Source organism: Vibrio hepatarius, from assembly GCF_018860525.1.
GTDB lineage: Bacteria > Pseudomonadota > Gammaproteobacteria > Enterobacterales > Vibrionaceae > Vibrio > Vibrio hepatarius_B.
In genome coordinates this window covers 57,672-101,474 of record NZ_JAHKPM010000045.1, presented here as the reverse complement: position 1 = coordinate 101,474, position 43,803 = coordinate 57,672, and the positions used below count along the sequence as shown (strand labels likewise).

Genomic DNA, 43,803 nt, shown 5'->3' with positions numbered 1-43,803 from the left:
TCTAAGCGGAGAAGAGCCATGAGCTTTATGAGTTTGGAGTGAGAGTGGTTTTTCCTACTCATAAATTTGATAACCAAATTGCAGGTTCTCGAGTTGAGCATGAATTTATTAATATTGGCCAACTGCTCTCGACAGGGTACTTTTTTGAAACCAAAGAGTGTGATGTGCAAACTGGGACAGACAAACATTTTTACCCTGGTTTTCCTTTGATCGGTCAGCTTCCATTTATTAAGACTATCCTCGATGCTGCTGAATTAAACCCTCAATATGATGAAGATATTTTGCATTGTAATCAGCATGGCTTAAGTCCGCTTGGAGAATATCTTGTGAATCGTATGATTGATAGAAAGATGCTGATTGAGATGGACCACATGAGTCCAGATACGGCAACGACTGTGATGGATATCGTTGAGCAGAGGCAATACAGCGGCGTAATTTCATCTCATAGTTGGATGAACACATCAAGACTTGGTGGGCTACATAGCAATACCAAGCGATTGATTCATGCGGGCGGTTTTGTTGGACCTTACAATGGAGATGCATATCAAATGCAAGGCAAAGTGTCTAGGTATCTCGATGAATTGGAAAAAACGCCTTACCTTGCAGGAGTCGGAGTCGGTACGGATATGAATGGTTTGGGGACACAGCCGGGTCCGAGGTTTGATTCGTCTAGCAATCCTCTCAAGTATCCTTTTGTGTCTGAGTTTGGTTTAGTGTTTGACAAGCAAGTATCAGGAAATCGGGTGTTTGATTTTAATCAGGAAGGGATGGCGCACTTTGGTATGTTAGCCGATCATATTCAAGACATGCGTGAACAAGGTTCTGAGCGGGTTTATGAAGCGATTATGAACTCAGCAGAAGCCTACATACAGATGTGGGAGCGAGCAGAAGCAAATGCCAGTGAGTCTTATATTGAGCCAATATCCGTTAGCGTCTTAGAACCAGGGGGTCACAAAGTTTACCACTGACCTATCAGCTAAGTAGGAAATAAATAGCTAGCGTACATATTGATGTTTGGTATGTACGCGACTAAATCTTTTTATAAAAAATGTTGATAATCTAAGACTGAGTTTTTCTTTCCTGCTGCTGGCGCTCGGCTGCATTAAATTGGCGAACATCCAATTTTGCTATGTCATTACACTCCGCACATGAGTGATGGCATAACCCATCAATATACTCATGTTTCGCAACTAGGCTTAGTTTTTTGCACCAATCACAAACACCTTCAATAGTAAACATATTTCTCTCCTAGAGCTATTCTTCGGTGTTATTTTCGGCGCGAATTATTACATGCCCAATAAATAAAAGTTAACTATTTGTTATTTGAAATGCGAGTGGAATCGATTACGTAAGTGAGTGTTCAGAAAAAGGGCAGAAGGCATTGGTTATTGTAAGAGAGTTATCTTTGTAGCTGAACGCTGACATGATGAAGGATAATTCTGAGTGCGCCATTAAGGCGTTTCATTTCATCATCGCTGCCTTTTAGATCAGGGTGATAAATCTTGCATAACTGTTTATATCGAATTTTTATGTTCTTCTCATCTGGTATAGCATTGATCTGGAAGCCAAACAAAGCACAAGCAAGGGAGAGCTTTTGGTCTTTTGCAGGAACTGCAGTAGGTTTAGTTGTACTGTGGTGCTGTGATGATTGAATTTTTTTAAACTGTCGGTAAAGCGTTTCTAGTTGTTTTTTTTGCTGTTTTAGTTGTTGATTTTTATCATTTATTTTTGATTTCAGTTGGCTTTTTTCTAACCCGAAATCAGTTTCTGATGTTCCAGATTGAAGGGACAAATTGCGCATTTTTAAATGATACCAAACAATGACCATGATCAGCAGAGTGGAAAACCCCAACAAGACATAGATAAGACTATCATTATTGACTGACGAACCTAGTACTTTTTTGGCAATAGGATCAAGTTTAAGGCTGAGATCGTCAAATTGAATTTCCAATTGTTCTATTGATGAGATTTGCTTGGCTCTTTGGGCATTAAATTTTTTTTCTAGCACACTTGAATAGGCTTCTTCTGCTTGCGGATTTCCAGCAGATGCGGTTCGATACCATACCTCTGCCAAATCTAGTGTCTTTGGGAATTGGGGTAAACTTTCATAAACTTTGCCCAAATTGATTTGAGCATCAGTACTGCCTTCGAGTGCCAAACGAGTTAACCAGTAGATAGCTTCTTGTATATCACGTTTTGAAGCTCCTTCTTCAAGGTAAAGGGTCGCTAAGCGAGCAGCAGCTTGTGAACTACCGTTATTTGCTGCTTGTTCTAGCCAATACAGAGCATCGACACGTGAAGTTGGTGAAGAAGTTGTCAGAAATTGTTCAGCAAGTTGGACCTGTGCCTGAACGTCATTATTTTGCGCTTTTGCTGTTAAAGCGTCTATGGACTCTGCCATACTAAGAAAGCAGAACAATAACAGTGAAAAGCTAACAAATTTCAATGTATTCCTTTTTGAAGTAACCTGACTGACCTGACCTATAGTGTAATGTATTTATCTGGTAATGAGAAAAATACTATAATAAGCCAAGTCAATGTGGTCTATTTAAGAGGGAGTATTTTAATTTCTACACGGCGATTACAGGCACGGCCTTCAATGGTAGTGTTCGTGCAAATGGGAGAGCGCTCACCGTTGCCACGAGCGATCGAACGGCCAGATACAACACCTTTAGAAATAAGATAAGAACGCACAGACTCCGCTCTTCGCTCAGATAGTACTTGGTTCGTCGTATTACTGCCTGTGCTATCGGTATGTCCTTCAATAACAAGGCTTGTATCAGGGAACTCAACCTGAAAGTGCAGCCGTTATCATCATTGCTAAAGCTAATTTTGTCACAAATGTATCTCCGTATGCGTTCATTGTTGGGGGTACCAATGCGAGAGCTATGATACAAACCCCAATTAATGCTACAGATGATATTTGTGTCAATTATATAAGTGTTAATTTACTAAACATTTACTGATATCAGACAGGGTTGGATGATATGTAAACATGTCACGAATTGCTACTGTGAGTTTTTGCGTAGCATTTTTGGTGACTGGGTACCATCAATAGGTCGGCTGACGGATACAGAGCGGCCTTTTTTTAAACCAACTTCATAGTCCTCAGTTAGGTTTTTCATAGCTTCTTGCAATTGTTTCTTGAAGGTTTCACGATCGATGTTTTTGAATTCTTTATCTATATAATCATCAATCTTCTTGCAGGAGTCTTCATCTGGATTGATCATCGGTAGCTTTTCAAGCGCGCCTTCCACCCAACCTGAAACGAATGAATTAACTCGGCGAGTGACTTCTGTGTTTGAAGTACCAGTTCCGGCAAAGCTGTTACGAAATTTTCCTGTTTGTTCATTGAGTTCGCGATACACGATATCAAACGCAAATGCGGCAAATATTGCGCGATCTGCTTCACCAATAAATTCAGCTCTCTTTAGCCCTTTATGGTTGGTTAGAACTGCTTCAACACCAAATTTGGTGTTGATGCCACGAATAATTCGAAGCAGGGTTGAATTGATGCTAGAAGGTAAGAGATGTGTCGATTGAGTTTTACCCATCTTAATGAATTCAATATCGTCTTTGTCTAAGCCATATTTGAGCATTAGACTATGTGCCATTTTTATCGCATTGGCGGCTTCATTGACATTGGCAGAGTTACCAAGCTCAAGACATTTAGCAATCTTTTTTAAGGCTTTTTGTTTACCCATCGACAACAGAAAATCCCACTACTTTCTAAAGAAGTCGGATATTTTAACTCTTCTGACATTAAAACGGAACTCTTGAAGCAAAAAACTGAGGGGAACTGCATTTATTAAATGAGTACAAAAAGCCGCATTATGACCATGCGGCACGAAAAAGAATGTACATATTTCGCCTAAATACCCAGATCATCCATCAGATCAGAAGATTGTGTATTTGAGCTTCCTTTGCTTTTTTTCTCTTCTTTTACATCCATATCCATTAATGCTTGTTCCAAAATGGAGTCAGCGCTTTCTTCTTCATGAGTCTCAAACTCTTCAAGCTGGATAAATTCCGTTTTATCCATGGCAAGCTCTAAATAGAAAATATTGCCAGTCTCAGTAGAAAACGTTACTCGACGAGCTTGAGGTCGGTCAAGGTTGGTGTCGACTGATAAAATGACTTGTTTATTTAAAGTAAGCATTTTCGGTTGGTTTTGAGTGATATGAGTTTGCAGATCTTTACGAATTTGGTTGGTAAAGCCTCCCACTATCTGGTTCATGAGCTCACCTAATACATCCGCTACCTCATCTGAGGTATGTAATGTGGCTAATTCTTCTTCTGGCATGCCCATATGACGCATATAATTCGTATAAAGCTCTAATGCTGCTTTTGATGCGAAATTGATCACAACTAACCCAGAGAAGCCGCCGTCAAATAGGACAAAGCAGCCAAAGTCGGGTTTAAGGCCTGTTTTAGTAATTTTTTGTACCATTGCAGAATAATGGATTTCTGAGCCTGTTGCTTCGCTGAGTATGCTTGATACGGATTGACAGAGTTTTAATAGAATATCTTCTGTAGTGATGATCTGATTCTTTTTCATTGAGTGCTCTCTTGTAAAAGATAAGTTCTAACTAATACATAATGACTAAGTGTGGATAAGAAATTAGATAAGTGCCATTTTCAAATCGTATTTCTGTTTTATTCACCCTTTCAAATGTTGTAAAGTGACGGAAATCATAAAATTTTATCCTTTTATTAGGACCCGTTACTGTTAGGAACAGTGAGGTAGGGGGCAGGAAGCAAATGTTACCAAGATTACACTTACAATCTGATGTCGATCCAGCTGTACTCAGTTTTCTCGAAGCACTGAAAAACTCGGGCTTTGAGGGAGACATAGAAAGCCAATACTCTAGTCGGCTTGCTGTTGCTACCGATAATAGTGTTTACCAACAACTCCCTCAGTCCGTCGTTCACCCAAAATCTACTCAAGATGTTATTTTGATCGGTAAGATAAGTAGTCAGGGCAGGTATGAAAGAATTACCTTTTCGCCACGGGGTGGAGGTACTGGTACAAATGGTCAATCTCTCACTTGCGGTATTGTGGTTGACTTATCTCGTCATATGAACAAAGTGCTTGAAATTAATCCAGAGGAAGGTTGGGTTAGGGTTCAAAGTGGTGTGGTAAAAGACCAGCTAAATGATGTCATCAAGCCCTACGGTTATTTCTTCTCGCCAGACCTTTCAACTAGTAATCGGGCAACAATTGGAGGAATGATCAATACTGATGCTTCTGGACAAGGGTCATTAAAGTATGGAAAAACTTCGGATCATGTTTTGTCTGTACAGGCTGTGCTTGCTGATGGTTCATTACTTGAGTCTGGTATTTCTCAAAAACCGAACAATAATTATGCGTGTCAAGCGCTACAAGTTACAGAGCGCGTTTGTCGTGAGAAACGTCAGCAAATCAAAGCGAAATTTCCGCCTCTAAATCGATTTTTAACTGGCTATGACCTAAACAATGCGATTAACGAGGAAAGTGATCAGTTTGATATTACTCGTGTGCTTTGTGGGGCAGAAGGATCTTTGGCCTTTATTACAGAAGCTAAGTTAAATCTTACTCCAATTCCTAAAGCAAGGATTTTAGTTAACGTTAAATATAATAGCTTTGATTCGGCTTTGCGTAATGCCCCTTTTATGGTTAAAGCGAGTGCACTATCAGTAGAAACTATCGACTCTAAGGTATTGAATTTAGCTAAGCAAGATATTGTTTGGCATACGGTGAGTGATTTGTTGACTGATGTGCCAGGCAAAGTGATGCAAGGCATTAACATGGTGGAGTTCGCAGGTCACGATGTTGAGGAAATTGATCAGCAGTTAAATGCGCTGATTCAAAAGCTTGATGTTATGATAGAAACAGATGAAGCTGGTGTGATTGGGTATCAAGTATGTCGTGATTTAGCCAGCATAGGCCGTATTTACAATATGCGTAAAAAAGCAGTAGGTCTGCTTGGTGCTGCAAAAGGTCGAGCAAAACCAGTCGCCTTTGCTGAAGACACTTGTGTACCTCCAGAAAATTTGGCCGACTTCATCGTTGAGTTCCGTCAACTGCTCGATTCTAAGTCGCTTTCCTATGGAATGTTTGGTCATGTTGATGCAGGTGTCTTACATGTTCGTCCTGCACTCGACTTATGTGACCCCAAGCAAGAATCCTTAATGCATGAGATCTCTGACCAAGTGGTTAAACTGGTATCTAAATACGGTGGTTTGATGTGGGGAGAGCATGGAAAAGGGTTTCGTTCTGAATATGCTCCTGAGTTCTTTGGTGATGAACTTTTTACTGAGCTTAGGAGAATTAAAGCTGCTTTTGACCCTCTCAATAAGATGAATCCGGGAAAAATATGTACACCGTTAAATAGCCAATCAGACTTGGTAAAAGTCTCAGGTACTAAGCGCGGTTTTTATGACCGTCAGATAGATGTCAAAGTTCGAGATAGCTTCAAGCAAGCGATGGAGTGTAATGGTAACGGCCTTTGCTTTAACTACGATACGGCTTCTCCAATGTGTCCATCAATGAAAGTCACAGCTGATCGTCGCCACTCTCCAAAAGGGCGAGCAGGGCTAGTGAGAGAATGGTTACGGCAACTTACCGAACAAGGCGTTGATATTCTTGATTTAGAAAATAAAGTACTCACTGGTAATGTGTCTATCAAAGCAATGATTGGTAGAGTTCGAAATTCATTGAAAAAGCATACAGAGTATGACTTTTCTCACGAAGTGTTGGAGGCAATGAATGGCTGTTTGGCATGCAAGGCGTGCGCTAGCCAATGCCCCATTAAAGTTGATGTTCCAAGCTTTCGCTCAAGATTTTTGAATATCTATTATTCCCGTTATCAACGCCCTGCAAAAGATTATCTTGTTGCCAATATCGAATCTCTGCTGCCTATCATGGCTAAAGCACCAAAGCTTATTAATGGTATTTTGAATCAAACTTGGGTGCAGAAGCTGACTGCTTCAGTTATCGGTTATGCCGACCTCCCGTTGATGTCAGTGCCAACTCTATGCACACGCGTGAGGAGTTTTAAGCCATTTAATCTGGATGAACTAATGCATTTGTCAGATGGTGATAAAGCTAACCATGTTGTTATCGTCCAAGACCCCTTTACTAGCTATTATGATGCTGAAGTTGTCGAAGATTTTGCTAAATTATTAATAAAATTAGGTAAAATCCCCATTTTGTTGCCATTTAAACCTAATGGAAAAGCACAGCATGTGAAAGGTTTTTTGAAACACTTTGCCAATAGCGCTGAAACTACCGCAAGATTTTTGCAGCAAATTGCCGATATGAATGTTTCTATGGTAGGGGTTGATCCAGCATTAGTACTTTGTTATCGAGACGAATATAAGGAAGTCTTGGGTGATAAACGAGGAGATTTTAATGTACTTAATGTCCATGAATGGCTTGAACCGCGTTTAGGTGAATTCAATCCTGTCGCTTCCACTTCAAATGAAGAATGGTATTTGTTTGCTCATTGCACGGAAAAAACAAAAATGCCGAATGCTGAAAAAGAATGGGGCAAGATTTTCGCCCATTTCGGTGCAAATATTAATACGGTTGCGGTTGGATGTTGTGGCATGGCAGGTACGTTTGGTCATGAAGTTGATAAACTTAAAACTTCGCAGGATATTTATAGTTTGAGCTGGAAACAGCAGATAGGACAGTTACCGAAAGATAGATGTCTGGTCACAGGTTATTCATGCCGAAGCCAAGTTAAGCGATTCGACGATATAAAAATGAGGCATCCGCTACAGGCGCTTCTAAAAATTGTTTGAATAATCTTGGCCCAGCAACAGGTACTGAGCTATTTTTTAATTATGTCAGTTTGGTTGGTATTAGGCTATGAAGAATCTTGAAAGAAAGCTTCCTCCGCCTCTCGTTTTCATAATTTTGGGGCTGACAATCAAGTTTATAGGTGATGAATTTGGTAGTTTGTCTTTATATGTTCCACTGGCTCCTATTGTCTTATGCATAAGCCTAATATTGTCATTGTTAATTGGATTCGCTGGTGTGTATGAGTTTAGAAAAGCAAATACAACGATTCACCCGGTTAATGTTGAGAAGGCATCAATGGTTGTCGATAGTGGAATATTTGCACATACCAGAAACCCCATGTATCTGAGTATGTTTATTTTGCTATTTGGTTTTGCGTATTGGCAGCAAAACTTACTTTGTATGCTGCCAGCATTTAGTTTTGTTTTGTATATTAATCGCTTTCAGATTGAGCCGGAAGAGAATGCATTAGAGGGGTTATTTGGGGCGACTTATCTTGATTATAAGCAACGTGTTAGACGCTGGCTATAAAATAGCCCTACATACCATAGTAGGGCTGAGTGGCTGAAATTATTGTTTTAAGCTGCTTTGTTCATCTGCGCTAAAAAAGATTTTTTTCGCTCGTTGAAGCGAGTGACCAAATCATCAATATCATCTTGGTGATATTGTCTGAGACCACTAGCTACCATCCGTTTGATACCATTTCCGACAACGTCACTCCCCTGCTTGAAATCAAAGTTGAGAGTGACTAAACCGCGTTTCCCTTCAACGTAGAAGCTTGCACCGTTAAATTCAACTTCGGGGTTAGATATATCCAATCTTGTGAATTCAACTTCCATACTTTCGTAGATAACCAATGGACGCTGGCAGTTAATCATCATTTGCTGTTCTAGCATTAGAGGAACCATGATATGAGGGAAGTTCATACCTGAAAATTTAACGTAGCTAGTGACAATGTGTTCAATAAAAGCTGGATCGTTGTTTATTTCACCCTCACGTGTCATTTGCAGATATTCTTTGCCATTACAATCGACAACACTCGCTTGTTTATCACATTTATTCTCAATGTGTAATGCAATACCATCACCAACCATACCTGAAAAATCAAAACGCATTCTCTGGCTGACACCTTCCTTTTTCAGCAGAACGGCGAACAGAAGATCCCCTGGAATACAGAAGCGCTTGTTATCTTCATCATGGATAGGGTTGAAGTCACCTGCGACTAGTTTGGCAAAGTAACTTGCCTGTTGACGGGTAAACTCGAACTTCTTGTCATTGCTAGAAAAATAGGGTTTTAAAAACATAACTTACGCTAATTAGCCAAAACTGAGTTGAATTATATATGAGGTTTTCTTTTCAATGGTCCATCCAGTGACAAGTTGCATTAGTTAGGTCTTAGTTTGCCGAATGAAGAGAATAACTCACTTAGAACTTGCCAATTCATACTAAACCGTATGATTATGTGATTTATTTCACAGTATTTGATGGAATAGTGGCAAATTGTATTGCAAGAAGATTTATATTGGTTAGTTTAATATGTTATAAGCCAACTGATTTAATAGTATGAAAATAGAAAGTTCGTAAATTAATCGATAATTATATATCAACACTTACTTACATTTTCCTATGTTTACCAATGTATAAATTGGTTCTGGTCTTGATATGAATCTTGAATTTTTATCCAGGTAATTGACTGGTTTTTATTACCATAAAAATAATTAGTAAGATAAATATAATTTATTTCAAAATATCTTATTTTAAATTAATGGTTTAGATTTTTAATAGATAATGTTATGAAATTATAGTCGTGATAGGTTGAAGTTTGAGTCAGAAACAATATTTTCTAAATTCTTAATATTTGTTTTATTAGGAGTGGGTAATGCATAGATACTATTTAAATTACTGACTTTTAATCAAAATAACATTTTATTTGAACAGGAATCACATAGCTTTGATTTTTCTAGATGTTTTATATATCTAGGAATGTCTCATCGATTCTCCTTTTCAGCTTTACACATATTTGTTTTTTGGTTGGGAATTGTAAAGAGCATTGGATTAGATCAGGTTGAAATCTGATTGATTTGATCGCTCTAGCGAAGAGATTAATTTCAATCTAAATAGGAATCTAATATGAAGTTTCGACAGCTGGCACTGATTTGTGCCATGACGTCTCCCTATGCAAATGCGCTGCAGGTTTGCACTATAGGAGACGAATATCGAGTGCTTGAAGGTGAAGGTTTGCATCAAATACGCAAATCTAATTATCAAACTTTTAGTGAAGACCTAACCCCAAATAACTTATTTGGTTCAAACCCTATTCATCAGTCCGAAACCAAACCTTCTTTAATTGAAACAGAAGAAATCTTCCCTGAGACATCGTCCTTACTTGATGTTGGTCCTACTAGCGTTGTGACTCTTGAAGCCGAAGAGGCTGCAAGCATGTTAAAGACAATAGGACGTTCGGCCATGGGGGCTGCAAAAGGTGCGATAGAAGTATTAGGCCCTGTTGGTGATGCTGTAATGGTTGGTTTGTGGGCTAATGAGGTAGCTCAGTCTTTCAAAAATGAGACAAACACTGGCTATGACCGTTTTGCGACAGTAATGAGTCTTGTTGACTGGTTTGGTGTATTGAGGTTACCAGAAAGAGAAATTGATCGCCAAATATTGGTTTCACGCTGGAATAAAGTAGCTGCGGGAGAACATTATAGTTTTACAGTCCACAATGACATTGTGACGCAGCAAGATAAGAAAGACAAACAACACTGGGCAGACTTATCAAAAGGTCAACAAGCTATGCTAGAGGATTTAGCAAGAGGTTTTGCTGCAGATCTTGCGCTAAAATATCAGCAGTATTACCAAGAGGCGGTGTTAGCTCAAACAAGATTAACTGAGGCATTAGTCAGTGCAATTGAGGAAGAAAAATACAAGGCAATCTATAACAAACTATCACTTGAAGAGTCAGGAAAACGTGTCTTTTCATCTGATTTTTCTTCATCTTGTCAGGCTGAGGTCGATGCATTGCTTGCACTATATCCCGAGCAAGAAATCAATAATAATCGTCCACCACTTATACCCTCTAAGCAGCAAGCCAGCCGTGCACTTGCTAATTTACAGCACTGCCAACAAGGCCAGCTAGACTCTGCACTCTCTTTACTTAATAGGGTGAGAAGTGGGGCAGTTGAAGGGCTAGATGGCCAATCGATGCACCGACTGTATCAACAGACTCTCAACGCAAAAATTACTATTGTTGAAACGGCTGCTCTGCAGCTGGAACAAATCAAAACAAAACTTATTGCTGAAATGCGCTCTGAAGGTCATTCAGTTATTGAACAATTATTTGAATCAGGTGCGGTAGAATCGGCCCACCATTATTTTACAAACCAAGCTGACTATTTAGCCATCGACGAAATGTCTCGAAGTATCTTTGGTCGACAAGCAACGGCGACTGAACTTCGCCAAAAATACTTTGTGGTACAGGAAGGTTATCGAAAATGTACCAAGATAGGTATCTTAGGCGGAGACCCTAATTTTAGAGGGTGCACTCAATATACTTGGATACCAGCTGAAATTGAAAAGTATGATTCTTCAAAAGATGCTGTGATTTCACAAATGGTGATGCCTAATCCAGAAGTTATTAAGCAAGTGTTTGAGCAATCTTTGGAAAACTTAATTGATTCTGGCTGGAACGCTCATCAAGAAGAGCATTGGCTTGAAAAACAGATCTTAAATTTCTCCGAGAAACAAAGAATTATTCTTAAAGCTGAACAAGATAAATCTATTGTCATGCGTTGGTTGTTTGACTCTTCACAAGCAATAGATTCTGAATGTGGAGGAGGTAATGGCTGCGCTGGATGGTCAACTGAGTATCTGAATAAAGAGCATCTTTCTCGTAATTCCTCTCTACACCATATTGCCAATTGGTATGCAAGAACTAAAAATTCAGGCTATTACGTACACTCTAAACGAAGGAAGAAGCTAGAGAGTCTTATCCCACAAGCTTTGGAAAGCGAATGGCAAGCCAATCATATCAAAGGTTTTTATAGCTATATTTACCCTGGTAGCTTTGATTTAGATAAATTTGCGCCGTTTATTTCTTCTGCACTTAAAGATTCAAATCTTGACGTAACAGACTTGGCTGCAACACTAGCTTTGGCTAAAGGTATTGTTAAAACACATATTGCTGAAGCAGTGAATACAGCTGAGCAGCAAAATGAAGGTTGGCTTAATCAGCAGATTGGTGACTTTCATCGCTATATATCCATTGTCCACGCCCAAAATACTTCAACTGGACACTATGCTTCTGGAGAACCAGGTGCAACGGGCATTTTTTCTGAGCCCTTACCTGCACATCTTTTACGTTACATGATATTAGACCAGTACCAGAATATTAATGAAGAGGAGCCCAGCTATTATTACTCTACTAACAATTATGCCGAGATGAGCTACGATACTCGTTTGCATTTTTCTATTGATGCTTTATTTGGTTCAAACTCAGTTATAGCAGGTGATATTCAGCAGTTAACGCAAGTCAACTCAATATATACCAATATGCCCGGCCAGAATTGTGCGATTGTTTATTCGCAGCTTAAAGATGCATTAATGTCAGTGTCTGCAAATGAAAGTCTATATTGGCTAGCACCTGTTTCGGAGTGGTTTGATAGTCTTACTCGTCAGCAATTTAAGCTGTTTAGCACGATTAGATTTGCGGTAATGAAGCAAAATGAACTCAATATTGGCTGTGATCTTAGCCCTAATAACCCTGAATATTGGCGTTAAATAAAGGATGAATATCGATATGAATGCAATAAAGGATTTCAATATGTCCAGCACACTATCTCGTCAATATAATAATTGGCAGTGGGTAAACATTAAAACTATCTTAATAACTTCTTTACTATGTTTTTCTGTACAAAGTTATGTTAATGCAGAAGATTTTGCCGAGTTTAAAGACCGCCGCCTAACTAGTATAGAGGAAGAACAGCAAGCTCGAGATCTAATGCAATGGTCTACTGCTCATAATGCGAGAGCGGAAAAAAAAATGTTGCCTAGGGAGTACAAAGCTATTGAGCGTTACGGTCGAGTTGATTACGATGTGATCAATGAGTACATGAGAGCGGGTGAACCTGAGAGATATCTTGGGCCAATGTTTGATGACTCGATCAAAGCAAGTGTGTCTAATATACGCAGTGCACTGAACAAACTGCCAAATTACAAAGGAACCGTGTATCGCGGATCGTCAATTAGAAACGGCTTGCTGGAGAAACTAAATGTTGGAGATATTCTCTATGAAAAAGCATTTTTATCCACATCCACTATTCCAAGTGTTGCTCGTAATTTCGCTTCGACAGGCGTTACTCAAGACCGCTCTATTGCTCAATTTAAGATTGAACTAAAATCATCTGGTCGGGCGATAAATGGTTATACATTTAAAGACTATGAAGCTGAAATTTTAGCTAAACCGAACACCTATTTTCGTGTTGAGGCAATAGAACGGGTGTCTACCAATAAAAATTACATCAAAATAAGGGAAGTAAAAAATCCAGCAAAATACGTGAGTGCTGAGCCAGATATTCATGTTTATGACAACTATAGTGGCGAGGAGGTCATGGTCCGTTCTCGTTCAGCATTACGCTGTCTGTGATCAACAATATAGGCTGAGCGTTTGCTCAGCCGACAACAATGGCTCTAAAATCGTTTGTCACACGCTTGGTAAGAGCTTTTCAGGCAAGAGATGATTATGAACAGCAAGTAAAAGAAGATTATTCGCTTGCTCAATATCCGGTGCAAAATAGCGGTCCTTATCATAGAAAGGAACTTTTTCACGCAGTATGTGTTTTGCTTGTTCGACTTTTGTTGATGATTTATTTGGAGCTCTGAAATCAAGGCCTTGTGCAGCGGCAAGATACTCTACTGCTAAAATGCCGCGCGTATTTTCAGCCATGTCAGTTAACCGCCTAGCAGCAAAGGTTGCCATTGATACGTGGTCTTCTTGATTCGCTGAGGTTGGTAAGCTATCCACCGATGCTGGGTGAGCTAAGGTTTTATTTTCGCTTGCTAAAGCCGCTGAGGTTACCTGAGCGATCATAAAACCAGAGTTGACTCCCCCGTTATCAACTAGGAAAGGAGGCAGTTTACTCAGCGCACTATCGATGAGTAAGGCCATGCGCCTTTCCGATAAACTGCCTATTTCTGCAATGGCAAGGGCAAGATTATCGGCAGCCATAGCAACAGGCTCTGCATGGAAATTTCCTCCTGAAATAATATCCCCATCGTCAGCAAAAACTAGAGGGTTGTCAGAAACAGCATTTGATTCAACTTCTAGAATATCAGCAGAGTTGCGGATTTGTTGCAGGCAGGCTCCCATGACTTGTGGCTGGCAGCGAAGTGAATAAGGGTCTTGTACTTTTTCACAGCTGGTGTGTGAATCACCAATATCGCTTTTCGCGTCCAAAAGTTCACGGTAGGCGAAAGCGGTATCCATTTGTCCACGATGTCCACGGACTCTATGAATTCGGGGGTCAAAGGGACGACGACTTCCTAGCGCCGCTTCTACAGACATGGCACCGCATGTAATTGCTGATGCAAATAAGTCTTCAGCGGCAAAGAGTCCCTGCAAAGCAAAAGCGGTTGAGGCTTGAGTGCCATTGAGTAATGCTAAACCTTCTTTAGGGGCTAATGTGATGGGCTCAAGCCCTGCAATGTTGAGTGCTTCAAGCCCTGAAATGATTTTGCCATTGTGGCGTGCTTGACCTTCGCCAAGCAATACAGTGCTCATATGTGCTAGGGGAGCAAGATCGCCAGATGCCCCAACGGAACCTTTTTTAGGCACACAGGGATAGACCTCAGAATTGACCAAGTCTATCAACGCTTGTATGACAGAAAGTCTGATTCCTGAGTATCCACGAGCAAGACTATTGATTTTAAGTACCATCATTAAGCATACGGTTTCATCCGTCATATATTCACCAATACCAGCAGCATGGGAGAGAACGATACTTTTTTGCAGTGTTTCTAAATCTTGGGGTTCAATACGAGTGTTGGCGAGTAGGCCAAAACCAGTGTTAATACCATAAACAGTTCTGTTTTCTGCAATGACCTGTTCAACAATTTTGGTACTTTCGTCAATAGCAGGTATCGCTTCTGGGTCGAGAGATAGTTTGAACGACGAACGAGTTATATGACGTAGTTGTTTTAAGCTAATACAGCCTGGTTTTAGCGTTAAATTAAACATTTTTATACTTCCTTGCTTCAACCTTGATTATTTAAGTTTGCTCAATTCTTCATTGAGCATAGGCAGGTCTAACTTTTGATTTGCGGCGCATTGCTTAGCTATATCATAACCAGCATCAGCATGACGCATGACTCCTGTAGCTGGGTCATTGTGTAGAACGCGTGCGATACGCTGCGAAGCATCATCACTGCCATCGCAACAAATTACCATTCCTGAATGCTGTGAAAATCCCATACCAACGCCTCCACCATGATGGAGTGAAACCCAGGTTGCACCTCCCGCTGTATTAAGTAGAGCATTGAGTAAAGGCCAGTCTGATACAGCATCTGAACCATCCATCATGCCTTCAGTTTCTCGGTTGGGGCTGGCAACGGAACCTGAGTCTAGATGGTCTCTACCAATGACGATCGGCGCTTTAAGTTCTCCATTTTTAACCATTTGATTGAATGCTTGACCCAAGCGTTCTCTATCCTTCAGACCAACCCAACAAATTCGTGCTGGCAAACCTTGAAATTGAATACGTTCACGCGCCATATCTAGCCAATTATGTAGATGTGGATTATCGGGGATCAGCTCTTTTACTTTTTGATCGGTTTTATATATATCCTCAGGGTCTCCGGATAACGCAGCCCAGCGGAAAGGTCCAATACCTTCACAAAATAGGGGTCTTATATAAGCAGGGACAAAACCTGGGAAATCAAAAGCATTATCGACACCTTCTTCAAGTGCCATTTGGCGAATATTATTGCCATAGTCAAGCGTTGCCGCCCCCCTTTCTTGCAGTTCAAGCATGGCTCTTACTTGAATCGCCATGGACTCTTTAGCAGCTTTTACTACAGCCGCTTGATCTTTTTGGCGCATTTCTGAAGCGTGATTCATGGACCAGCCAATAGGTAGATACCCATTAAGTGGATCATGAGCCGAGGTCTGATCAGTAACTACGTCAGGGGTGATGTTCCGTTCAACAAGTTCAGGGAATACATCAGCTGAATTAGCATATAATCCCACTGAAATTGGACATTCTGATTCATAAATAATGGCGAGTGCTTCATCAAGGCTAGTGGCTTTTTTATCAACATAACCAGTACGTAAACGATAGTCGATACGTGATTCATCGCATTCAACAGCTATTATTGAAAATCCTGCCATGGTGGCGGCAAGAGGCTGCGCTCCTCCCATCCCACCAAGGCCACCAGTGATTACCCAACGCCCTTTAGCGTTTCCGCCGAAATGCTTTTTGGCAACAGAGACAAAGGTCTCATAGGTACCTTGGACAATACCTTGTGAACCAATATAGATCCAGCTTCCTGCTGTCATTTGGCCGTACATCATTAAACCTTGTCTATCTAATTCGTTGAAATGTTCCCAGTTAGCCCAATGAGGAACAATGTTGGAGTTAGCGATAAGAACTCTGGGAGCATTGCTATGCGTTGGGAAAACCCCCACTGGTTTACCGGATTGAATCAATAATGTTTGGTCTTCTTCAAGCCTCTCAAGCACCTCAACGATTTTGTCAAAACATTCCCAGTTACGTGCAGCGCGACCTATACCACCATATACAACCAGTGAGTGTGGATGCTCGGCAACGTCAGGATCTAGGTTATTCATCAGCATACGAAGTGGCGCTTCAGTTAACCATGATTTCGCTCTCAGTTTAGTTCCATGAGGGGCACGTATAGTACGGCTTGTATCGAGACGGATATCTTCAACGTGACGTTCCGACATTAGTAAACTCCTTGTATTTCAGGTTATTTGGTTTGAAAACAGCCGACACAGAAGCATGGCTTTTGTGTGAAAGGGCCGCAAAATCGTTATTGGTTATTTTTCAGAAAAGGCGTTAGCTATATCCCAACAAAGCCTTGCTGCAAGGCGTGCGGTTTGGCTATCGATATCGTAAGTTGGGTTGTATTCAGCAATATCGGCGATAACCAATTTTTCTTTATAGTGTAAGACCCTGTCTAGGAACAATGCCATCGTATCCATACTCACTCCTCTTGCTGCAGGTGCACTCACACCAGGTGCAGTAGACGCTGGGAATACGTCAAGGTCGATAGTAAGGTAGATATAATCACAGTTATCGATAAAATGCTGAAGTTGAGTAAGGTGATATATGTGGTTTAAATGTGCGAGATCTTTATCTTCCACAAACCAAACGTTGAGCTCTTTAGCACGTTCAAAAAGTGCTTGGGTATTACTAGCTCGACTAACACCCAAGCACGCATAGTGGAATGGCCACTCATGCTTTATGCAGTAGTCATGAATCTGATTAAATGGAGTTCCTGAACTAGGTTTGACTTCTGTATTGTTGCTTTCAAATGCTCGCAGATCGAAGTGGGCATCGAAGTTTATAATACCAATTTTAGGTGCTTTAACTGGATTGAGATATTCAAAATGGCGTGCGAGCCCCAAAAATGAAGCCCATGCGACCTCATGACCTCCGCCCAAAGTGATTACAGGTGTAGAGTGAAGTGCTGCTGCAATGACATCAGCGCATTCTGACTGGTACTGTTCGAGTAGATCGTCTTCACAGATTATGTTACCAAGATCAATCACTGTACTTTCTTTGTGCCAAGCCATATTTGCTAGTGCGCGTCGAATTAAATCCGGAGCTTTTCGTGCTCCAATTCTACCCTTATTCCGAGCAACTCCGGCATCACAAGCAAAACCTAATATACTCACCGCATTATGATATGGTTCTAGGTCTTTGACTTGCAATTGTTTAATTATGTGGTGAACGCGCCTTCCCAAAGCGCCATCTTCTTGGTCATGGCGACCTTGCCAATGGAACTCTTGGTTCGTTGTCGGTAGTTTAGACATGATCAACTTCTCCATTTACCACTCGAGCTGACAGCCGTTTTATTCCTTGCTGATAGCTAAAATCTGCTGGATGTTCGACATCCCAAATCGCAATATCAGCATCAAATCCAGCTTTGAGTTGCCCTTTCGTACAGCCAAACCCTAGAGCTTTTGCTGCATTAGAGGTCACTCCACGTAATGTTTCTTCAGGTGTTAAGCCAAAAAGTGTACACCCCATATTCATCATCATAGTCAAATCTGAGAAAGGTGAAGTGCCTGGGTTCATATCAGTTGCGATTGCCATTGGAATGTTATGCTGGCGTAACAGTTCGATTGGAGGGAGTTGGGTTTCTCGAAGAAAATAGAAAGCGCCAGGCAATAGAGTTGCGACCGTTCCAGACTGTGCTAGAGCTTTGACCCCTTGTTGATCAAGGTACTCGATATGATCAGCCGATAAGCCCCCATATTGCGCGGTGAGCTTGGTTCCACCTAAGTTTGATAGCTGCTCTGTATGACCTTTAACATTCAGGCCATACTGCTTTGCGGTACTAAATACTTTTTCAGTTTGCTCTAGGCTAAAGCCAATCGATTCACAGAAAACGTCGACACAAGAAGCGAGATTTTCTTCAGCTACCAATGGGATAATCTCTTGACATATAAGCTGAATATAGTCATTAGGCTTACCTTGATATTCAGGCGGAACGGCATGCGCAGCGAGCAAAGTTGTTACAACATTAACTTTGCGATGATCTTGCAAAGCTTTTGCTACTCTTAACATTTTAACTTCATCTTTTACCGTTAAACCATAACCAGACTTTACTTCAACTGTGGTGACACCGGACCGAATCAAGCCATCAAGGCGAGGGAGTGCAAGGTCAATTAATTGATTTTTTGATGCTAGTCTCGTCGCTCTAACTGTGGAAAGAATGCCGCCTCCTTGTTTTGCAATATCTGAATAAGGCACACCATTTAGGCGCATCTCAAATTCGTTGGCTCGATTGCCAGCGTAAACAAGGTGAGTGTGACAATCTATAAAACCAGGAGTAACAAGTTTGTTTTGGCAATCATAGGTTTTGATATGTGTAGGAATTTGAGAAGGTAGCGCCTCTATTTTTCCCGATTTAATGTATAAATGGGTTGGAGGAGAAACTGAGTATCCTTGATCACCTGATATCATGGTAACTAATCGGGCATTGGCTAATAGCAACTCTTGATTCTTTGTATGAGGGGGGGAGATGGTACTACCATGCATCTTATCTTCATCCATTAATTAAAATGTATATACAAATAATCATTCAAGTCTAGAATTTGATCAAGATAATTGTTGAAAAAATGTGATCGTCAAGAAGAATGTTAACAACTAGATGAGTAGTTTAGAGCTTAGTTTGTAACGTGTTCCAGGATGATATAAAAGTGCTGAACTGACTAGCTTGTCATCACTCCATGTTCTGCGATTGAGTAATAGGCAAGGCTCATTCAATCCTAATTTTAATGCAGCTCGGACATGATCGCATGCAGCAATGGCTTCGACCGTGTGTTCTATTGCACTTAGCGGACAGTTATCCGATAGATATTGATTAGGTGTCATCTGAGTAAAATCTTGGCTAAGATAATTCGGAGCATAAAGGCTATTGATCCATCTACGCTCATACTGAATGGGAGAGTTGTCTTCTAAGTGAGTGATCTCGCTATAAAAAATTCTACTATTTAGCATTACTCCCAGTTTAGTAGCAATCGAGTCATCGGCCTGTAAAGCTATTTGCTTAATCACTTTACTTGAATAATTTTTTCCACGAAGCTTGACTTCTTCAGCGATGTTTTGGATATCGATTAGGGGAGATTCTGCTTTATCATCAGCGATACATACGAAGGTGCCAAGTCTGGGCCTTCTTTGAAGTTTTCCTTCTGACACTAGATCACGAATTGCTTTGTTAACAGTCATACGGCTGACTTTAAATTGTTTGGTAAGTTCAAGTTCTGTTGGGATACGGTGCCCAACAGGCCACTGTGAGGACTCGATCATATTGGCAATATACTGCTTTATTTGAAGGTATAAAGGTGCTTGATTCATCGTGATTTATCTGATTATCATTTGACTATACAAATATTGATTGATTTTGGGAAAAATTGCAACTCTGAGTATTTAATGATTACTGACACATTGGTAAAAAAAATGTCTTGCGGCTTATCTGTAATGCATGCTAGTTAAGCATTAACTATTTTCATAAAAGGGAAAACTATGTTTGGCCAGTTAAAAGCGTCTTTGGGTATTGGTGCTGCAAAAGTCGATACTATTCTAAATAGCATTTCTTATGTTCAAGGAGATACGCTTCAAGGTACAGTAAATATTCAAGGTGGAGACGTCGATCAGCAGGTTGATGCTATTAATTTAAAACTTTGTACTGAAGTGAAAGTAGAAAGTGAAGATGGAACAAGTTACCAACATTTTACTCTTGGAACACTTCAGGCCGTCCAACCTTTTACTATTCAAGCTAATCAAAATAAGCAAGTACCATTTCAATTTAAACTTGAACCAGAAACGCCCATAACAGCCCTGATCGCCTTAAAAAATCAATGTCAGGTTTGGCTAGAAACGAGTCTTGATATTGATTTCGCTATTGATCCTAAAGATCGAGATTTTGTGGAAATCAAACCTTTGCCAGCAGTTGCTAAACTTATTACTGGCGTTGAAGATTCAGGTTTTACAATGGTGAAAGCCGATGTTGAAAAAGGTTATCTAAAAGGCAGTAACTTTTCGTCAAAGTCGGGTTGTTATCAAGAAATTGAATTTAGAAATAATGGTCTTATTAATAAAAAGGAGATTGAATTATCTTTTATTCTCGATGCTGATGTCATTCACTGCCTCGCTGAGGTTGATCGCTCATTGAGCTTTCAAGGGGACCAATACATTTCTTTCTCGTTAAATAGAAATGCAACAGATGTAGAAATACGCTCTGCATTAAGCCGGATACTATCGGTTTAAGGAGTTTCTGATTTTGGGTTTTCAGCTGAACCAAAACGGTATCGGTAACCAATGCCAAACGCGATATCGGTACTGTTATCCGCGTTAAACATATTTTCTATTGCTGTCAATTCTATCGCTGAGTTTTCCATCTGGTATCGGTATCCAAAGGTAAACTCAGTCGAAGGTTTTGAAAACTCATCATCACCGCCTGAGACGCCTTCATGAACAGCAAGTTGTCCTATCAGGTGGTGTTTTTCAGAAAATTGGTATCGGTAGCTACTGCCAATAGTCCAAGTACTAGAACGATAGGGCATACTTTTAAACACAGTTGGTGTATTTCGGAAAGTTAAAGCTAATATAGCGTCTAGTGAATGTTTATCTCGGCGATAGCCATAGTTGACTTGGATACCTTGTTCAAACTCAGAAGATGAAAAGATACCGTGATGAGTATTGTTATAATATAGAGATAGACCAGCAGACAGACCATGGTGTTTTTTTGTCATCAATTGGTATTGCAAATAGCTGGTAAGAGCGTGACTGAGACTTTCACTGCGAAAATTTTCAAGTTCAATACCATATGCTGGAATATCGATAATGAAGCGGTCATTGTTTACGTCTTCACGCCCATTTTGATCGATGTTAAACCAATCATGGAAAGAAGTTGTTAGTCGGTCCAAGTGATTATTACCGGCATAGTTCCATCGATAATTCATTTCAAGCTGCCAGTCTTGATGCAGTTGCCATTTCCCACCAATTGCTATTTGGTTTTGATAGTAATCGAGTTCATAGTCTGGAGTCACTGCCCAGATACTGGAAATTGTTCCTGTTCCATAAGCCTCAACTTGGTTTTCGTTCAATGAGAATCCAGACCGGAGTTGAGGAGACAAACTGTTAGTATGAAAGGGTGACTGGGTATAACTTTGTACCGGACCATAATCATTATGCGTTGATGCATGTCCAGCAATTGTCAGTACTGCAAGATAAAAAAAGCAAAACGTCTTTATGCCATTCATAATGCCTATTCTAATTCTTATATGACTGCTATAAGGTTAGCTTAGGTTATTGACGTTTGCTTAATTGATGATTGTCACATAAAAAATGAAAGCTATTAAGCGGTTTACCTTGAGATAAAATTAATTAGCTTCTTGGTCTAACCTTGGGAAAGCATCTTTATTCACAACGGATATACTTTTTCAAAGCGCTCTAATACAAGTTCCGAGTCTGGGTTAAAAGTTGCCCCTACCTCTTTCGCATAGTTTGTGAAAAATTGAATATGTGCATCATGCCACCATTGGTAACTTAAATCTCCTTCACCCTCGAGGCGCGCAAACTCTTCAGTCACTTGATTGAAAGGACAAATAGAAACATCAGTTAGCTTGATAATGCAAACTGGTTCTTGACGCCAATTTAACACGATAGTCAATCGTCCGACCTTTGGCAGAGGTTCATTTTCGATATCATAGGCTTCTTTGAGGCTACATGAAGCTCTTTTTGTGCCTTGGTTGATGAGTTTGGCGCACTGATTCGCGTTGTACTCATCTGAGCAGAAACATTCTGCAATAGTGTCTGTGATTGATTCGCAATAGTTTTTTGGAACTGACACTAAGTATTGATTAAGAAATGTTTCTTGTTGCGGTGTCATTTATTGGTCCTTACGTAATTAAATAGCTCAGAGGTAACAACATTAAGCGGCACTTAGATGAGTAGTGATGTATGGCTGCCAAGCGTTTTGATAAAGAGCTTTAGATTCTGTTCTCATTGAGCGAATTTGCGCTAGTTCAAATTCACTTAGGGTACGGTTTTGCAATGCTGCCTGACGTTCAATCGTCTGGATACTTTCATAAAGATCATGCTCTGGCCCATTCTTAACATCAGCAATAGCTTTAAGGTGTAATTGCACTTCCGCGACAAGATTAGTTTTAGGCAACTGAACAAGCAAATTAAGATCGCGGTAACCTGAAGCTGCTGGTTTTTTAAAACGATTTTTAACTTTCACTAAAGTAGTTTCACGATTAAGAACTTCATACACAGACATCAGGCTTTCAATATCATTTGCAACTATGGTTGCACGAGCAAGATCAGTGATACGTTCTGTCTGACCATTAAGTTCATGGATGATTTTTTCACTTGCTCGTTGGGAAGATTTGATACCAGAAAAGCTCGCATTGGTTGATGTCAACATAGCCGCACTTTTACAGATCATTTCAAGTTCAGCTTGAGCTTGATGCGCTTTGCTGTAGAGCACATCAAAATCAGTATAGGGTTGAATTGGAGTTGTGGACATGGTTTGAACACTGTATAAGCCACTGAGATTATGTTTGAATGCTTTAGAACAAACTTGATTTTGGTCGATAGAGCATTTCTGCTCAGTGTCTTGTGTGGTCTGAACGGAGGCGAAAGCAGGTGCACGACTGAGCATTAAAAGCATCAGTGCAGTTGTTCGCAAAAATAAGCTCATTTACTCTCCTTAGATTTGTAGCTACTTGGACAAAGGGAAGATTAAAAGCTCTGGCCGCCAAGAAGTACTTATCTCTTTTATCTACATGTGGGAGGTTTTGGAAAAAAACAACCTATTCAAAAATTATCTATGCAATTATTTGAAGTAATTCTCATTAAGTATGAATTACTTACATCCACATGCTGCATACTAAATACAAACTATTATAGCCATATAACCTGAACCTAATCTGAACGATTAATACAGTTTAAGGGATACCACTAATCCAGTGTTTCATATAGGCTATGAAGCACAGAAATGACGAAGGGTAGGTATAATGAAAGATGCAGAGTTTTGGCACCGTCGCTGGGCGGAAAATAAAATTGGCTTTCACCTTGAAGACGTTAATTCGCTTCTTGTTCAGTATTGGCCTGAGACCAAACCTAGTAGTAAGGATAAGGTGTTTGTTCCCTTATGTGGTAAAACAGAAGATTTGGTCTGGCTCGCAACTAAGCACGAACATATTCAAGGTGTTGAGTTGAGCGAAATAGCGGTTCGTTCTTTTTTCGCGGAGCATTTTTATACTCCAACGGTGATTACAGTTAATGGTCAACATGACTTGTATCAGTTTGATGAGCTATCTATCTACACTGGAGATATTTTTACTGCACCGCTCGAACCTGCTGATATTATCTACGATCGTGCAGCATTAGTTGCTTTACCAGAATCTATGCGGGGTGGGTATGTTGAGCGTGTTAAAAGCTTGCTCAAAGCTGGTGGAAGAATATTATTGATCACTACTGAGTATCAGCAAGAAGAAATGGCAGGCCCACCGTTCTCTGTAACTGAACAAGAAGTCAATAAACTGTTTTCAGAGTATAAAATTTCTAAGCTATACCGTGAAGATGCGGAACAAACGCATCCAAGAGTTATAAAGCACGGACTTTCAAGATTTGCTGAGGAAGTTTACTTAATTGAAAGCTAAGTTCTACTGTTTATATCAAGTGAGTCAATATTTTTATGACTCACTTGATGTTAATGTTGTAGATAGGAATCATTATTTATAAACCAATTATTTATTTCCTTATCGATTAAATGCAAAAAATCGTGCTGTAATTTTAAAATATTTACTCTAAATCCTATATTTAAATGAATTTTTTCTTTACCGTCATGGTCATATTTTAATAATAGTATCATTTTATTTTAATGTGATCTTAGATGTTAAATAATTGTTGATGGATATTTTTGTTGCCAGTATATTTCATAATGTAATAATAATTAAAATTAGAGAAATTATGATGACTAAATACTCTTCCCGACTGTTTTTATTAGTTGTGTTGGTTTTTTTTACACATATAGTACGTGCTGAGGATAATACTACTACTCTCGATATAGATAGGTGTACTTTATTTGGTTATGAAACAAAACACCCTGCTAGATGTGAATATTATTTTTTAGACTTAGCCAATATTTCAATTAATGAGAGGGAAGATTTTACAAATAAGGTCATAGGTATTGGATTTTCATCTCCATATACGTTAATTACTTCTCCAAAAGATGTAGTCCGCCGACAAATATATATTATGGAAGAAAGAGAACTAGATTACATTACTAAAGTCATCAGTGATGATCACAATATTCATAATAAATCAAACAAATCTTCGATTGATATGGGGAGTGTGCCAAATGTTAATAATTCACAAATTATAGAATTTGCTTTTCACCGCAGATTTACTGTTGGTAGAGAAGGGAAAGGAAACACAAATCTAAAGTTTAAGGTGAGATACTACAGAAAATCACCATATTTTTATAAATTTGGTGACAAGGATAAATTTGTAGAGATTATCCTTGATGAAGGAGCTGGTCTTAATATGGGAGACGAAGAAGATATATATGCATCTTGGAAAAAAAATAGTCATACCAGTTATGTTTATCGAGAATATATAGATTCGACCAGTATTGGCATAAATGTTAATGAAAGCGAAAGGCTAGAAAACGGTGATATTTATCTCAATGATCTAGAGCCTAAGATGCAGGACCAAACAGATACGAGGATTGAAAAAGAAACCACCTCATCGATAAAACTTGGCCTTGGGCTTGCTCCTAAGCTTCCGATAAAAAATATAGAATATCGACTTACCAATAAATATCAAATTAATAGTAGTAAGCAATTTGGTTTAAAAACTGAAGCACATAAAAATGGATATCAGCTTAAATATCTTAATAATACTTATGGTTCCCATAAAGAACCAGAAGCAGGTTTTTGCAGTTTAGGAACGGCAGATGGCTGGTGCTGGGACTGGGCAACATCATATGATGAACCTTGGAACTTTTCTAAATTAAGAGACAGGAATCCACTTTCTTTGCAAGGTCTTAGACCAGACTTTGTAGCCAAAATAGCTGCTAAACCTCAAGTTTCAGGCTTTTCCACCATAAGTATTCACTCAAAAGTGAACACGTTATCTCTATTTGGTCAAAATAGAATGTTTTTAGGTAGAAGGTATATCATTTCTAATGAGCTTTTCTCGTCAGGAAATAACTCAAATTGGCGTAAAGATAGAAATTATGAGAAACACGAGTATGCAGATGAATTTACCATCTTAGTTGATTGGGATAGTCCTTGGTTTCTCGGGAGTGACGCCGTAACAATAAAGTCTGTTTATCTAAGCCAAGATAATGCGATGTGTTTAACAGCCGAAGCCAATCATCAACTGTCATTTAGGGAGTGTGTCGAAGGTAGTAAGGCACAAGCATTTGTTTATGACCAAGAGAAACGCTACAGAAGTGTCGCCAATTTAAATCATTGTTTGGATTCTTCAAATCAACAACTTAAACTTAGTGATGAATGTAATGATGACTATGCTTCTAATACTCAAGTTTGGTATTGGGAAGAGCCAGACCGTTTCACTAATGATGTTTTGTTTACTATCAATTCAGACCAATCAATTAGTTTGATTGATGCATCGACAAATCAACCCAAAATATTAAAGGTTGAATATAATGAAACTAAACCTAATGGGACACAATTCACTAGCCGATTTGCAGACTTTGGGATGGCCACTTGCTTGTGTAGTAACATCGAATGATGGACGTTAGCTGAAACTCAAAAAACACTAAAATTAAACCCAACAGATCCAGTGTCTGTTGGGTTTTTATATGCCCAGGGTATAACTGTAATATTAAAAGTTAAATACTAAGTTGATGTTACTGTTTTGTATCAGATGTGTTTAGTTCTGAACAACAACCTACTCTTCAATTGCAATAACTTTCCAGTAGCCTGAATAAATTGAGTTTATAATGTAAATTACATTTATGTCATTATCATTGGCTGACGAAGTGATTCGATGAAGTTTGATCCTAATAATTCAATCAAGATACCCATTAACACACTGACAGTCGGGATGTTTGTTACTGCTATTGAAGATAGTGAGAGAGTGCATCTTGCCCATGCTGGTAGAGTTTCATCAGAGAAAGCGATCAAACAGTTAGAAAAAAATGGGATTAAATTCGCTTGGGTGGATCAGAGTCTTTCTACCAAGGGGAGTGTGTTCAACCCTGTTGTTGATAGTTTGTCAGACAATACTGCATGTATAGTTACCATAGTTAAACGTCAATTGCCTAACCGAAAAATAAGGCAATCGACGGCAGCGAAGATAATTCGAGATGCAAAAGAGTTAGCCAATAAACTTTTGAATGAAACTTTCGATGATACTGAGCTCATAGTCCCAAACCTCGAACGTTGGGCTGAAGATCTTATAAGTGAGGCATTGGATGATACTGATGCACTTCACTGTGTATCTGCGTTGCGAAATAAAGATGAATACTTGCTTGAACATTCGGTCAATGTAGCGACTTTGCTGGTGACATTTGGTAAATTTCTTGGTTTGCCGAGTGATACCCTAAAGGATATGGCGATAGGTGGCATTATCCATGATGTGGGAAAAATAAAAGTCGATGATAAAGTACTACATAAGCAAGGAAAACTCACTGCCGATGAATTTGAGCATATGAAGTTACACCAAGTATATGCTGAACAAATTATTTCTGAAGTAGCAGGTATTAGCCAGATAAGTCGTGATGTATGTTTGATGCATCATGAGAAACTGGATGGCAAGGGTTACCCAAATGGCCTTAAAGGAGACGAAATTCCGTTACATGGCCGTATGAGCTGCATTGTCGATATATATGATGCACTCACTGCAAACCGCTGTTATAAAGATGGAATGAGCTCTGCTGATGCATTTAAAGTTCTACTAACGTTGACACCTTTTCATCTTGATAAAGATCTAGTTTATCAGTTTATAAATTGCGTAGGCATGTATCCAGTCGGTGCAATCGTTGAGCTTAATGATGGGAAAATTGGTATCGTTTGGACGTCCAATAGCAGTGAGCCACTTAAGCCAGAAGTGAAATGCTTTTACTCACGTAAATACAGCAGATTCATTGACGTTAAATTTATCGACTTAAAAGATAAACGCTACAAGATTGAAAAAGCGATAGCACCATGTGACTTAGAAATAGATCCCACGCCATTTTTTGACTTGTGACCAATTGGATAAAGACGTTTTTAAGACGCCTTTATTCAATTAAATACCATTAAAGGGCCAAATAACTGAGTGGAATATCGGGATTAATTGTTTCCAATGTAGCTTGAGTCGTTTCTAAGTGGCTACAGCTACCTTCGTACTTTTCTACTAATGCAGCCACTTCTATTTCATCGAATGTTTTACCATCGAGAAGGATTTGGCTAAGTGCCACTTGTAGTGGGGGAAGACTAGGGTTAAATGCTGCATTCTCGGCATAAGAGCCTTGATAAATTTTACCATCCTTGACCTTAATACTCACACCACTGTGGTTTTTAGTGTATGGGGCATAGCTTCTATTGAGAGCATTAAGAGCTGAGACGATCATTTCATCATTTTCTACAGCTATATTGCCATGGTCAGCTTGTGCCATTAGACCTGACGTCACTCCAAGATCTGATGGACCAAAAGAATCGGGTAGGTAGCTTTGGAGTGTTTTTTGATCTACATCTGGTAGTTGTATCGCGAGTATATCAGCGGTTGTTAGTTCGTTCATAAACTGGCGGCAATGGCCACAGGGGCTAAAATTGATGGTGATATCTGAAATGCCTTGCTCACCTTTCATCCATGCATGGCTAATCGCTGACTGCTCCGCATGAACGGTTTGTCCTAGTTGAGTTCCAGACATTTCAAGATTTGCTCCAAAATATAAATGCCCAGATAACCCTCTAGCAATGGCGCCAACATAAAAATTTGAAATGCTTGCATGAGCATATGCGGCTGCGAATGGAAGTAGGGCAACCCTTAGCTCTTTGTCGTCAATACCAGACACTTGTAGCAGTCGAGAATATTGTTCTTTTGATAGGGTGGCATCAAAATTATCAGCAAGCATAATAGGAGATAGGAAGTCTGCAATGTATGTTGGTGCTTCAGCAAGTGCGTGTTCAAGGCGGCTTCTCATTATAAATCCTTGTATTGACATTGTTAAACATCTGCAGACCACTAGACCTTGGTTATCACTGTGGCGCAATCTGATGTGGCAGTCTATTTTATGGTACAAAGAAATTTTTACTGTGATTTTGATCTGCATTATTAATGTAACAGAAATTAATTTTACATATTCTTAGTGATCTCACACATGTTAACGATTGCATAACTTCAGATAGTGAACTGGATCAAATTAGATAAACATAATCCAGCATGCTTATGCTGCTAGCCATACTGCAAGCGTAAAAAAAATAGGGGAAATAACGGATGTGATAACACCGCATAGAACCAGTGAAAGAGAACTAAATGCGGCGTCTTGGCCATTTTTTTCTGCGCATGTTGCGGTCCCAAGGGCATGGGATACAGCCCCCATGGTTAAACCTTTAGCTATCGGATGGGTAATATTAAGTAAGGTATATATTGGGTAGGCAAAAATAGCACCAAACAGTCCTGCTAACATCACTAAAATTGCCGCGATAGAAGGTTCTCCTCCAAGATGGCTTGAAATCTCCATAGCTATGGGTGTTGTAACGGATTTACCAAGTAGACTAGCAACCAGAGTGAGATCAGCACGTAAGTAAGATGCAATTAGCGTAGTGGTAAGCATAGACATAATACTGCCCACTGTGCATGAAAGCATAATGATACGCCAATTTGAACGTATCTGCGGAAGCTGTTCATATAGAGGGTAGGCGAGCGCTACCACTGCTGGTTGAAGTAGGTAGTTTATCCACTGATTGTCATAATAGTATGTGTCGAAAGGTACTTCTAAATAAGTAAGAGAAGGTATTATGGCTGCTAGACTGATTAAAAGTGGATTCAGTAAAGGGTTTCTCACTTTTTGGCTAAGCCATCGAGCAGAGAAAAAAACGATAATGGTAAAAATTAACCACATTATTTGTTGCCCTTTTTTAGCAGGCGATCAAGCATCAAACCTAGTACAATAAGGACAACAAAACTGCCTCCGATTACACTTGCTAGTACAGGTAAAGCATTGGCATAAAGCATATCAAGATGTTCCATTAGGCCAACACTAACAGGAACAAATAATAGCACCATATAGCGAATGAAAAGTGTTGCGCTGGGACGAACCCATTCTGAAGGTACAACCCCGATAACAAGAAGGGTAAATAAGGTTAACATGCCTATAATACTGCTTGGTATAGAGGTGTTCAGGAGAGATTGAATTGCATTACCTATTAATAAACATATGAAGATCAACCCCATAGAGGTAGTATATTTGATTAGTATTTTTGCCATGGTTAGTCCTGTTTAATACTCGCAACGTAACTATAAACACAAATACACTAGAAGAAGTCACCTAGTGTATTATTATGGCTTTGCATGACTAAATTATTGTTATGATGTCATTGCACAAGCGCTAATTTGGTTAGGGTGCAGGTAATAGCGCTTTAAGAGACTAACTTCTCAACGTATTTGTAAACTGATTTTAAAATAATCACTTTACTTTCGTCACTTTCATTTTCATGAACTAAGTTTTCCAAATTAAGGATATAGTCTTGGATACGACTGTTAAAATAGTCTTGGCAGTGATTAGCCCATTGGTGTTGTTCAGTATCGTTCAATGTTGATGGAAAATTTCTTGCTCGGTACCGAAACAAAAGTGGGGCAATACGCTGGTCATGAAAAGAGATGTCCAATGAACCTAGGCTTTCGGGATCTGTTTCTCTAATAATATTCATCGATGTTCTATCTGCAGGTGAGAAAAAACCATCATATAGCTGTGAATCGATATCTTGTTTACTGCTATATTCTCGTTCTATTGAGTAGAGCGAGACAAGCTTCTCACGTATTCCTGGATTTTGTTTGATGGTATCGAGGTTATGTAGGCACTGCTCACGATTGATGCCAATTGTTGCCGCATTTTCAGCGGTGAGTGTTTTCGCTTTTGCCAGGATCGGGCATTTATTTAAGTGTATGAGCTTTATTGGTACAGGAGGTTCGTCTGGCCCTAGTTCAGAACGTTTGGTGTAGAGTCGTTGATTCAGTTGGTCGACATCAAGGTCGAGGAGTGGTTGCGGATCTTTAGCTAAATCCACAACAATAACTGCATTTTGATTAGTCGGATGCCACGCCAGTGGTACTACCCAACTAGTATACTGACAATCTCGGCCAAACATACCAGAGACGTGCATCAGTGGTGTCATGTTAACAATATCCACCAACTCATTGAGTTTACGTTTATGGCGCATACTTAAAAAGTAATCAAACAGCTTCGGCTGAGCCGCTTTTACCTTTTTCGCTAATTCAATTGTGGCGATAACATCAGCCATGGCATCGTGTGCATTAGTGTGTTCAATACCGTTGGCAGCAGAAAGGTGCTCCAACTTAAAGCTAGTGAAACCCTCTTCATTTTCTGGCCAATTAATACCTTCAGGGCGAAGAGCGTGGCAGGCACGCATAACATCTAGTAAATCCCAACGTGAGTTACCATTTTGCCAACTCCAAGCGTAAGGATCAATAAAGTTACGGTAACAGGTATAGCGTGTGACTTCATCGTCAAAACGTATATTGTTATAGCCCAAACTTGTGGTATTTGGTACAGAAAACTGTTGGTGGATTTGAGCAATAAATTCTGGTTCTGTCAGGCCATGTTTAACCGCAGTTTGTGGGGTAATCCCAGTGATTAACGCCGCTTCTGGTGAAGGTAGGTAATCAGAAGGTGGCTGACAGTAGATAACTAGAGGTTCACCAATAATATTAAAGTCCATATCAGTTCGTACACCTGCAAACTGACAAGGTCTATCGAGGGCAGGGCTGGTCCCCCAAGTCTCATAATCGAAGAAGAAGAATGTAGGCTGTTCGCCACTTTTCATTGTTTTGTTTTTCTGTTCGTTATTTATCAAAGTAAGCCTTATACGCCAGTCGATTAGCTTTGTTTGTTGTGATATATTTTAAGTTAAGTTTTTGTGTTTTTGCACGTTTTACATTTGTACTTGCGTCTAAATATGTGTCCAAATTCAGTAAGTGCTGTGTCCTAATTTCTAAGGTGTATAATTTGAGCATTACAGATAAGCAGCTAAAAGCTATTACTAAACAACATGAGTATAGCGGCCCAGTAGAACTGAGTGACGGTGAAGGGCTAATAGCGAAAATATCAGCTAAAGCAAATATCACCTTTCAATACCGTTGCAGGTTCAATGGTAAAAGTAAACGCATTCGTATCGGGAAGTATCCGATAATCAGCCTTAAGAATGCAAGGCAAATTCACAAAAGGATGCTTGAATTAAAAGAAGAGGGAAGAAACCCAGAGATCGCAATTACTGGTGAAACTGACTTCTTAACTGTGAAAGACTGTTTGGATTACTGGTTTGAACATAAAGTCTCTAGACAGAAAGAAGGTACTCAAGTTCTATATCACTCCGTTGCAAATAACTACTTCTATCACATGTTTCCAGATGTGGATGTAGAAAAGATCACAGCACGAGAATGGATGAGTTGGTTTGATAAAATTGCCAAGAAAAACCCTAAAACAGCCAACTCCGCCTTCTCTAAGATGAGAGCCTGCTTAAATTTCTGCAAATCTAAGTTTCTAATTGATGGAACCCATTTTGAAAAAATACGCCAACAAGACGTTGGAGAGGCCTCTAAAGGTGGCGATAGAGTACTGACACTTCCAGAACTTGCGAATATTTGGATAGGAATTGAAAGAAGCAAAGCAGGAACATCGACCAAAAACCTACACCTGATGACAATGTTATGGGGCAATCGCTTGTCAGAGCTACGACTGGCAAGAAGAGATCATTTTGATATGGTAAATGACATCTGGACCGTCCCTCCTGAACTTAGCAAAATGGGCAATACGATTAGGCGTCCAATCCCAAAGCATATCAAACCAATGTTAGAGCGTTTGATGAATACGTTTGATGACTATCTTTTTCCTGGAGCATCTCTCCATAAACCGATCACAATATCTGCGGCCAATCGCTATATCAGAAGATTGCGAGACTCTATGAAACTGCCACATTGGCGAACTCATGATTTTAGGCGCAGCGTTTCAACAACTTGCTCAGCATTAGGAACCATGCCTCATGTGACAGAAAAAATGTTAGGTCACGAACTAGTGGGGGTAATGGCGATCTATAACAAACATGACTGGTTACCTGAACAAAAAGAAGCTTATGAGCAGTTCGCAGATGAACTCTTTAAACAGGTTCAAAAAGAACTCGAGAACGAAAAAAAACGGGCTAGTTGCCCGCTTTAAATCCACCTTCATGTTCTACCCAATTCATTACTGCTTCACGTAACCAACGAAGAGGCGATTTACTTATTGGTTCTGGGAAACCTCGGTTTTTTCGCCAAGAAATTATAGTGGTTCGCTTCTTGTTGAAAAAATCTAAAACTTCTTGGTGGCACATGATTTTATTAGATGATTCAGGGTATCGCTGTTTGTCATAAACATCCTCATTTGACGAATCTGGTGACTCCATTGCAAATGAAGGTGGAGTGTAAGTAAAGCTCATTGGTTGTGTATTAAATTCTGAATATCTCATTGCACAATTCTCTAATCTAGGTTTATGTATAAGGCCGTTGGTCATACGGCCTAGCGTTTATGCAGCGCGGTTTTGGAATACTTTGTTCTCGACAAAGTTAGCTTTCACCAAAGCTTCTGGAATTACCGGAGATACAGAGTTGCCAACTTTGGCTACCTGATTTTCTTTCGTTAGTTTGTTGCCTTGAGTATCATGTGAAATCTTATAATCATAGGGGAATCCTTGTGCTTTAAAGAGTTCATGAGGCTGAAACATCCGTAAGCCAATATCTACAATCTGATAGTCTTCGCCGTTTATTTTTACAATTACTAGCCCATGGCGGTCTTTGGTTGTAATAGCGTTTAACGGTGCTTCGATATTTTGGGCACCGCTAGTACCGTAGTAAGAAATCAAGAACGCTCTAACTTCACCAAAATGGTTTCCACCGGCTGAAATTGTATGCAGCGGATCATTCATGCTATGTCCAATATTGTTATTCCTGAACTTGATTACATGACTGGTAACCAGAGCAAAGTTTCCAGCCTTCGCGTGTGATGTTATTGTTCTAAGTGATTCATCTATAAGTATGTTTCTTTGGCTCGAAGAGTTGGCGCATTCAGTTATAAAAGGAACTTGAGCGATTTCAGGCACCAGAAAAGGATTCTCATTGTTGATCACGTACTTTTCGATGCCTTTGGCTATACGTTCTAAAGTTTTGGAGGCAAGAAGACGCCTTCTGCCGAATATTGATGTAACTGGAATTGCCCAGTCCACACTATCTGCTGCGGTAATATAAGGGGTATGATGTGTACCATGAGAGGGTAATGGCCAAACTATTTTTTGGTTATCATTGCGCGCTATCATGAAAAAACGCTCTCGACTGGTTCCTGCACCGAAGTCGTTCGCCTTTATTAAGCGGTGCGCTAAATCATATCCAAGCCCTTTAAAAATCTTTAACTTTGATTGCAGATTATGCTCAATACCAATGGCTCGACAAAGTTCAAGCCAATCTGGATGTTTTGGAGAAAGCCCAGTAGTGAGCGCAGAAATGAAAGCTTTGAATGTTCTTCCTTTACGCTTTGGACAAGGGCGATATTGCCCATTCATTTTAGTTAGTGGACCCCAGGTCTTAAACTCTTCGACATTTTCGAGCATGAGTACTCTAACAGGAACAAGCAAAGCCCAGCGAATTGTCACCCAAGCAAGTCCACGGATATTTTTGTCTACAGGTCGATTTCCTTTGGCTTTACTAAAATGCTTACAATCTGGTGAAAACCACGCTAGGCCAACAGGGCGACCCGCGCACACTTCTATAGGGTCAACATCCCAGACCGACTCGCAATAGTGCTTTGTTTCTGGGTGATTCATCTTATGCATATCAATTGCTGCGGGGTCGTGATTGATCGCTATATCTACGTGGCGGTTTAGGCCTAGCTGTATGCCGATGGAAGCCCCACCACCTCCTGCAAAGTTGTCTACTACTATCTCATTTGGTTTTAACATATCTGTCTCATTGCACTGGTTGTTCGGAAAAAGGCCGCTAGTCAAACGGCCAAGGTCGGGTTTATTTGCTATTAAGAGGCACTGCTTCATAGTTGCATTTATACGACATCTCCTCGGGCCAGTATTCACCACTGCCATCAACTAGTTCTGCATCTAGATCTTCATCGCCAGGGCGATTTCTTACGTTAACTTTTTGAGTCATGTGGGTAATCTTGCCTACTTGTACTTGGTTTACCTGCTCATCCCAAAATTCATGTAGGTAGTAAGAAATTACTTTTTTAGATGCTGCTAAAGCTTCATCCTTGGTCGAAAAATACTCACTCTGGTCGCCATCAAAGCAAAACCAAGGTTTATCTGGTGTAGGCGTAAGCTGTATTTTCATTACTTTGCCCTCACCAACTGATCACGCAAATTCGGAGGTGTCCCTTTAATGGTCAAAGTATCTGTTTCTGGGTTATAGAAAACACGCTCGCTAAGCAGTTGGCGATCAAAAGATATCTTCAGACCCCCTCCGGCACCTTTTAATTCTACTAATCCTTTAGCTATCGATTTATTGGCAGGGAAACTATCAGAAAGCTCGTATCCGTTCTCTTCAACGTATGAGGCAAAGTCAGCGCCGTTAACCGCAGGGAGTTCTTCAGATAAATTCGTGACTACAACCTCTTCGCCCGAGTTCGCAGCGTTAAAAGCAAACTCTTTTACCGACTTGCGAATGCTATGAGCATCTTCTGAGTCATTAATACCACTGGAGATAAAGTCCTCAACCGCCTGTTTAAGAACAAGATTCTCTGCCTTTGGCTCTAGGCCGTTTTCAATATCAAGAAAATCAAAGAAGAAATCACTTACACCACGGCCTGAACGTGCATTTAGGTAAGCAACATAACGTTTAGAGCTTGGATTATATTTGAACTCCGTAAAGTCGATACGAGCCGCGATAGTGATTTTCGAAACATCGATATAGTTGGTAGGTTGAATATGCAGCCCTTGGTCAACCGTCATGCCTGGAATAAAAGGTACGATAGACACAACTAAGTACTCGGTAGCCAGAGAACGGTAGTGAGCAAATATGAGTAAACCAGTATCGGCAAAAGGGTACTTGCTTAGCTCAGATAGTAGGCGGTTAGCTTGGCCATGAGTAAAATCGGCAAAAGGAGCTGATTTGGACGATAGAGTGAATTCAGAGCATTTGCAAAAGTCACTATCTTCCTTGAAAAAGCCAAAGCCTTTATTGGTTTTCTCGCTGATGGTACGGTGAATGTCCATCACCAAGTGCTCAGATTTAACATTAATGCTGCACTCAGTGCTTGGCATTTTTATGATCAGTTCTTCGTTCTCGTTCTTCACGAGGTTGAACAGATTGATTGCGATTAATTCAAGACTCATTGCACAAAGTTCCTTTATTGGTTGATGTTGGCCGTTGGTCAGTTCGGCATATCTGCAATAGGGTTGAGGGTATATTTTTGGTTAAACAAACGTCTAACCAAATAACTACGGATGATCGACACGATGGTAAAGAAAGCGCTGATTAACAGGTTGTCGGTAAGTGGAAGGTAAACACCAAAGTACGGAAAGATAGCTAGTTGGCTAAACAGAGCCACCATATAACCGATCACCACGTTAACCATACTTTCAATTAAGCTTTGCTTTTTACTTTGCATTGCGATTACTCCAGCAGAAATAGCCGTAGAAAATCACGCATGCAATTGGATAGGCAAATAATTCCATTTCGTATTCCTTAACTTGTTAACTCATAGATACGAATACGGTTGATGGTATGCCAACATGTGGCGTCACCTTTGAACAAACCGTCTTCGCGTAACTTGGCACAGCCTTGTGGTAGTTGTTCACCGCACTTGCTGCATTTACCTAACTTGGCTTCAATCTCAGGAATCTCTGCGTGTACTCGGTGAATCAAAGATTGAAGTGCTTCCTCCTGTGCGTATGGATCGGCAGGGTAGGCGAAGAAAGCACAAATATTGTCTAGCTTTCTTTGCTCCTGTGCATTCAAAGACACACGTAAATCTTGGTTACCACTGGCCTTGCGTTTATCTCTTAATGTTTGAGCACGCTTGGCGTTCTGTTTGCGCTTTCGTTCTTCCGGCGTCATATAGTTTTCGCCTTTTTAGCACGCTTGGTTCTAGAAGGTACGAGCATTTTTTTAGCTCGTGCTAAGCACTCGTCAAATACTTTTCCTAGTGCAAACCCTGCAGTATTGCGATAAAAGTTAATGGCATGCTGAACAGCTCGACGGATGTCCGATGCCTCATGGCCGTCTTGCTCAAGTTCTTGGGCGATGTGTTTTCCAATGAACGCCTCTTGGTTGTTACGAAAGCTAATAGAAAGAATACTCATTGCACATAAATCCTATTTTGGGTGGGTGAATACCCGCAATCAGCCTAAATGCTTGATATTGGTGGTCAGCCAGATATATACTGATTGCGAGTCTTGGTTTATCTAAGTCTCATTGCACAAAGAACGCCCCTGTTGGTTTGGTCACTGACGGGGGTTTTCTCTTTTTAATGGGTATTAACTTGGGCCTCAACTGAAGCTTGCAGCTCTACCACATCACCAAACAGTTTATGGGCCTTTTGAAAAGTGTCTGGGTCAATATGTAGCTCTAGCCCTTTAAACTCTTCAGCTCCCTCCAAAATGGCGTTTGCCGCCACCCGAACGGGGTCATCCTTATCAAATTTACAAGTTGAGTCTTCTAGCTGACGGCTTACTGTGTTCAGTAGTTGAATCTGGTTTAGAAACTGGTGAGTTTCATTTACGTCTAATGTCTTCATCGTTAAGTCCTCATTACACAAATTTCTCGAATAATCGAATAATCGAATAATCGAATGGTCAAGTCGGTTGTTGCCAAAATCGCTATAACAATCACATAAGCCACTGATTGCAATTGAGTTGCTTCTCATATTCAACCATGAGCAATCGATTTTATATGGGTGTTTGATAAGCTAAATTATCTACAATATTCAATTTGTATTTTTAAAGTACATTTTGGTTGTGTATGTGTCAAGTTTAAAATGGTTATTTTCTGGAGGATAATATGAAAGTAAGGAATTTTATTGTTTCAATTGCGTGCTTTTCAACGGCTATAGCGCTCTCGCCAACAGCAAATTCTTTTGTAGTCTGGGGATTGATTTTGATCGGAGTGTTGAGCTTTCCTATAGTACTGTCTGGTTTAAATAGCTTACGAGAAAACCAGGGTTTAAAAAGTTTCACCAAATTACATCAAATTGCTTTTGGTGTCGGTGGGATGGCTTTATTTATAGCCATTTACAATATTGCTGGCACAAGCTTCAGTAACTTTGAGTTGAAATCTTTAGCAGAAGCTAAGGCTATGGCGATACATGATAGACATAGCATTGTCGAGTCATATGTAAACGAGATTGGTATTAATGCTGAAGACAGTCATCTGATTTACAATTGCTTTAGTCATTTACTCAATACAAAGTCTGTCGAGCTAACCGTAGGAAAGGTTTTGGGTTGGTGCAAAAATGATTACTCAGATAACAACGAAAAGTTAGCGGCTTATCTTAACTTTGATGAGTTTGAGAAAAATCTTAGTGGATGGGATGGTGCATATCGCCCATTAGAAAAGCAAATTAAAGCAGGTATGCATGATAAAGATTCGTATGAACACGTTGAAACTAAATTTAGATTTGTCCTAGACCAAAAGCCTAGAGTGCATTTGGTAACTACATTTACAGGGAAAAATACTTACGGCGCTACAGTACAACAGAGAGCGTTTATTAATGCAGATATTGAGAGTGGAGCTATAGATCTAAGCACACTTAGTTACTCAGATATATAACTACCGATCACCACTCCGCATACCTCGATCCCATCATCAAATATAGGTTGGTGATGTGGGTTGAGCGCTATCAAGTAACGTACACCGAACTCATTTTCTGCTAGTTCTTTAAATGTATGGCCTTGTTCAGTACGAGCTACCACTCGTTTACCTGGTGTTGCTTCAACTTCTGGATCTACATAAATAATAGTCCCTTTTGGATAGCTCTTGCCAAACTGGGCTGTCATGGAGTCACCAACGACCCTCAACGCAAAAGTACGACTAGAAGCGCTCGGAACAGGGCAAAGAATCATGTCGCAATCATGCGGTAGCACTTGAGATTCAGAGTTGCAAAACGCACCCGCTTGAACCCATGATAAAATTGGTACGCTAAGCGCAGTGATTGGAACTACATTTTCTGTACGATGTTGCGGTGTAGGTTCCTGAAGTACCTGCTGTTCAGTTAGTGAGTTGCTTGGAAGTGAATACAAGTACTCTTTGGTTGTTCCTGCAATACTAGCAAGTTCTTCAACTCTGTTCTTATCTGGAATGCTTTCCCCTGACAACCATTTACGTATTGCAACCAGAGAAACTTTTCTGGATAAGTGCTCTTGAATATAGGCTGCTCTACCACGCTCTGGTATGCCATGAGTCTCACATGATTTATTCAAATTGTCAGCAAACTTAGCTTTGTCAAAACTTCCATAGCTATGATCTATATCTAGCCAGCCTTCACTCTTATCAAAACAAGTTTCAATATGACGAGCCATCTTAGGGCCGATGGCTGTTGTAGGATTGCTCCCCATAAACCGACTAGTCTGCGTCACTGAACGATCAATTTTAGATGCGAAAGCACTGATCCCCCCCTCTAACTGGGCTAGGAATCTTGCATTGTCGACTCTAATTTCTTCTGCTGTTTTCATACTCTAAAAGTAAACTATGTATAAATAAAGTACACGACGTTGAAAGGTTAATTTAATTTCGTTAGTATGTATTTAGGAGGTACTAAATATGTATGCAAACTATTGGCGTCAACTAGACGCTTGTCAAAGAGAATCCTTAGCGAACAAACTTAACACCAATGAAGATTATCTTCGCCAAGTGTTGTACGGCTATCGCAAGGCGGGAGCCAAGTTAGCGAATAAGATTCACCAACTAACTCGAGGCGAGGTAAGTAAATACAAGCTTCGTCCTGAATATTTTTAATAATAGCGCATTTAAATATCGCAGCATGACTGCGCGTGCTCTGTACAAACAACCAGTAAAAGGAATCACTATGATATTAAGTTTAAAAAGCGTTACGCGTAACGCTGTAGAAGGTTGGCGAACTGAGGTAAGCAAAGAATACATTGGAAACCGAATCGCCAGTATGTACCACCGTTTCAATCTCAAATTTGAAGTTGATGCTCAGCGTAAAGAGTTGCTGAAAGTACCTGGCTCGGATGATAAAAACAACGCTCAAAATTTCTTCCGCTGCAACGAACGTACCAGTATTGAAGCGAAGGCCACTATCTTGGATCTACTACCAGCCATTATCATGGCTCTGCCTGTTGATAGAGCGTGTGAAATGCTCAACAAGTTCTTTAACCCGCTTGGCTTCTCGGTCGCTAAAATAGGCGCTAGCCATAGCTCTCAAACTCGTGACCAGTTACTTAGCGAACATAGCAAAGAAACCTCTGAAGCATTTAGAGCAGTGATCTCTCTAGGTGAGAGCGCGAGTATTGACCAAATTCGTGATGCTTACCGAGAAGTACATGAGGCGAAAGAGTCTCATGAACCTATTTTGGAGTACTTAGAAACACTGATCACCAAGAAAGCAGCGTAATTGGCTGACCACCATATTTACGCAAACACTAACCAACCTAAGAGAACTTCGTGCAATGAGTCTTACATTAATTATTTACCAGGGTTGTAACGTCTGGTTAGCCTGTAATGGCACCTGCCGTTTTGTCGTATCTCGCCAAAAGGCAGCAGAAATATTCGCGTCAATGAAAGCGGGGGTGGCAGTATGAAAGTTGTCCCTATGATTTTTAATACCGAAATGGTTAAAGCGATCATAAATGGTCGAAAGACGGTAACTCGCAGACCAATGAAACCACAGCCAACTGATAGCGGTAGTGGTTACATGTGGTGGCCTAGTAAAGTCTTCGAAACCATGATCAATATAGAAAAAACTAAGGAAGGCCAATTTTGGGATGAGCTTGTTGGGGACATGTGTCCTCTTGCCTCAATAGGAGATCTAGTTTGGATTCGTGAGACTTTCTCTGCTCTTGGACATGATGACTTTCAGCAAGTTAGCCCGATGTGCCTAACGGAGATACACGAATATCGATATAAAGCGAGTGAACCAGTTGGGCTCGCAAATTGTTCAGACCATGAGGTTCGTGGTTACAAATGGGTTCCCTCTATCCACATGCCTCGAAGTGCAAGTCGTTTAACCCTTAAAGTAACCGATGTGCGGATTGAGCAAATTCAAGATATTTCCGAAGATCAGGCTCAGTGCGAAGGTTTCCGATACAACTCGCTATACAACGAATGGGGAGGTTTAGAGGCTCACCCCGATTCTAGATCTCACGCGCCACAGTGGGGTTGGTATGAAAAGGCGACACATGCTTTTAAGTCTCTTTGGAACTCTATTTATAACAACTGGGACCAAAACCCTTACGTTTGGGTGGTTGAGTTTGAAGTTATCCATAAGAACGTTGACAAAGTATTAGCAGAGGTGGCCTGTGATTGAATTTCTAGATAGGCCCATCGCGTTTCATCGCTCCTTTGTCAAAATGGGCATTGGTATTACGGGGGCGTTAATGCTTAGCCAGAGTATTTATTGGAGCCGCAGAACGAACTCTTCTGGGTGGTTTTACAAAACTCAAGACGAGTGGCAAGACGAAACAGGAATGTCTCGCAGAGAACTAGACACAGCGCGTAAAAAACTGCGTAATTTGGGTATTCTTGAAGAGAAAAAACAAGGCGTTCCTTGCAAAGTTTTCTACCGCATTAATGAGCCAAACTTGATTGTACGAATGGAGCAAACTAGTTTGGCGGAATGCGCCAAACTAGACCGCACGAATGCGCCAAGCAGTGACGGCGAAATCAGCCAAACTAAAACAGAGATTACACAGAGACTACCAGAGACTACTACAAGAGATCTTAGAAGCCAACCTGACGCTTTGACCGTTTTGTTTGAAAAGCTCTGGAAAGTTTATCCAACCAAAAAGGGCAAGAAACAGGCGTTAGCCAAGTTCAAGTCCATCATCAAGGGGCGAACAGAGTCCCCCGAGCAGTTTACTGACATGCTCACCAAAGATGTCACTGAACGAGTGAACAGGCATCAATTCGGATTTGACAAACTACACCTAACCACTTACCTCAGCCAAGAGAGATGGACTGATGAGCATGAAAAATTTAACCAAACAAACTCTGGAACGGGCACTACAGCAAACCGATTCGAGCAGCACAACCAGCGCTTGCTCGAACAGTACGGACACACTGCCACACCAATTGGGCAATCAGATCATTCAACTCAGTCCAGCAGAGTGGGTGAACACCAAATTTGTGGAAGCGTTCGGGACGAAATGGCCACACACGGCGCTACCATCGACTTGGGTTCAAGGGATTTCCACCATGTCGATAACGGAGATACGCAAAGCAGTGAATAAATCTTTACTCGGTGGGGAAGCGTGGCCGCCTAGTTTACCTGAATTTATTGCTCGTGGTGACTTGCTTGATGTTGACTTTGATGCCGCTTTTTCCCGTATGTTACGCGGCAAATCTCTAGGTGAAGCAGAATATTGGGCAAATCAAGAAGTAGGTTTTGAATGTCGTAGATATCTTGATGAGCCAAGAGCTCGCGCAAAGCATCGAGCAGCGCTCAGAAAGTATCTTGAGAAAGATCAGCAGGGTGCCTTACCACCACGTGACCTCGTTCAAATTGAGGATAAGAGTACGCTACCAAGTATCGAAAATAGGCCTAAGCCAAAACAGTTTTGTACAGGCTCTGTTTTCGCAAGGGTAGCAGAACGAGGGAGAAGAGCATAATGCCGATCCTCGTACATTCAACAACCAAAGTACAAGACAAAAACCGCTGGGCAACTACCTGGGATTGTTTTGAAGATGGCGTAGCCTTATACGGTAAACCATTCCAGCTAGACGTAGCAGCAGAGCCAGCCACTGCTAAAGTAAACCGTTTTTACACCTCGATTGATTGGTTGGAACAACGATCAGGTAATCTGCATCAGCAAGGTACGGGTTTTACCGCGGATGATTTTAACCCTCAAGCTAAGATCGTGGGCTTTGATGCCTTGAGATTACCTTGGGAAAACGATTGGTGGTGCAATCCGCCATTTGACCTCAAGCAACTGTTCATTCGAAAAGCATTTCAAGAGGTGCAGAATGGCAACAGTGGTTTGATGTTATTGCCTTATGAGCCAGCAACAGGTTGGTGGCGTGAACTCGTTGATGGTAAGGCAACAGCTATATATGAACCGGATGGGCGTTACAATTTTCTTGATATCGATGGAGTAACCCAAAAACGCGGTGTTAACTTTCCGTCTGCTTTTGTGTTATGGACACCGCACCACATGCACTATACGCCGAAAATTCCGTTTACAAGAGGCGTGTCAGGTGAGCTAGGAGTCAACTTCAGAACAAGACTACGGGAGGTAGCATAGATGCGACCAGAAACATTATTGGCTAAGTTTGGATTAAAAGGCATCAATTATTCACAAGGAGGTGGAGGCAAGGGCATATTTAGCCTAGAAGAACAGCTTGCTATGGTTGGTATCTCTTGGAAAGAATCACCTGTAGGCTTTTTAATTTTGTTTACAGAAATCCATAAAGACTTTCATTCTCGTAAGATGTTAGAACCAGTGGTTATGCTAGAGCTAATCAACATGACAGCAAAAAACCGAGGTCAAAAGAGCGAGTTAGCGTACAAAGCGATAGTGCAAGTAGCTATTACTGAGGCAACTAGCCAACTAGGTCAAATATGCCCAACATGCAACGGTTCGGGTTATTACAAAACCGAACGTCGCCAAAAGCGCAATTGCACCTTTTGCAATGAAGGGCGTATCCAGTGGGATGAGCACAGTCGCTTTGCTGCTCTGGTATCCGACGGTAAGTTCCGCTGCACCTATTCGGTATTTAAGCGTAAGTACTTACCCATTTTGCAGCAACTTACTTGCTGGTTGAGCGATCAGCGTACGATAGCGATGCTCGCTTTAATGGAGAGGATAAAAAGAGAAGAGGAAGCTGCGTAATGTGATGGAAACCGATAATAGTTGTTTC

The 43,803-nt window shown here is 40.4% G+C and carries 44 protein-coding genes and 1 pseudogene; 18 read left to right on the top strand and 27 right to left on the bottom strand.

Features of this window, described 5'->3' with window-relative positions:
* Positions 1-44: 44 nt before the first annotated feature.
* Positions 45-968, top strand: coding sequence for a membrane dipeptidase (locus KO511_RS13715; protein ID WP_215987979.1), 924 nt, complete (start codon positions 45-47; stop codon positions 966-968).
* A gap of 91 nt (positions 969-1,059) precedes the next feature.
* Here the strand turns inward: KO511_RS13715 and KO511_RS13710 are convergent, their stop codons facing one another.
* The 5 genes and pseudogenes from KO511_RS13710 to KO511_RS13690 form a co-directional block, all read right to left on the bottom strand.
* Positions 1,060-1,239, bottom strand: a complete 180-nt coding sequence (locus KO511_RS13710; RefSeq protein WP_215987978.1) for a hypothetical protein — start codon at positions 1,237-1,239, stop codon at positions 1,060-1,062.
* Positions 1,240-1,399: 160 nt separating this feature from the next.
* Positions 1,400-2,446, bottom strand: coding sequence for a J domain-containing protein (locus KO511_RS13705; protein WP_215987977.1), 1,047 nt, complete (start codon positions 2,444-2,446; stop codon positions 1,400-1,402).
* Positions 2,447-2,544: 98 nt separating this feature from the next.
* Positions 2,545-2,793: pseudogene (locus KO511_RS13700) on the bottom strand (OmpA family protein); the annotation flags it as partial.
* A gap of 215 nt (positions 2,794-3,008) precedes the next feature.
* Positions 3,009-3,704: a DUF2786 domain-containing protein gene (locus tag KO511_RS13695; RefSeq protein ID WP_215987976.1), complete on the bottom strand. Its 696-nt coding sequence runs from the start codon at positions 3,702-3,704 to the stop codon at positions 3,009-3,011.
* Positions 3,705-3,871: 167 nt separating this feature from the next.
* Positions 3,872-4,558 carry a DUF3334 family protein gene (locus tag KO511_RS13690; RefSeq protein WP_215987975.1) on the bottom strand — a complete coding sequence of 229 codons (687 nt, stop codon included), beginning with the start codon at positions 4,556-4,558 and terminating at the stop codon, positions 3,872-3,874.
* A 203-nt stretch (positions 4,559-4,761) separates the two neighbouring features.
* On the opposite strand from KO511_RS13690, the gene ydiJ reads away from it, so the two are divergent.
* Both ydiJ and KO511_RS13680 read left to right on the top strand, forming a co-directional pair.
* Positions 4,762-7,788 carry a D-2-hydroxyglutarate dehydrogenase YdiJ gene (gene ydiJ / locus KO511_RS13685; protein WP_215987974.1) on the top strand — a complete coding sequence of 1,009 codons (3,027 nt, stop codon included), beginning with the start codon at positions 4,762-4,764 and terminating at the stop codon, positions 7,786-7,788.
* Positions 7,789-7,855: 67 nt separating this feature from the next.
* Positions 7,856-8,317 carry a methyltransferase family protein gene (locus tag KO511_RS13680; RefSeq protein WP_215987973.1) on the top strand — a complete coding sequence of 154 codons (462 nt, stop codon included), beginning with the start codon at positions 7,856-7,858 and terminating at the stop codon, positions 8,315-8,317.
* A gap of 47 nt (positions 8,318-8,364) precedes the next feature.
* Here KO511_RS13680 and KO511_RS13675 read toward each other — a convergent pair whose 3' ends face one another.
* On the bottom strand, positions 8,365-9,090 hold the full coding sequence (locus KO511_RS13675) for a DUF3581 domain-containing protein (protein ID WP_215987972.1): 726 nt from the start codon (positions 9,088-9,090) through the stop codon (positions 8,365-8,367).
* Between the two features lie 826 nt (positions 9,091-9,916).
* Between KO511_RS13675 and KO511_RS13670 the strand changes: the two genes are divergently transcribed.
* Together KO511_RS13670 and KO511_RS13665 are read left to right on the top strand one after the other, a co-directional pair.
* Positions 9,917-12,562 carry a hypothetical protein gene (locus KO511_RS13670; protein WP_215987971.1) on the top strand — a complete coding sequence of 882 codons (2,646 nt, stop codon included), beginning with the start codon at positions 9,917-9,919 and terminating at the stop codon, positions 12,560-12,562.
* A gap of 43 nt (positions 12,563-12,605) precedes the next feature.
* Positions 12,606-13,427: an ADP-ribosyltransferase gene (locus tag KO511_RS13665; RefSeq protein ID WP_215987970.1), complete on the top strand. Its 822-nt coding sequence runs from the start codon at positions 12,606-12,608 to the stop codon at positions 13,425-13,427.
* A 57-nt stretch (positions 13,428-13,484) separates the two neighbouring features.
* On the opposite strand, the gene hutH is transcribed toward KO511_RS13665, so the two are convergent.
* The 5 genes from hutH to hutC all read right to left on the bottom strand — a co-directional run bounded on the left by hutH (position 13,485) and on the right by hutC (position 19,884).
* The gene (gene hutH / locus KO511_RS13660; RefSeq protein ID WP_215987969.1) at positions 13,485-15,017 is read right to left on the bottom strand and encodes a histidine ammonia-lyase; all 1,533 of its coding nucleotides are present in this window, start codon (positions 15,015-15,017) and stop codon (positions 13,485-13,487) included.
* Between the two features lie 27 nt (positions 15,018-15,044).
* Positions 15,045-16,742: a urocanate hydratase gene (gene hutU / locus KO511_RS13655; RefSeq protein ID WP_215987968.1), complete on the bottom strand. Its 1,698-nt coding sequence runs from the start codon at positions 16,740-16,742 to the stop codon at positions 15,045-15,047.
* 93 nt (positions 16,743-16,835) lie between these two features.
* Positions 16,836-17,834 carry a formimidoylglutamase gene (gene hutG, locus KO511_RS13650; protein ID WP_215987967.1) on the bottom strand — a complete coding sequence of 333 codons (999 nt, stop codon included), beginning with the start codon at positions 17,832-17,834 and terminating at the stop codon, positions 16,836-16,838.
* Complete coding sequence (gene hutI / locus KO511_RS13645; RefSeq protein WP_215987966.1) at positions 17,827-19,065, bottom strand: imidazolonepropionase; 1,239 nt, start codon at positions 19,063-19,065, stop codon at positions 17,827-17,829. Before hutI ends, hutG begins: the two co-directional genes overlap by 8 nt.
* A gap of 108 nt (positions 19,066-19,173) precedes the next feature.
* Complete coding sequence (hutC, locus tag KO511_RS13640) at positions 19,174-19,884, bottom strand: histidine utilization repressor (RefSeq protein WP_215987965.1); 711 nt, start codon at positions 19,882-19,884, stop codon at positions 19,174-19,176.
* A gap of 168 nt (positions 19,885-20,052) precedes the next feature.
* On the opposite strand from hutC, the gene KO511_RS13635 reads away from it, so the two are divergent.
* Complete coding sequence (locus KO511_RS13635; RefSeq protein WP_215987964.1) at positions 20,053-20,796, top strand: sporulation protein; 744 nt, start codon at positions 20,053-20,055, stop codon at positions 20,794-20,796.
* Here KO511_RS13635 and KO511_RS13630 read toward each other — a convergent pair.
* From KO511_RS13630 to KO511_RS13620, 3 genes are all read right to left on the bottom strand, one after another.
* On the bottom strand, positions 20,793-21,791 hold the full coding sequence (locus KO511_RS13630) for a DUF3187 family protein (RefSeq protein ID WP_215987963.1): 999 nt from the start codon (positions 21,789-21,791) through the stop codon (positions 20,793-20,795). The genes KO511_RS13635 and KO511_RS13630 overlap by 4 nt on opposite strands.
* A gap of 161 nt (positions 21,792-21,952) precedes the next feature.
* Positions 21,953-22,420 (bottom strand): ASCH domain-containing protein, encoded by a 468-nt coding sequence (locus KO511_RS13625; protein ID WP_215987962.1) that lies wholly within the window; start codon positions 22,418-22,420, stop codon positions 21,953-21,955.
* A 42-nt stretch (positions 22,421-22,462) separates the two neighbouring features.
* Positions 22,463-23,236, bottom strand: a complete 774-nt coding sequence (locus KO511_RS13620; protein ID WP_215987961.1) for a phosphoribosylglycinamide formyltransferase — start codon at positions 23,234-23,236, stop codon at positions 22,463-22,465.
* Between the two features lie 316 nt (positions 23,237-23,552).
* Here KO511_RS13620 and KO511_RS13615 point away from each other — a divergent pair, with 316 nt between their 5' ends.
* The 3 genes from KO511_RS13615 (at position 23,553) to KO511_RS13605 (ending at position 27,762) form a co-directional block, all read left to right on the top strand.
* Positions 23,553-24,200, top strand: coding sequence for a thiopurine S-methyltransferase (locus KO511_RS13615; protein WP_215987960.1), 648 nt, complete (start codon positions 23,553-23,555; stop codon positions 24,198-24,200).
* 310 nt (positions 24,201-24,510) lie between these two features.
* Positions 24,511-26,301, top strand: a complete 1,791-nt coding sequence (locus KO511_RS13610; protein WP_215987959.1) for an RICIN domain-containing protein — start codon at positions 24,511-24,513, stop codon at positions 26,299-26,301.
* A 258-nt stretch (positions 26,302-26,559) separates the two neighbouring features.
* Entirely contained in the window at positions 26,560-27,762 is a 1,203-nt protein-coding gene (locus KO511_RS13605; RefSeq protein WP_215987958.1) for an HD-GYP domain-containing protein, read from the top strand.
* A gap of 49 nt (positions 27,763-27,811) precedes the next feature.
* Here the strand turns inward: KO511_RS13605 and cdd are convergent, their stop codons facing one another.
* The 4 genes from cdd to sbcB form a co-directional block, all read right to left on the bottom strand.
* Entirely contained in the window at positions 27,812-28,699 is an 888-nt protein-coding gene (gene cdd / locus KO511_RS13600) for a cytidine deaminase (protein WP_215987957.1), read from the bottom strand.
* A gap of 243 nt (positions 28,700-28,942) precedes the next feature.
* Positions 28,943-29,620 carry a CidB/LrgB family autolysis modulator gene (locus KO511_RS13595; protein ID WP_215987956.1) on the bottom strand — a complete coding sequence of 226 codons (678 nt, stop codon included), beginning with the start codon at positions 29,618-29,620 and terminating at the stop codon, positions 28,943-28,945.
* On the bottom strand, positions 29,620-29,985 hold the full coding sequence (locus KO511_RS13590) for a CidA/LrgA family protein (RefSeq protein WP_215987955.1): 366 nt from the start codon (positions 29,983-29,985) through the stop codon (positions 29,620-29,622). The genes KO511_RS13595 and KO511_RS13590 overlap by 1 nt, the downstream gene beginning before the upstream one ends.
* 152 nt (positions 29,986-30,137) lie before the next feature.
* The gene (gene sbcB / locus KO511_RS13585) at positions 30,138-31,562 is read right to left on the bottom strand and encodes an exodeoxyribonuclease I (protein ID WP_215987954.1); all 1,425 of its coding nucleotides are present in this window, start codon (positions 31,560-31,562) and stop codon (positions 30,138-30,140) included.
* A gap of 182 nt (positions 31,563-31,744) precedes the next feature.
* Here sbcB and KO511_RS13580 point away from each other — a divergent pair, with 182 nt between their 5' ends.
* Positions 31,745-32,950 carry a tyrosine-type recombinase/integrase gene (locus KO511_RS13580; RefSeq protein ID WP_215987953.1) on the top strand — a complete coding sequence of 402 codons (1,206 nt, stop codon included), beginning with the start codon at positions 31,745-31,747 and terminating at the stop codon, positions 32,948-32,950.
* Here the strand turns inward: KO511_RS13580 and KO511_RS13575 are convergent.
* From KO511_RS13575 to KO511_RS13540, 8 genes are all read right to left on the bottom strand, one after another.
* Positions 32,934-33,239 (bottom strand): helix-turn-helix transcriptional regulator, encoded by a 306-nt coding sequence (locus KO511_RS13575; RefSeq protein ID WP_215987952.1) that lies wholly within the window; start codon positions 33,237-33,239, stop codon positions 32,934-32,936. The genes KO511_RS13580 and KO511_RS13575 overlap by 17 nt on opposite strands.
* Positions 33,240-33,296: 57 nt before the next feature.
* Positions 33,297-34,721, bottom strand: coding sequence for a DNA cytosine methyltransferase (locus KO511_RS13570; protein WP_215987951.1), 1,425 nt, complete (start codon positions 34,719-34,721; stop codon positions 33,297-33,299).
* A 61-nt stretch (positions 34,722-34,782) separates the two neighbouring features.
* Positions 34,783-35,103 carry a hypothetical protein gene (locus KO511_RS13565; RefSeq protein WP_215987950.1) on the bottom strand — a complete coding sequence of 107 codons (321 nt, stop codon included), beginning with the start codon at positions 35,101-35,103 and terminating at the stop codon, positions 34,783-34,785.
* Entirely contained in the window at positions 35,103-36,104 is a 1,002-nt protein-coding gene (locus KO511_RS13560; protein ID WP_215987949.1) for a nucleoid-associated protein, read from the bottom strand. The genes KO511_RS13565 and KO511_RS13560 overlap by 1 nt, the downstream gene beginning before the upstream one ends.
* Positions 36,105-36,142: 38 nt before the next feature.
* Positions 36,143-36,379, bottom strand: coding sequence for a DUF7220 family protein (locus KO511_RS13555; RefSeq protein ID WP_215987948.1), 237 nt, complete (start codon positions 36,377-36,379; stop codon positions 36,143-36,145).
* A 77-nt stretch (positions 36,380-36,456) separates the two neighbouring features.
* Entirely contained in the window at positions 36,457-36,828 is a 372-nt protein-coding gene (locus tag KO511_RS13550; RefSeq protein WP_215987947.1) for a hypothetical protein, read from the bottom strand.
* Positions 36,825-37,073, bottom strand: a complete 249-nt coding sequence (locus tag KO511_RS13545; protein WP_215987946.1) for a hypothetical protein — start codon at positions 37,071-37,073, stop codon at positions 36,825-36,827. The genes KO511_RS13550 and KO511_RS13545 overlap by 4 nt, the downstream gene beginning before the upstream one ends.
* Before the next feature lie 164 nt (positions 37,074-37,237).
* Positions 37,238-37,507 carry a hypothetical protein gene (locus KO511_RS13540; protein WP_215987945.1) on the bottom strand — a complete coding sequence of 90 codons (270 nt, stop codon included), beginning with the start codon at positions 37,505-37,507 and terminating at the stop codon, positions 37,238-37,240.
* A gap of 263 nt (positions 37,508-37,770) precedes the next feature.
* Here KO511_RS13540 and KO511_RS13535 point away from each other — a divergent pair, with 263 nt between their 5' ends.
* On the top strand, positions 37,771-38,538 hold the full coding sequence (locus KO511_RS13535) for a hypothetical protein (protein WP_215987944.1): 768 nt from the start codon (positions 37,771-37,773) through the stop codon (positions 38,536-38,538).
* Here the strand turns inward: KO511_RS13535 and KO511_RS13530 are convergent.
* Positions 38,523-39,440, bottom strand: coding sequence for a S24 family peptidase (locus tag KO511_RS13530; protein ID WP_215987943.1), 918 nt, complete (start codon positions 39,438-39,440; stop codon positions 38,523-38,525). The two genes, KO511_RS13535 and KO511_RS13530, sit on opposite strands and share 16 nt — an antisense overlap.
* Positions 39,441-39,528: 88 nt before the next feature.
* On the opposite strand from KO511_RS13530, the gene KO511_RS13525 reads away from it, so the two are divergent.
* From KO511_RS13525 to KO511_RS13495, 7 genes are all read left to right on the top strand, one after another.
* Complete coding sequence (locus KO511_RS13525) at positions 39,529-39,723, top strand: YdaS family helix-turn-helix protein (RefSeq protein WP_215987942.1); 195 nt, start codon at positions 39,529-39,531, stop codon at positions 39,721-39,723.
* A 70-nt stretch (positions 39,724-39,793) separates the two neighbouring features.
* Positions 39,794-40,342 carry a hypothetical protein gene (locus KO511_RS13520; protein ID WP_215987941.1) on the top strand — a complete coding sequence of 183 codons (549 nt, stop codon included), beginning with the start codon at positions 39,794-39,796 and terminating at the stop codon, positions 40,340-40,342.
* A gap of 183 nt (positions 40,343-40,525) precedes the next feature.
* Positions 40,526-41,254, top strand: coding sequence for a hypothetical protein (locus KO511_RS13515; protein ID WP_215987940.1), 729 nt, complete (start codon positions 40,526-40,528; stop codon positions 41,252-41,254).
* The gene (locus KO511_RS13510; RefSeq protein ID WP_215987939.1) at positions 41,247-42,176 is read left to right on the top strand and encodes a hypothetical protein; all 930 of its coding nucleotides are present in this window, start codon (positions 41,247-41,249) and stop codon (positions 42,174-42,176) included. Before KO511_RS13515 ends, KO511_RS13510 begins: the two co-directional genes overlap by 8 nt.
* Positions 42,142-42,555 carry a hypothetical protein gene (locus KO511_RS13505; protein ID WP_215987938.1) on the top strand — a complete coding sequence of 138 codons (414 nt, stop codon included), beginning with the start codon at positions 42,142-42,144 and terminating at the stop codon, positions 42,553-42,555. The genes KO511_RS13510 and KO511_RS13505 overlap by 35 nt, the downstream gene beginning before the upstream one ends.
* Complete coding sequence (locus KO511_RS13500; RefSeq protein ID WP_215987937.1) at positions 42,555-43,187, top strand: phage N-6-adenine-methyltransferase; 633 nt, start codon at positions 42,555-42,557, stop codon at positions 43,185-43,187. The genes KO511_RS13505 and KO511_RS13500 overlap by 1 nt, the downstream gene beginning before the upstream one ends.
* Positions 43,188-43,775: a hypothetical protein gene (locus KO511_RS13495; RefSeq protein ID WP_215987936.1), complete on the top strand. Its 588-nt coding sequence runs from the start codon at positions 43,188-43,190 to the stop codon at positions 43,773-43,775.
* The last annotated feature ends 28 nt before the right edge of the window (positions 43,776-43,803 follow it).

What these genes read in the sequence shown, in the direction of transcription:
- KO511_RS13710 (WP_215987978.1), bottom strand. Translation starts at nt 1,239, where the DNA reads ATGTTTACTATTGAAGGTGTTTGTGATTGGTGCAAAAAACTAAGCCTA.
- KO511_RS13695 (WP_215987976.1), bottom strand. Translation starts at nt 3,704, where the DNA reads ATGGGTAAACAAAAAGCCTTAAAAAAGATTGCTAAATGTCTTGAGCTT.
- KO511_RS13690 (WP_215987975.1), bottom strand. Translation starts at nt 4,558, where the DNA reads ATGAAAAAGAATCAGATCATCACTACAGAAGATATTCTATTAAAACTC.
- ydiJ (WP_215987974.1), top strand. Translation starts at nt 4,762, where the DNA reads ATGTTACCAAGATTACACTTACAATCTGATGTCGATCCAGCTGTACTC.
- KO511_RS13680 (WP_215987973.1), top strand. Translation starts at nt 7,856, where the DNA reads ATGAAGAATCTTGAAAGAAAGCTTCCTCCGCCTCTCGTTTTCATAATT.
- KO511_RS13675 (WP_215987972.1), bottom strand. Translation starts at nt 9,090, where the DNA reads ATGTTTTTAAAACCCTATTTTTCTAGCAATGACAAGAAGTTCGAGTTT.
- KO511_RS13670 (WP_215987971.1), top strand. Translation starts at nt 9,917, where the DNA reads ATGAAGTTTCGACAGCTGGCACTGATTTGTGCCATGACGTCTCCCTAT.
- KO511_RS13665 (WP_215987970.1), top strand. Translation starts at nt 12,606, where the DNA reads ATGTCCAGCACACTATCTCGTCAATATAATAATTGGCAGTGGGTAAAC.
- hutH (WP_215987969.1), bottom strand. Translation starts at nt 15,017, where the DNA reads ATGTTTAATTTAACGCTAAAACCAGGCTGTATTAGCTTAAAACAACTA.
- hutU (WP_215987968.1), bottom strand. Translation starts at nt 16,742, where the DNA reads ATGTCGGAACGTCACGTTGAAGATATCCGTCTCGATACAAGCCGTACT.
- hutG (WP_215987967.1), bottom strand. Translation starts at nt 17,834, where the DNA reads ATGTCTAAACTACCGACAACGAACCAAGAGTTCCATTGGCAAGGTCGC.
- hutI (WP_215987966.1), bottom strand. Translation starts at nt 19,065, where the DNA reads ATGCATGGTAGTACCATCTCCCCCCCTCATACAAAGAATCAAGAGTTG.
- hutC (WP_215987965.1), bottom strand. Translation starts at nt 19,884, where the DNA reads ATGAATCAAGCACCTTTATACCTTCAAATAAAGCAGTATATTGCCAAT.
- KO511_RS13635 (WP_215987964.1), top strand. Translation starts at nt 20,053, where the DNA reads ATGTTTGGCCAGTTAAAAGCGTCTTTGGGTATTGGTGCTGCAAAAGTC.
- KO511_RS13630 (WP_215987963.1), bottom strand. Translation starts at nt 21,791, where the DNA reads ATGAATGGCATAAAGACGTTTTGCTTTTTTTATCTTGCAGTACTGACA.
- KO511_RS13625 (WP_215987962.1), bottom strand. Translation starts at nt 22,420, where the DNA reads ATGACACCGCAACAAGAAACATTTCTTAATCAATACTTAGTGTCAGTT.
- KO511_RS13620 (WP_215987961.1), bottom strand. Translation starts at nt 23,236, where the DNA reads ATGAGCTTATTTTTGCGAACAACTGCACTGATGCTTTTAATGCTCAGT.
- KO511_RS13615 (WP_215987960.1), top strand. Translation starts at nt 23,553, where the DNA reads ATGAAAGATGCAGAGTTTTGGCACCGTCGCTGGGCGGAAAATAAAATT.
- KO511_RS13610 (WP_215987959.1), top strand. Translation starts at nt 24,511, where the DNA reads ATGATGACTAAATACTCTTCCCGACTGTTTTTATTAGTTGTGTTGGTT.
- KO511_RS13605 (WP_215987958.1), top strand. Translation starts at nt 26,560, where the DNA reads ATGAAGTTTGATCCTAATAATTCAATCAAGATACCCATTAACACACTG.
- cdd (WP_215987957.1), bottom strand. Translation starts at nt 28,699, where the DNA reads ATGAGAAGCCGCCTTGAACACGCACTTGCTGAAGCACCAACATACATT.
- KO511_RS13595 (WP_215987956.1), bottom strand. Translation starts at nt 29,620, where the DNA reads ATGTGGTTAATTTTTACCATTATCGTTTTTTTCTCTGCTCGATGGCTT.
- KO511_RS13590 (WP_215987955.1), bottom strand. Translation starts at nt 29,985, where the DNA reads ATGGCAAAAATACTAATCAAATATACTACCTCTATGGGGTTGATCTTC.
- sbcB (WP_215987954.1), bottom strand. Translation starts at nt 31,562, where the DNA reads ATGAAAAGTGGCGAACAGCCTACATTCTTCTTCTTCGATTATGAGACT.
- KO511_RS13575 (WP_215987952.1), bottom strand. Translation starts at nt 33,239, where the DNA reads ATGAGATATTCAGAATTTAATACACAACCAATGAGCTTTACTTACACT.
- KO511_RS13570 (WP_215987951.1), bottom strand. Translation starts at nt 34,721, where the DNA reads ATGTTAAAACCAAATGAGATAGTAGTAGACAACTTTGCAGGAGGTGGT.
- KO511_RS13565 (WP_215987950.1), bottom strand. Translation starts at nt 35,103, where the DNA reads ATGAAAATACAGCTTACGCCTACACCAGATAAACCTTGGTTTTGCTTT.
- KO511_RS13560 (WP_215987949.1), bottom strand. Translation starts at nt 36,104, where the DNA reads ATGAGTCTTGAATTAATCGCAATCAATCTGTTCAACCTCGTGAAGAAC.
- KO511_RS13555 (WP_215987948.1), bottom strand. Translation starts at nt 36,379, where the DNA reads ATGCAAAGTAAAAAGCAAAGCTTAATTGAAAGTATGGTTAACGTGGTG.
- KO511_RS13550 (WP_215987947.1), bottom strand. Translation starts at nt 36,828, where the DNA reads ATGACGCCGGAAGAACGAAAGCGCAAACAGAACGCCAAGCGTGCTCAA.
- KO511_RS13545 (WP_215987946.1), bottom strand. Translation starts at nt 37,073, where the DNA reads ATGAGTATTCTTTCTATTAGCTTTCGTAACAACCAAGAGGCGTTCATT.
- KO511_RS13540 (WP_215987945.1), bottom strand. Translation starts at nt 37,507, where the DNA reads ATGAAGACATTAGACGTAAATGAAACTCACCAGTTTCTAAACCAGATT.
- KO511_RS13535 (WP_215987944.1), top strand. Translation starts at nt 37,771, where the DNA reads ATGAAAGTAAGGAATTTTATTGTTTCAATTGCGTGCTTTTCAACGGCT.
- KO511_RS13530 (WP_215987943.1), bottom strand. Translation starts at nt 39,440, where the DNA reads ATGAAAACAGCAGAAGAAATTAGAGTCGACAATGCAAGATTCCTAGCC.
- KO511_RS13525 (WP_215987942.1), top strand. Translation starts at nt 39,529, where the DNA reads ATGTATGCAAACTATTGGCGTCAACTAGACGCTTGTCAAAGAGAATCC.
- KO511_RS13520 (WP_215987941.1), top strand. Translation starts at nt 39,794, where the DNA reads ATGATATTAAGTTTAAAAAGCGTTACGCGTAACGCTGTAGAAGGTTGG.
- KO511_RS13515 (WP_215987940.1), top strand. Translation starts at nt 40,526, where the DNA reads ATGAAAGTTGTCCCTATGATTTTTAATACCGAAATGGTTAAAGCGATC.
- KO511_RS13505 (WP_215987938.1), top strand. Translation starts at nt 42,142, where the DNA reads ATGTCGATAACGGAGATACGCAAAGCAGTGAATAAATCTTTACTCGGT.
- KO511_RS13500 (WP_215987937.1), top strand. Translation starts at nt 42,555, where the DNA reads ATGCCGATCCTCGTACATTCAACAACCAAAGTACAAGACAAAAACCGC.
- KO511_RS13495 (WP_215987936.1), top strand. Translation starts at nt 43,188, where the DNA reads ATGCGACCAGAAACATTATTGGCTAAGTTTGGATTAAAAGGCATCAAT.